At 26.1% G+C, this 55455-nt stretch carries 48 protein-coding genes, 6 tRNA genes, 1 rRNA gene and 1 other annotated feature (1 of these 56 running past the window's edge); of the genes, 43 read left to right on the top strand and 12 right to left on the bottom strand.

Annotation, left to right across the window (positions count from 1 at the left end; translation table 11 throughout):
• The 8 genes from rrf to serS all read left to right on the top strand — a co-directional run.
• Window positions 1-87, top strand: a 5S ribosomal RNA gene (gene rrf, locus AC4FQW_RS12175); the annotation flags it as partial.
• Between the two features lie 3 nt (window positions 88-90).
• Window positions 91-167: transfer RNA gene (locus tag AC4FQW_RS12170), tRNA-Ile, on the top strand.
• Between the two features lie 4 nt (window positions 168-171).
• Window positions 172-247: transfer RNA gene (locus AC4FQW_RS12165), tRNA-Ala, on the top strand.
• A 121-nt stretch (window positions 248-368) separates the two neighbouring features.
• A complete protein-coding gene (locus AC4FQW_RS12160) occupies window positions 369-872 on the top strand; it encodes an HDIG domain-containing metalloprotein (RefSeq protein ID WP_303130670.1) in 504 nt (167 codons plus the stop codon).
• Between the two features lie 26 nt (window positions 873-898).
• Complete coding sequence (locus tag AC4FQW_RS12155) at window positions 899-1411, top strand: transcription repressor NadR (RefSeq protein ID WP_491149309.1); 513 nt, start codon at window positions 899-901, stop codon at window positions 1409-1411.
• 33 nt (window positions 1412-1444) lie between these two features.
• Window positions 1445-2848: an NAD(P)/FAD-dependent oxidoreductase gene (locus AC4FQW_RS12150; RefSeq protein ID WP_303130674.1), complete on the top strand. Its 1404-nt coding sequence runs from the start codon at window positions 1445-1447 to the stop codon at window positions 2846-2848.
• A 19-nt stretch (window positions 2849-2867) separates the two neighbouring features.
• Entirely contained in the window at window positions 2868-3095 is a 228-nt protein-coding gene (locus tag AC4FQW_RS12145; protein WP_303130676.1) for a DUF1667 domain-containing protein, read from the top strand.
• A 66-nt stretch (window positions 3096-3161) separates the two neighbouring features.
• Window positions 3162-3370, top strand: a binding site (T-box leader).
• A gap of 69 nt (window positions 3371-3439) precedes the next feature.
• Entirely contained in the window at window positions 3440-4714 is a 1275-nt protein-coding gene (serS, locus tag AC4FQW_RS12140; protein WP_491149306.1) for a serine--tRNA ligase, read from the top strand.
• 31 nt (window positions 4715-4745) lie between these two features.
• Here serS and AC4FQW_RS12135 read toward each other — a convergent pair whose 3' ends face one another.
• Window positions 4746-5561, bottom strand: a complete 816-nt coding sequence (locus AC4FQW_RS12135) for a Cof-type HAD-IIB family hydrolase (protein ID WP_491149304.1) — start codon at window positions 5559-5561, stop codon at window positions 4746-4748.
• A gap of 165 nt (window positions 5562-5726) precedes the next feature.
• On the opposite strand from AC4FQW_RS12135, the gene AC4FQW_RS12130 reads away from it, so the two are divergent.
• From AC4FQW_RS12130 to addA, 5 genes are all read left to right on the top strand, one after another.
• Window positions 5727-5817: transfer RNA gene (locus AC4FQW_RS12130), tRNA-Ser, on the top strand.
• A gap of 211 nt (window positions 5818-6028) precedes the next feature.
• Window positions 6029-6119: transfer RNA gene (locus AC4FQW_RS12125), tRNA-Ser, on the top strand.
• Window positions 6120-6146: 27 nt separating this feature from the next.
• A tRNA-Ser gene (locus AC4FQW_RS12120) sits at window positions 6147-6237 on the top strand.
• Between the two features lie 391 nt (window positions 6238-6628).
• Window positions 6629-10087, top strand: coding sequence for a helicase-exonuclease AddAB subunit AddB (addB, locus tag AC4FQW_RS12115; protein ID WP_491149303.1), 3459 nt, complete (start codon window positions 6629-6631; stop codon window positions 10085-10087).
• Window positions 10087-13800, top strand: coding sequence for a helicase-exonuclease AddAB subunit AddA (addA, locus tag AC4FQW_RS12110; protein WP_491149301.1), 3714 nt, complete (start codon window positions 10087-10089; stop codon window positions 13798-13800). The genes addB and addA overlap by 1 nt, the downstream gene beginning before the upstream one ends.
• A gap of 32 nt (window positions 13801-13832) precedes the next feature.
• Here addA and AC4FQW_RS12105 read toward each other — a convergent pair whose 3' ends face one another.
• Both AC4FQW_RS12105 and AC4FQW_RS12100 read right to left on the bottom strand, forming a co-directional pair.
• The gene (locus AC4FQW_RS12105; protein WP_491149299.1) at window positions 13833-15170 is read right to left on the bottom strand and encodes a CCA tRNA nucleotidyltransferase; all 1338 of its coding nucleotides are present in this window, start codon (window positions 15168-15170) and stop codon (window positions 13833-13835) included.
• 85 nt (window positions 15171-15255) lie between these two features.
• On the bottom strand, window positions 15256-16467 hold the full coding sequence (locus AC4FQW_RS12100) for a L,D-transpeptidase (protein ID WP_491149316.1): 1212 nt from the start codon (window positions 16465-16467) through the stop codon (window positions 15256-15258).
• Between the two features lie 153 nt (window positions 16468-16620).
• Between AC4FQW_RS12100 and AC4FQW_RS12095 the strand changes: the two genes are divergently transcribed.
• The 3 genes from AC4FQW_RS12095 (at window position 16621) to AC4FQW_RS12085 (ending at window position 21825) form a co-directional block, all read left to right on the top strand.
• Complete coding sequence (locus AC4FQW_RS12095; protein ID WP_303127208.1) at window positions 16621-17406, top strand: DUF1189 domain-containing protein; 786 nt, start codon at window positions 16621-16623, stop codon at window positions 17404-17406.
• Between the two features lie 87 nt (window positions 17407-17493).
• Window positions 17494-18693, top strand: a complete 1200-nt coding sequence (locus AC4FQW_RS12090) for an exonuclease SbcCD subunit D (protein WP_491149297.1) — start codon at window positions 17494-17496, stop codon at window positions 18691-18693.
• A 3-nt stretch (window positions 18694-18696) separates the two neighbouring features.
• Window positions 18697-21825 (top strand): AAA family ATPase, encoded by a 3129-nt coding sequence (locus tag AC4FQW_RS12085; RefSeq protein ID WP_491149295.1) that lies wholly within the window; start codon window positions 18697-18699, stop codon window positions 21823-21825.
• A gap of 45 nt (window positions 21826-21870) precedes the next feature.
• Here AC4FQW_RS12085 and rbr read toward each other — a convergent pair whose 3' ends face one another.
• Window positions 21871-22485: a rubrerythrin gene (gene rbr, locus AC4FQW_RS12080; RefSeq protein WP_491149293.1), complete on the bottom strand. Its 615-nt coding sequence runs from the start codon at window positions 22483-22485 to the stop codon at window positions 21871-21873.
• Between the two features lie 62 nt (window positions 22486-22547).
• The gene (locus AC4FQW_RS12075) at window positions 22548-23423 is read right to left on the bottom strand and encodes a DegV family protein (RefSeq protein ID WP_303127458.1); all 876 of its coding nucleotides are present in this window, start codon (window positions 23421-23423) and stop codon (window positions 22548-22550) included.
• Between the two features lie 210 nt (window positions 23424-23633).
• On the opposite strand from AC4FQW_RS12075, the gene AC4FQW_RS12070 reads away from it, so the two are divergent.
• The 12 genes from AC4FQW_RS12070 (at window position 23634) to AC4FQW_RS12015 (ending at window position 35476) form a co-directional block, all read left to right on the top strand.
• Window positions 23634-24473 carry a sensor histidine kinase gene (locus AC4FQW_RS12070; protein ID WP_303127216.1) on the top strand — a complete coding sequence of 280 codons (840 nt, stop codon included), beginning with the start codon at window positions 23634-23636 and terminating at the stop codon, window positions 24471-24473.
• 114 nt (window positions 24474-24587) lie between these two features.
• Window positions 24588-24662 (top strand) — tRNA-Arg (locus AC4FQW_RS12065).
• A gap of 160 nt (window positions 24663-24822) precedes the next feature.
• Window positions 24823-25875, top strand: a complete 1053-nt coding sequence (locus AC4FQW_RS12060; protein WP_491149290.1) for a glycosyltransferase family 2 protein — start codon at window positions 24823-24825, stop codon at window positions 25873-25875.
• Window positions 25876-25909: 34 nt separating this feature from the next.
• Window positions 25910-28195, top strand: coding sequence for a bifunctional glycosyltransferase/CDP-glycerol:glycerophosphate glycerophosphotransferase (locus tag AC4FQW_RS12055; RefSeq protein WP_491149288.1), 2286 nt, complete (start codon window positions 25910-25912; stop codon window positions 28193-28195).
• Between the two features lie 20 nt (window positions 28196-28215).
• Window positions 28216-29010 (top strand): ABC transporter permease, encoded by a 795-nt coding sequence (locus AC4FQW_RS12050; protein WP_491149286.1) that lies wholly within the window; start codon window positions 28216-28218, stop codon window positions 29008-29010.
• An 11-nt stretch (window positions 29011-29021) separates the two neighbouring features.
• Window positions 29022-30167: an ABC transporter ATP-binding protein gene (locus AC4FQW_RS12045; protein ID WP_491149284.1), complete on the top strand. Its 1146-nt coding sequence runs from the start codon at window positions 29022-29024 to the stop codon at window positions 30165-30167.
• Window positions 30168-30303: 136 nt separating this feature from the next.
• Window positions 30304-31026 carry an IspD/TarI family cytidylyltransferase gene (locus AC4FQW_RS12040; protein ID WP_303127224.1) on the top strand — a complete coding sequence of 241 codons (723 nt, stop codon included), beginning with the start codon at window positions 30304-30306 and terminating at the stop codon, window positions 31024-31026.
• Complete coding sequence (locus AC4FQW_RS12035; RefSeq protein ID WP_491149281.1) at window positions 31016-32035, top strand: ribitol-5-phosphate dehydrogenase; 1020 nt, start codon at window positions 31016-31018, stop codon at window positions 32033-32035. The genes AC4FQW_RS12040 and AC4FQW_RS12035 overlap by 11 nt, the downstream gene beginning before the upstream one ends.
• A 57-nt stretch (window positions 32036-32092) precedes the next feature.
• The gene (locus tag AC4FQW_RS12030) at window positions 32093-33244 is read left to right on the top strand and encodes a CDP-glycerol glycerophosphotransferase family protein (protein ID WP_491149280.1); all 1152 of its coding nucleotides are present in this window, start codon (window positions 32093-32095) and stop codon (window positions 33242-33244) included.
• A 9-nt stretch (window positions 33245-33253) separates the two neighbouring features.
• Entirely contained in the window at window positions 33254-33724 is a 471-nt protein-coding gene (pssD, locus tag AC4FQW_RS12025; protein WP_303127231.1) for a PssD/Cps14F family polysaccharide biosynthesis glycosyltransferase, read from the top strand.
• A gap of 1 nt (window position 33725) precedes the next feature.
• Complete coding sequence (gene pssE, locus AC4FQW_RS12020; protein WP_303127233.1) at window positions 33726-34193, top strand: PssE/Cps14G family polysaccharide biosynthesis glycosyltransferase; 468 nt, start codon at window positions 33726-33728, stop codon at window positions 34191-34193.
• A gap of 161 nt (window positions 34194-34354) precedes the next feature.
• The gene (locus AC4FQW_RS12015) at window positions 34355-35476 is read left to right on the top strand and encodes a Card1-like endonuclease domain-containing protein (RefSeq protein ID WP_303127235.1); all 1122 of its coding nucleotides are present in this window, start codon (window positions 34355-34357) and stop codon (window positions 35474-35476) included.
• Between the two features lie 20 nt (window positions 35477-35496).
• On the opposite strand, the gene AC4FQW_RS12010 is transcribed toward AC4FQW_RS12015, so the two are convergent.
• On the bottom strand, window positions 35497-36387 hold the full coding sequence (locus tag AC4FQW_RS12010; protein ID WP_491149276.1) for a phosphatidylserine decarboxylase: 891 nt from the start codon (window positions 36385-36387) through the stop codon (window positions 35497-35499).
• Between the two features lie 277 nt (window positions 36388-36664).
• On the opposite strand from AC4FQW_RS12010, the gene AC4FQW_RS12005 reads away from it, so the two are divergent.
• A complete protein-coding gene (locus tag AC4FQW_RS12005) occupies window positions 36665-38419 on the top strand; it encodes a ferredoxin hydrogenase (protein ID WP_491149274.1) in 1755 nt (584 codons plus the stop codon).
• 71 nt (window positions 38420-38490) lie between these two features.
• Complete coding sequence (locus AC4FQW_RS12000) at window positions 38491-39276, top strand: HAD-IIB family hydrolase (RefSeq protein WP_303127241.1); 786 nt, start codon at window positions 38491-38493, stop codon at window positions 39274-39276.
• Between the two features lie 58 nt (window positions 39277-39334).
• On the opposite strand, the gene AC4FQW_RS11995 is transcribed toward AC4FQW_RS12000, so the two are convergent.
• On the bottom strand, window positions 39335-40924 hold the full coding sequence (locus tag AC4FQW_RS11995) for an ABC-F family ATP-binding cassette domain-containing protein (protein WP_303127243.1): 1590 nt from the start codon (window positions 40922-40924) through the stop codon (window positions 39335-39337).
• Between the two features lie 426 nt (window positions 40925-41350).
• Between AC4FQW_RS11995 and ybaK the strand changes: the two genes are divergently transcribed.
• On the top strand, window positions 41351-41830 hold the full coding sequence (gene ybaK, locus AC4FQW_RS11990; protein ID WP_368410140.1) for a Cys-tRNA(Pro) deacylase: 480 nt from the start codon (window positions 41351-41353) through the stop codon (window positions 41828-41830).
• Between the two features lie 22 nt (window positions 41831-41852).
• Here the strand turns inward: ybaK and trhA are convergent, their stop codons facing one another.
• Window positions 41853-42500, bottom strand: coding sequence for a PAQR family membrane homeostasis protein TrhA (trhA, locus tag AC4FQW_RS11985; RefSeq protein WP_303127245.1), 648 nt, complete (start codon window positions 42498-42500; stop codon window positions 41853-41855).
• 214 nt (window positions 42501-42714) lie between these two features.
• Between trhA and AC4FQW_RS11980 the strand changes: the two genes are divergently transcribed.
• The 9 genes from AC4FQW_RS11980 to AC4FQW_RS11940 all read left to right on the top strand — a co-directional run bounded on the left by AC4FQW_RS11980 (window position 42715) and on the right by AC4FQW_RS11940 (window position 49631).
• Window positions 42715-43296 (top strand): DUF1836 domain-containing protein, encoded by a 582-nt coding sequence (locus AC4FQW_RS11980; protein WP_491149271.1) that lies wholly within the window; start codon window positions 42715-42717, stop codon window positions 43294-43296.
• Window positions 43296-44999 (top strand): ABC-ATPase domain-containing protein, encoded by a 1704-nt coding sequence (locus tag AC4FQW_RS11975; RefSeq protein ID WP_491149269.1) that lies wholly within the window; start codon window positions 43296-43298, stop codon window positions 44997-44999. Before AC4FQW_RS11980 ends, AC4FQW_RS11975 begins: the two co-directional genes overlap by 1 nt.
• Window positions 45000-45072: 73 nt before the next feature.
• On the top strand, window positions 45073-45240 hold the full coding sequence (locus tag AC4FQW_RS11970) for a (2Fe-2S)-binding protein (protein ID WP_303127251.1): 168 nt from the start codon (window positions 45073-45075) through the stop codon (window positions 45238-45240).
• A gap of 155 nt (window positions 45241-45395) precedes the next feature.
• Complete coding sequence (locus tag AC4FQW_RS11965; protein ID WP_491149267.1) at window positions 45396-46355, top strand: alpha/beta hydrolase; 960 nt, start codon at window positions 45396-45398, stop codon at window positions 46353-46355.
• A 38-nt stretch (window positions 46356-46393) separates the two neighbouring features.
• Window positions 46394-46603, top strand: coding sequence for a hypothetical protein (locus tag AC4FQW_RS11960; RefSeq protein WP_303127255.1), 210 nt, complete (start codon window positions 46394-46396; stop codon window positions 46601-46603).
• A 30-nt stretch (window positions 46604-46633) separates the two neighbouring features.
• Entirely contained in the window at window positions 46634-48631 is a 1998-nt protein-coding gene (locus tag AC4FQW_RS11955; protein WP_491149265.1) for a molybdopterin-dependent oxidoreductase, read from the top strand.
• Between the two features lie 89 nt (window positions 48632-48720).
• A complete protein-coding gene (locus AC4FQW_RS11950; protein WP_491149263.1) occupies window positions 48721-49041 on the top strand; it encodes a DUF5661 family protein in 321 nt (106 codons plus the stop codon).
• Window positions 49042-49183: 142 nt separating this feature from the next.
• Window positions 49184-49369: a hypothetical protein gene (locus AC4FQW_RS11945; protein WP_491149261.1), complete on the top strand. Its 186-nt coding sequence runs from the start codon at window positions 49184-49186 to the stop codon at window positions 49367-49369.
• Window positions 49370-49382: 13 nt separating this feature from the next.
• Complete coding sequence (locus tag AC4FQW_RS11940) at window positions 49383-49631, top strand: spore coat protein (protein WP_303127263.1); 249 nt, start codon at window positions 49383-49385, stop codon at window positions 49629-49631.
• 194 nt (window positions 49632-49825) lie between these two features.
• Here the strand turns inward: AC4FQW_RS11940 and AC4FQW_RS11935 are convergent, their stop codons facing one another.
• The gene (locus AC4FQW_RS11935) at window positions 49826-50095 is read right to left on the bottom strand and encodes an ATP cone domain-containing protein (RefSeq protein WP_303127267.1); all 270 of its coding nucleotides are present in this window, start codon (window positions 50093-50095) and stop codon (window positions 49826-49828) included.
• Between the two features lie 40 nt (window positions 50096-50135).
• The gene (locus AC4FQW_RS11930) at window positions 50136-51491 is read right to left on the bottom strand and encodes a YjiH family protein (protein ID WP_303127269.1); all 1356 of its coding nucleotides are present in this window, start codon (window positions 51489-51491) and stop codon (window positions 50136-50138) included.
• Between the two features lie 217 nt (window positions 51492-51708).
• On the opposite strand from AC4FQW_RS11930, the gene AC4FQW_RS11925 reads away from it, so the two are divergent.
• A complete protein-coding gene (locus tag AC4FQW_RS11925; RefSeq protein WP_303127271.1) occupies window positions 51709-51897 on the top strand; it encodes a hypothetical protein in 189 nt (62 codons plus the stop codon).
• 82 nt (window positions 51898-51979) lie between these two features.
• Here the strand turns inward: AC4FQW_RS11925 and glpK are convergent, their stop codons facing one another.
• Window positions 51980-53479, bottom strand: coding sequence for a glycerol kinase GlpK (gene glpK / locus AC4FQW_RS11920; protein WP_303127273.1), 1500 nt, complete (start codon window positions 53477-53479; stop codon window positions 51980-51982).
• Window positions 53480-53512: 33 nt separating this feature from the next.
• Window positions 53513-54220, bottom strand: a complete 708-nt coding sequence (locus AC4FQW_RS11915; RefSeq protein ID WP_303127274.1) for an MIP/aquaporin family protein — start codon at window positions 54218-54220, stop codon at window positions 53513-53515.
• A 375-nt stretch (window positions 54221-54595) separates the two neighbouring features.
• On the opposite strand from AC4FQW_RS11915, the gene proB reads away from it, so the two are divergent.
• Window positions 54596-55414 (top strand): glutamate 5-kinase, encoded by an 819-nt coding sequence (gene proB / locus AC4FQW_RS11910; RefSeq protein WP_491149257.1) that lies wholly within the window; start codon window positions 54596-54598, stop codon window positions 55412-55414.
• Window positions 55415-55455 carry the start of a glutamate-5-semialdehyde dehydrogenase gene (locus AC4FQW_RS11905; protein WP_491149255.1) on the top strand. It continues 1204 nt past the right edge of the window, so only the first 41 of its 1245 coding nucleotides appear in the window; its start codon is at window positions 55415-55417; the stop codon falls past the right edge of the window.

Raw genomic sequence — 55455 nt, 5'->3', positions numbered from 1 at the left:
CTTCCCATTCCGAACAGGAAAGTTAAGCTCTATAGCGCCAATGGTACTGCATGGGTGACCGTGTGGGAGAGTAGGACGTTGCCAGGTAATGGATCTTTAGCTCAGTTGGTTAGAGCAACCGGCTCATAACCGGTAGGTCCGGGGTTCGAGTCCCTGAAGGTCCACCATTTTGGGGGTATAGCTCAGCTGGGAGAGCACCTGCCTTGCACGCAGGGGGTCAGGAGTTCGAATCTCCTTACCTCCACCAAATAGGTGGAAAGCCATGAACATTAGTTCATGGCTTTTTTGTTATATAAATAGAATTGATAAGCTATTTTGTAAGTGTTATGATAATATAAGAAATAAAACTTTTGAGGAAGTAATTTAATATGTATAGAGTTAAACAATTTTATTGGCATATCATATCTAGATGGAAAAAAATAGACTATAAATTAATAAATATGTATTTAAATAAAAATGAAAAGGAATTATTTAATAAACTAAATAATTCTGAAAAACAACATTGTATACGTGTTTGTTATGATGCTATAGATAAAATAGAGTCTGAAAATATAAATATTAATAAAGAAAAACTAGCAAGAGTAGCTTTATTGCATGATGTAGGAAAGATAAAAAAATCGTTAAATGTTATTGATAAGTCTATATTAGTACTATTGGATAAAGCAACAAAGGGAAAAATAAAAAAGTACAATAATATAGAGAAAATAGATATTTATTATAATCATCCATTAAAAGGTGTGAAAATTTTACAAGAAATAAATAATTATGATAGTGAATTTTTAGATGTTATAATGAAGCATCATGAAGATTCTAAGAAAAAAGTTAATAACATTTATCTTGAAATAATAAAAGAATGCGATAATAAAAATTAAAATAAAATTGAGAGGAATATTAAGTTATGAATTCTAAAGATAGAAGAAATAATATTTTATCGAGATTGTTAGAGAACAATACTCCTATAAAAGGAGCAGATTTGGCAAGCATATATAATGTAACTAGACAAATAATAGTAAAAGATATAGCTATACTTAGAGCGCGAGGAAATAATATTATAGCTACACCAGAAGGTTATACAATATATGGTAGTGAGACAAATAAGGTTAAGTTTATTGTTGCTGTTGAGCATGATGAATTAAATTTGAAGAATGAACTAGAAATTATAATAAAGTATGGTGGAACTATAGAGGATGTTATTGTTGAGCATCCTCTATATGGTGAAATTAAAGCTAATCTTATGATAAGAAATTTAAATGATATGAATAAGTTTATAGATAAATATAATAATAACAATGCTAAACCTCTATCTATTCTTACTAATGGAGTTCATTTACATACAATTTCCGTTGACGATAAAGATAGTGAAGTATTGATAAAAGAAGATTTAAGAAAAAATAATTTTATTGTTTGTTAAATGATTTTGATTTAGGAGGCATATTGAGAATATATGGATTATGATGTATTAATATTAGGTGGTGGAATTGTTGGATGTGCTGTTGCATATGAACTTTCCAAATATAATTTAAATATAGCGCTTATAGAAAAAGGATATGATATAGCAGATGATATAGCTGTGGTTAATACTGCTATAGTATATGATGGATCTGAAACATCAAACATAGTTATGGCTGAACTTGAAAACATAGGTAGTAAGCTTATAAAAGCTGATTGCGAAAAGTTTAATATACCATATAAAAAGATTGGTTCTCTTAAAATTGCTAGAAATGATGAGCAAAATATAAGAATTGAAAACATGTATATAAATGCTAAGAAAAGAGGTATATCTGATATATATTTATTAGATACTAATGAAGTTAAAGATATAGAACCTAATATATACGGTGATATTAAGCGAGCATTATATTCAGAAAATACATCTATAATAGCTCCCTATGAGCTTGCTATTGCATATGCAGAAGTAGCTGTTGATAATGGAGCTAATTTTAGATTAGAAGAAGAAGTTATAAGTATAAAAAAAATAACCAAGGGATTTGATGTAATAACAAATAAAAATAAGTTTAAATGTAAGATGGTAGTAAATACTATACCAGATGAGATATACATAGATAATATTAAAACTAAAAGTTTAATTGTAGAAGAAAATAAAAAAAAGAAAATGAATTATTTTTTAACTGATGATAAAGTTGAAAAAAATCTTAGTAAAATAATAGTTGATGTAATAGATGAACAAACATTTGTCATGAATTCACCAATGATTAATGGTGGAACTATGTTTGGTGTTAAAAATACAGATATTCTTGATGTTAATAAAGGGTTGGAATTTATAAAGTCTATAGTTCCGAGTGTAGATAAAGAAAATATAAGTGAAATGATACGAGAAGTTTATATGAGAGATGAAATGGATATTGATGATAGTGAAATGCATGATGGATATATAAGAGTAACAGGAAAGCATTATGGAAAAATAACTATAGCACCAGCGATAGCACAAAGTATAAAAGATGCAATAGTAAATAATATGAATGCATCAGTTAATAAAAATTTTATAGATAAGAGAAGAGAGTTTTATAGATTTAGAGATTTAAATAGAGATGAGATAAATGAAATTATAAAACTTGATAAGAGATATGGAAATATTATATGTGCTTGTAATAGAGTTAGTGAAGGGGAAATTGTAGATTGTATTAGGAGACCTTTAGGTGCTAGAACTATTGAAGGAGTTAAAAAAAGGACAGGGGCAGGATATGGAAATTGTCATGGTTCATATTGTATTAGAAAAATAATAAATATTCTTGCAAGAGAGATGGATAAAAGTCCAGTTGATATAGTTAGAAATTCAAAAGATTCCAAGATAGTATCAGGTAGAATAAAAGAGTTTGATGAAGTTTAAGTAGAGGTGAATATTTTTTATGAAAGAGGATATATTTACAAGTATAGTAAGAGTAAGAGGAAATATAAAACATAAGGTTGTACCAGTTAAAAGTAGTGACATAGTTAATGTAAAACTTTGGAGAGAATTTTCTAAAGTTATAGGTAGAATTTATGTTAGTACTCCAATAAATACGGGAGATATAATATGTAAAAATATATTGAATACTGGTATAGATATAGTTTGCACTAAAAGAATTGATAATTAATAAATTTAATGGGCAAATTATTGACAAGAAGCCTTAAAATATAATATATTAAGATTAATTAATAATATTAAACCTGTGAAGAGGCCAAGTAGTTTTAATAAAGCTTTAAGAGAGTCGGTGTTTGGTGTGAACTGATAGCTTTTATTAATATGAATCCACCTTGGAGGGACTGTGATTTAAGCAGTACGGTGAAGAGTCGTTATATCTGTAAAGAGGGTAAAGAATTAAGGTCTTTATCAATTAGGGTGGCAACGCGGAGTCTATTCGTCCCTTTTCAGGGATATAGGCTCTTTTTTTATTATTATAAGAAATTTATTAAAATTAATATATTGGGAGGAATAATAATGTTAGATTTAAAGAGAATAAGAAATAATCCAGAAGAAATCAAAAAAGCTTTAACTAATAGAGGAGAAGATTTTGATTTATCAGTTATTGATGAAGTTATTAAACTAGATGAAAAAAGAAGAACAATACTTAGTGAAGTTGAAGTTTTAAAGAGTAAAAGGAACCAAGTTTCAGCTGAAATTCCTAAGTTAAAGAAAGCTGGCGAGGATGTTGCGCCAATAATGGCTGAAATGAAAGAGCTTGGAAATGAAATTAAAGAACATGATACAAATCTTTCAGAAGTAAATGAAAAATTAGAATATTTAATGCTTAGAATACCAAATATACCAAATCCTCAAGTTCCAGATGGAGATTCAGATGAAGATAATGTAGAAATAAAAAGATGGGGAGAGCCAAGAAAATTTGATGGTGAGCCAAAGGCACATTGGGATTTAGGAGCAGATCTTAATATATTAGATGCTGAAAGAGGAGGAAAGGTTGCAGGATCAAGATTTACATTTTATAAGGGATTAGGAGCAAGACTTGAAAGAGCTGTACTTAACTATTTTATGGATAAACACTCAGATGAGCATGGATATACTGAAGTATTGCCACCATATATGGTTAATAGAAATAGTATGACAGGAACAGGTCAGTTACCTAAATTTGAGGAAGATGCATTTAAGGTAGAAAATAATGGATTTTTCTTAATACCTACAGCAGAAGTTCCAGTAACTAATATGTATAGAGATGAAGTCCTAAATGGGGAAGAATTACCAATAAAGCATGTTGCTTATTCAGCTTGTTTTAGAGCAGAAGCGGGATCAGCTGGTAGAGATACTAGAGGTTTAATTAGACAACATCAATTTAATAAAGTAGAGTTAGTTAAGTTTACAAGACCTGAAAATTCATATGATGAGTTAGAAAAATTAGTTAGAGATGCTGAAGAAGTATTAGAAGAATTAGGATTACCATATAGAAAAGTTAGAATATGTAAAGGTGATTTAGGATTTACTGCAGCATTAAAATTTGATTTAGAAGTTTGGATGCCAAGTTATAATAGATATGTTGAAATTTCAAGTTGTTCAAACTTTGAAGAATTCCAAGCAAGAAGAGCAAATATTAAGTTTAGAGATGGAAAAGGTAAACCTCAATTTGTTCACACATTAAATGGATCAGGATTAGCAGTTGGAAGAACAGTTGCTGCTATACTTGAGAATTATCAAAACGAAGATGGTACTGTAACAGTTCCTGATGCGTTAAAGAGATATATGGGTGTAGATATAATTAAATAATAAAGTTTATTTTAAATTAAAAAGCTGAAATCTAAAAAGATTTCAGCTTTTCTAAATATTTTACAACTCCATCATTATTATTGGAATTTATAATATTAGTAGAAATAGATTTTAGTTGAGTATTTGCATTATTAACAGCGTAACATTCATCTGAAATTTTGAACATAGGTAAATCATTTAAATTATCTCCGAAAGAAATTAATCTATCAAAATTATATTGAGCCATTATTTCTTTAATTGCATTTGCTTTTGATGATTTATCGCTATAAATCTCTAGATTATAAAAGTCTTTATTATAAACATCCTCATATGCAACTGAATATATTCCAGATATATTTTGAATTTTATCATATATATTCATAACTAAGTCTTTTTTTTCTAATAATAAAAAATAAAGAACATTTGAGTTATTTGGTAATTTTGATTTTATAAATGTTTTATAAGGGCTACCAATTCTATCATTCATAAAATTTTTTTGAACATCATTATTTAAATTATTATAGTAAGCATTTATATGATTATTAGATATAGTGTAAGCAAATACAGAAGCATAATTATCTTCCAAAATTTTATTTATTTGACTAACAGAAGCTTCGTTAATAGGATTGTAAGTAATATATGTTTCTTTTTTTAAGTCATATATTGCAGCTCCATTCATAACAATTACTGGTAGGTGTAAATTTAATTTAGAAAGAAGAGGAACAACAGTAGCTGGTGTTCTAGCTGTAGCTGCTGAAAAATTTAATCCTTTGCTTATTAGTTTATTTAGTGATGATATTGTATAAGGTGAAAGTTTGGCATTATTATCTAATAAAGTTCCATCCAAGTCTGAAATGTATAAGTTCATTATGTCCTCCTTAAAATAAAAAATAAATTTCCAATAATTATAATATAAAAAAATATATAATGCTACCTAAATGATATTATTATATAATATAAAGAAATTTATAAAAAATTTTATGAAAATAGTTGACATAAAAAATATATGTTGATATAATTCTATTTGTCGTATGGAGAGATGGTCGAGTTGGTTTAAGGCACCGGTCTTGAAAACCGGCGTACCTTCACGGGTACCCAGGGTTCGAATCCCTGTCTCTCCGCCATACAAACCTGTTCATATGAACAGGTTTTTTGTTATTTTTTAAATTTATTTTCATATTTTTACTATATTTGAATATTACATAATATAGGTTATTAATATAATATATTTAGAGTTGATGTTAATAATATAAAAATATATAAATTAAGTAAAATAAAAATAAAAAAGGTGTTGACATAAAAATATATCATTGCTATAATAATAAATGTCTTTACGGAGAGATGGTCGAGTTGGTTTAAGGCACCGGTCTTGAAAACCGGCGTACCTTCACGGGTACCCAGGGTTCGAATCCCTGTCTCTCCGCCATTATATATTTTAATATAGAGGGCACATGGAGAATTACTCAAGTGGCTGAAGAGGCGCCCCTGCTAAGGGCGTAGGTCGGGCAACCGGCGCCCGGGTTCAAATCCCGGATTCTCCGCCAAAAACATCTAACATTAGTTAGATGTTTTTTTTTATATAATTTATTTATTTCTATAAATTTTTAACTTATAGGTTATATATATTAAAAAAATAATATTTATATATTTTTTATGTACTATAATAAAGAGTTTTTAATGCTTTCTTTTAAAAATTCTTTATTATAGTACATTTTTATTTCTTTAAATATAAAACTTTAAGTTTAAATTATTAAAATTAAAAATTGCTATATAGACTTAGTATTAATATTATAAAAGCAAGTATTTACATTAAATATAAATATTATAATAATTAAATCAAATCGTTTATTAAATTTTTTAGAAATATAGTAAATAGGATATAATTAATATAAGAAATAAACTTAATATAAAATGAATATTTAGGAGTAATTATATATGGGAATAAGATTTATTTATGGGAGAGCTGGTAGTGGAAAGAGTAGATTTTGCTTAACACAAATTAAAAAGAAATTAGAAGATAAAAAAAACAATAAATTAATATTAATAGTTCCAGAGCAATATACATTTCAAACTGAGAAAAAGCTTTTAGATATAATTGGAGAAAAAGCTCTTTTAAAAACACAGGTTTTAAGTTTTAAGAGAATGGCAGAGACTGTTTTTGAAGAATGTGGTGGAAGAGTTCATAAAATAATGGATGATGAAGGGAAGAATATGCTTATTTATAAGTTGCTTCAAGAAAAAGGAGATGAACTAAAATATTTTAATAAAATATCAAGACAACAAGGTTTTATTGATATAATTTCTAAAACATTTACCGAGTTTAAAAAATATAATATTTCCAAGGAAATGTTATTAGAGGGTGAAAAAAATACTGATGATGAAGAATTAAAGGAAAAGTTAAATGACTTAATAAATCTTTATAGTGATTACAATGAAAGAATAGAATCAAATGTAATTGACAGTGATGATGAACTTACTATATTAGCAAAAAAATTAAAATGCTGTCATATATATGATGATTCAGAAATTTGGATTGATGAATTTACAACTTTTACTCCACAACAACTTGAAGTTATTAAGGAATTAGCATTTAAAGCTATTAAAATAAATATAACCCTTTGTATAGATGAAAGCGGAAGTAATAAGAATTCAGATGTAACTGATATATTTAATTCCCTAAAAAATACTGAAAAAAGAATTCTTAATATTATGGAGGAAAATAACATTTCTTATTTAAATCCGATAGATTTAAATAAAGAATATCCATATAGGTTTAAAGATAGTGAAGAACTTAAACACATAGAAAGACATTTCTTTACTTATCCATTTAGAATATATAGCGGTAAAAATAAGGATGTAAGATTATATAAAGCAAATAACACTTATGATGAAGTTGATATTATAGCAAAAGATATAGTAAGACTTGTTAGAGATAAAGGATATAGATATAAAGATATAGCTGTTGTTTGTAGAAATATAGATTCTTATGAAAAGATAACATCTGTTGTTTTTAATCAATATAATATACCATATTTTTTAGATAAAAAAATTGAAGTTCTTAGCAACCCATTAGTGATACTTATACTTTCAGCTTTTGAAATATTAATTCAAAATTGGTCTTATGAAAGTGTATTTAAATATTTGAAAAGTGGCCTTATAAATATAGAAAGAGAATATATAGATATTTTAGAAAATTATATTTTAGCTCATGGGATAAAAGGTTTTAGATGGACTACAGAAGAAGTTAATGATGGATATTTTGAAAGTGAAGATATATATGAAAATAAAGATGAACTGCTTATAAAGGAAATAATGGAGGAAGTTCGTGAGCCTATAATTAAATTTCATAATAAAATAAAGGGAAAGAATAATAAAACAGTTAGAGAAATTTGCATTGCTATATATGAATTGTTAATTGAGCTTGATGTATTTAATAAAATTGATGATTGGATTGAAGTTTTTAGTCAAGAAGGATTAGAAGGAAAGATAAGAGAGTATGAGCAAATACCTTCTATGGTAATAGAAATATTAGATCAAGCTGTTGATGTAATTGGAGAAGAAGAAATATCTCCTAAAGATTTTTATAAGGTTTTAAATGCAGGATTTCAAAGTAAAGAAATTGGAGTTATACCAGTTGCTTTAGATCAGGTGAATATTGGTGATATAGCTAGAGTTAAAGGAAGAGATGTAAAAGCACTATATATAATTGGTGTTAACGATGGAGTACTTCCATCAACTAATAAAGAAGAAGGAATATTATCAGATAGAGATAGAGAGATATTAAAAGAAATTGGAATAGAACTTGCAGCAACAACTAAGGCTAGGGCTTTTGAGGAACAATTTATGGTTTATACAGCACTTACTATTGCTAGTAACTATATGATGATTACTTATCCAATGGCAGATTTTGAAGGGAAATCATTAAGACCTTCAATAATTATACCAAGGTTAAAGAGAATACTTTTGAATTTAAAAGAAGAGAGTGATATCTTTAATTATAATGAGAAATATGATGAGTTTAATAAAGTAACGACACCTATTTCTACTTTTAATGAACTTATATTAGCACTTAGAATGCAAGCCGATAAAGAAGAAATAGATGAGTATTGGAAAGAAGTATTTAGTTGGTATATGAACAATGAAAGTTTTAAGAAAAAAACAGAGATAATATTTAAGGGAATTGATTATTCAAATATGGGTGAAACAATTCAAAGAGATAAAATAAGAAGGCTTTATGAAAATGATAATGGTAATTTAAGATTTAATGTATCAAGGCTTGAAAAATATGCAGAATGTCCTTTTTCTTATTTTATTCAATATGGGCTTAAGGCTAAGGATAGAAAAATATATGAGTTTTCAGCACCAGATATTGGGTCATTTATGCATGAAATATTAGATAAATTTACTAACAAAGTTAAAAATGAAAATCTTTCATGGTCTGAGTTAAGTAAAGATAAGTGTAGAAATATAGTAAATGAGCTTATTGATATAAAGCTTAAAGAAGATAAAAATTCTATTTTAAATAGTACAAAAAGATATAAATATTTTACTGATAGATTTAAGAGAATAGTTGCAAAGTCAGTTTCTATCATTTCAGAACAAATGAAAAGAGGAAAATTTGAAGTTTTTAAAAATGAATTTGAATTTGGTTCTTCAGAAGGTGGTGAGCCTATAAAGCTTGATTTACCTACTGGTGAGAGAGTTTATTTAACTGGAAGAATTGATAGAATTGATACTTTAGATATGGATGGAAATACATATCTTAGAGTAATAGATTATAAATCAGGATCTAAAAAGTTTGATTTAACAGAACTTTATTATGGACTTCAAATTCAACTGTTAGTTTATTTAGATGCACTTATTAAAAATGCTGATTATATTTTAAATAAAGGTGTAATGCCTGGAGCGATTCTTTATTTTAAAATTGATGATCCAATAATAAAAGGAAATAAAAATCTTGAAGAAGAAGAAATTCAAAAACAAGTTTTAGATAAGCTTAAAATGAATGGATTACTTTTAAAAGATGCTAAACTTATAAGGGCAATGGATAGTACTATGGACACTTATTCATTAATAATACCAGCTGGATTTAAAAAAGATGGAGAGTTTTCAGCAAGAAGTTCTGTTGCAACAGAAGAACAGTTTAATATATTGAGAGAATATGTTAATAACAAGATGGTTGAGCTTTGTACAGATATGTTAAGTGGAAAAATAAAAATAGAACCTACTAAAATTAATAAAAGGGGTTATTGTGAGTTTTGTGATTATTCATCTATATGTCAATTTGATACGAGTATAAAAGATAATAAATATAGAATTGTATTAAAGAAGAAAGATGATGAAATATGGAAAAAGATAGAGGAAAAGGTTAAGGGAAAGGAGGTTATAGAATAATGGGAGAAACTAAATGGACTGATGAACAACTTCAAGCTATTAATACTAGGGGATGTAACCTTTTAGTTGCAGCAGCAGCAGGGTCAGGTAAAACAGCTGTCTTAGTAGAAAGGATAATAAAGATTGTTACAGATAAAAATAATCCAGTAGATATAGATAGACTTTTAGTAGTTACATTTACAAATGCAGCAGCTGCTGAGATGAGAGAAAGAATAGCAGCTGCAATAACAAAAGAGCTTGAGAGAAACCCAAGTTCCACTAATCTTCAAAAACAATTAACATTATTAAGTAGAGCAAATATAACTACAATGCATTCATTTTGTTTAGATATTATAAAAAATAATTTTCATACAATAGATTTAGATCCTTCATTTAGAATTGGAGATGAGACTGAAGGAACTTTATTGAAAAGTGAAATAATAGATGATATGTTTGAAGACTTATATGATAAAGAAGATAAAGAATTTTTAAATTTAGTTGAGGCTTATGGCGGTAGTAAGGATGATAGAAAGCTTAAAGATATTATTTTAGATTTGTATAGATTCTCTATGAGTGGACCTTGGCCTGAAAAGTGGCTTAAGGATAAGGCTGAAGATTTTAATATAAATACTATTTCTGATTTGGATAATACAGAATGGGTTCAAGTATTAAAAGGTGATATAAATATGGAAATTGATAGTTTTATTAACATGTATCATAATGCAATAGACATAATATCAAGCACAGAAGGAATAGAATCATATTTAGATGTATTTAATGATGAATTGTCTTTACTTATAAATTTAAAAGATTCTTTAAGTAATGGACTTACTGAAATATATAATTCAGTTTCTAAAATATCATTTGGAAGACTTAAATCTATAAGAAAAAATAATGTTAGCAATCCAGAAGCACAAGATTTTGTTAAGGGAATAAGAGATCAAGTTAAGAAAAAAATAAATGGATTAAAAGAAGATATTTTTTCAATGAGTCCAGAAGAAATGTTATATGGAATAAAATCATCATATCCTTTTATAAAGAAGTTGTCAGATATAACATTAGAGTTTACTAAAAGATTTAGTGATAAAAAAAGGGATAAGAATATGTTAGATTTTAATGATTTAGAACATTTAGCTCTTAAAATTCTTATTAATTATGAAAATGATAATATAGAGCCTTCAAAAGTAGCATTAAAATTTAGAGAATTTTTTGATGAAGTATTAGTTGATGAATATCAAGATTCAAACAATGTTCAAGAATCTATAATAAATTTAGTATCAAGAAAAAATACAGATAATCCAAACGTATTTATGGTTGGTGATGTAAAACAAAGCATATATAGATTCAGACAGGCAAAACCAGAATTATTTTTAGAAAAATATAATACTTATTCAAAACAAAAAGGTTCAGTAAATAGAGTAATACAATTATATAAGAACTTTAGAAGTAGAAGAGAAATTATAAATGGAGTTAATTTTATATTTAAACAAGTTATGTCAAATGCTGTTGGCGAACTTGAATATACTGATGATGAAGCTTTAAATCTAGGCGCTGATTTTAAAGAAGTAAAAGAGTTAGATTCATATACAGGTGGTCCTATAGAACTTCATATATTAGATAAAAATGAAAAATTAGAAGATATAGATTTAGTGGATGAAGAGGATATAGATTCAATAAATCTTGAAGCAAGAATTGTTTCTAAAAGAATAAATGAACTTATGTCTGATTCTAATAAAGATAAATTTAAAGTATTAGATAAAGAAACTGGCGAATATAGACAACTTAAATATAAAGATATAGTTATATTATTAAGGGCAACTAAAAATTGGGCAGAAATATTTTTAGATGAACTTGGGCTTGAAGGTATACCAGTTTATGCTGATACTGGATCTGGATATTTTGAATCAATTGAAATAAGAACTATAATGTCACTTTTAAAGGTCATAGATAATCCACTTCAGGACATTCCTATGATAGCTGTTTTAAAATCTCCTTTTATGGGATTTACTGCAGAAGAACTTGGAGATATTAGAATGGTTAATAAAGAAAAATATTTTTATGAAAATATAATTCAAATTATCAATGAAGAAAATAATATTTCTTTAGAACTTAAAGAAAAGTGTGATAGGGTAGTAGATTTAATAAATAAGTGGAGAGATAAATCTTTATATATGCCAATTGATGAATTCATTTGGTATTTATATATGGATACATCCTATTATGGATATGTGGGAGCAATGCCAAATGGAGTATTAAGACAAGCAAATTTAAAGATATTATTTCAACGAGCTAAGCAATATGAACAAACTAGCTTTAAAGGTCTTTTTAATTTTATAAATTTTATAAATAAACTTAGAAAATCTTCAGGAGACATGGGAAGTGCTAAAATCCTTGGAGAAAATGAAGATGTTGTTAGAATTATGAGTATTCATAAAAGTAAGGGATTAGAGTTTCCAGTTGTATTTTTAGCTGGAATCGGAAAACAATTTAATTTAATGGATTTAAATAATAGTATATTGCATCATGATGATTTGGGTTTTGGTCCTGAATATGTAGATTTAGAAAAACGAATAAGTTATAGTACGTTACCTAAAGATGCTATAAAGAAAAAAATAAGACTTGAAACCTTATCTGAGGAAATGAGAATATTATATGTTGCATTTACTAGAGCTAAAGAAAAACTTATTATAACTGGAACGGTAAATAATATAGATAAGACTGTGGAAAAGTGGGTAAATTCAGCTAGTATAGAAAAAGAAAATATAGCAGCTTCAGAAGTTTTAAAAGGAAAGTCTTATTTAGATTGGGTTGGAATGGCACTTTGTCAACATAAAGATGGTGAAGTATTAAGAGAAAAGTTTTCAGAATTTAATGATATAGTAAAAGACGATTTATCCACATGGAATATAAAAATATGGAGTAAATATGATTTTACTGTGGATAAAAAAATAGAGGTTGTGGATGAATTTCCTGTGGATAAAAATTTATTTATAGATTTTAAGGCAGAAACTGTGGATAAAGAAATAGAAAGAAGACTTAGCTATAAGTATAAGTTTAATGAATTGACAACCTTAAAAAGTAATTTTTCTGTTTCAGATTTAAAAAAGAACAATTATGAAGATATAGAACAAAATAATAGTGAAAACTTATTTTCTGAAAAGCTTGTAATAAAGCCAAGGTTTCTTCAAGAAGAAAGAGGACTATCAGGTGCTGAAAGAGGAACTGCTATGCATTTTGTTATGCAAAAAATAGATTATGATAGGGTTGATTCAATAAAACAAATAAAAAATCAATTAGAAGAAATGTTTGATGATGAATTATTAACAGAAGCGGAATTTAAATCAATAAATCCATTTAAAATATTGAATTTCTTTAAAAGTGATATAGGTGTTAGACTTTTAAATGTTTATAGAAAAGGTGGAGTTATTCATAGGGAATTACCTTTTTATATAAATGTAAAGGTAACTGAAGTTAAGGATAGTATACCAAAAGAATTAGAAAATGAAGAAGTTAGACTTCAAGGAATAATAGATCTTTTCTTTGAGGAAAACGATGAAATAATTTTAATTGATTATAAGACGGATTATATAGAAAAAAATGCTGAGGAAGAGATGAATAGAAAATATAAGGTACAATTAGATTATTATACTGATGCATTAGAGAGAATAACTGGTAAGAAAGTTGTAAGTAGGTATTTATATTTATTTTACTTAGAAAGAGAAATAGAAATATAAAAAAATAAAAAGGTTAAATATATTTAACCTTTTTATTTTTTTATATAAATTTTAGCTTTTTCTAATAGAAATTCTTTTTTATTTAATGATGGGTTCTTTAACACTAATTGGAGCAAATAATTAAGAAGTTCACCAATTATTTTTCCAGGTTTTAAATTTAATTCATCAATTAAAGTTTTACCATCTATATTTAAATCTTTAGTTGATAAAGGTTCCTTTGAATTTATAATAAGATTTGCTTTTTCTATCATAATATTTAGATTTTTTAGAGGTTCTTCATATAATTTAAGAGATTTTATATCAGCTTCTTGTAATTTAAATAATAGATTTATATTTTTAATAGAAACTCTATTTATAAGCCTTTTAACAGCAACATCAGTTGGATTTTCTAAAATATTCATATGTTCTCTAATTAATATACAAACAGAATCAATTGTTTTATTATCAAACTTAAAACGTCTAAGTATTTTTTTAGTTATATATTCACTTTTTATATTATGACCAAAAAATCTTCCATTACCAGTTTCATCTACAAAGAAACATTCGGGCTTTCCTATGTCATGAAAAAGTGCCGCTAAACGAATTACTATATTTTTAGGAGATTTTTCTATTACTGAAATAGTATGATTAAAAACATCTTCGAAGTGATATTTATTTTTTTGTTCAAAATTTATACAAGGTAACAATTCAGGTAATATTATATTTAATATACAAGAGTCTTTTAAGTAATTAAGGCCTTTTCTTGGATTATCAGAAAGTAATAATTTACATAATTCATCTCGTATTCTTTCTATACTAACATTTTTAATTAGGTCTTTATTTGATTTAATTGATTCGAAAGTTTTCTTTTCTATTTTAAAATTAAGCTGAGCAGAAAATCTTATTCCTCTAAGCATACGAAGAGCATCTTCTTTAAATCTAGTATCACTATTTCCAACAGTTTTTATTATTTTATTATTTAAATCATTTATGCCGTTAAAATAATCTTTAAGTCCTTCTATATTATTATATGCAAATGCATTTATAGTAAAATCTCTTCTTGAAAGGTCTTCTTTTATATTAGTTACAAAAGAAACTTTTTCAGGTCTTCTGTTATCTTTATAAGTACCTTCAGTTCTATATGTTGTAACTTCAAAAGATTCATTATTTATAATTACAGTAACAGTACCATGTTTAATTCCAGTTGGTATAGTTTTAGAAAATAATATTTCTGTAGTTGTTGGAATTGCTGATGTTGCTATGTCAAAATCTTTAGGTTCTTTTTTTAGCAACATGTCTCTTATACATCCTCCAACCAAAAAGGCTTCATAATTATTTTTATAAAATGTATCTATTATATATTGTGCATTTTTAGGAATTTTAAATTTCATTATTTACCTCCTATATTAAAATACCTTACATATATTATAAATTAATATGTAAGGTATTAATATAAAAGCTTAGATAAATAAAGCTTTATTTTATTATAACTTTAGTTCCAGCGTTAATTGTTTCATAAAGCCACTTTGAATCTTCTAATGATAATCTTATACATCCATGAGAAGCAGCTGTACCTAGAGTTGTATCAAGTATTGTTTTTTTATCTTTTGCATAAGGGACTGAATGGAAAAGATAGTCTCCTTGAAATTGAACCCAATACTTTCCGCCCTGCTGATATCTTTCAGAGAAAAACCATTCGTCTTTTTCTCTTACATCAAATACACCAGTTGGAGTTTCACTACCTTTTTTGCCTGTTGAACAACTCATAGATTTTATTAAAGACCAATTGTTTAAGTTTCCTTTATAAACATTAGTAACTTGGGCATTAGTATCAACGTAAACTAAATAATCAGTTAAACTTTCTATATTTAATGAATTTATATTTGATGTATTTATTACATTTACAATTTGACTAGAACTAACAGTAGTAGATTGTTTTTGGTTAGTTAAATATTGATTTTTAGCCGTTTTAAGTTCATCTATCTTTTTTAATAATTCTTCGTCATCTTTAAATAAGTCTAGTTTATTTTGTATTAGATTTATAGCAGCAGTAAAATATTCCTTTTTCTTATATTCTTCTACTTGATTTAGTAAGGTTTTTTTTAGTTCAGCCTTACTTTTTTTTATATATTCTTTAGAGACAGAATATGATGAATCACTTTCGTTTATAGAATTAAATATATTTAATGCATTTTCAAAATTTCCATTATTAAATTCTCGTATTCCTTTAGATAAATCACTATTATTATTTATGTTATTTGAAAGTACAGATTGAGTTTTATCAGAAGATAAAATATTATAATGGTCTATTTCATTTAAGATAATATTTGCATCACCTGAAGTTATTTTATTTGAAGTTAAATTACTTTCTACAGTAGATAGTTTGTCTTCAAAATATTCTTTTAAATCATTTTTTAATAAAATAGATTTAAATATATTAAAATTTGATTTTGTTAAAATGTAGTTATTTGCATCATTATAATTAGATGAGTCAAATTTATTTTTAAAGTTAGATAATAAATTTTTATAACTAAATCCTTGATACGTTAGAAGTGTACTAATTATTAAAATAACTGCTATAGTAAAGGGTAAGAGTTTCTTTAAGTTTGATTTAAGTTTACTTAAATTAGAATTTTTATTATTGTTTTCTGGTATATTAATATCTTTAATGTTATCAAAATTATCCATATTAGACAAAAGCAATCTCCTCCTAAAATTTTCTTATTAGGAATTATTACCATTATATAGGATATTAAACATGCATTGTTTAATATTATAAATTAGTATGTTACTATATTTAAATAGAGGTTTATTAAATAAGAGTAAAAAGGAGTATTTATAGTGAAGAGCAATTTTTTTGTTAAGTTAAAGAATAACGTATATAATATAAAAACTTTTTCAGATTATATAAAAGAAGGATTAGGAAGAGCAATATTATATGCAATAATATTAAGTTTGATACTTGGAGGTATTCAAGGAATATATACAGGAGTTAAAACTAAAAATGCAATAAAGAGTAGTATAGAGGAATTAAATAATCCAAATTATGAGTTTTCTATAAAAGATGGAATACTTCATACTAAAAAGAATCCTATTAAAGTTGAAGATGGAAATACAGTAATATATTTAGATAGTAATAAAAAATTAAATGAAGCTGATAGTTTTAAAGATGAGTATATTCAATCAGATATGTATGTATTATTATTAAAAGATGGAATAGAAGTTGGATCAGGAAGCTTAAGTCAAACTATTTCATATAAAGATTCTGCTTTTAATGAATTAAATAATGAAATACTTAAAGAACAGTTACAAATTGTAGGTAAATTTATATTACCAGTAATAGTTATTGTTATGATAGTACAATATTTTATAAACTATATGCTTAACTGTTTAATTGTATCTGCATTTTCTATGATAATAGGAATGTTTATGGGGCTAAGAATGAGAGGAAGTGCAATGTATTCATTAGCTATATATGCTGGAACTCTTCCAAATTTATTATTATTACCATTTAGTTTAATAAGACCTGATATATATTTTGATGTTGCATTTTCTGTAGGAACAATTATATTTTCAGTTTTTGTATTAAGGAATATAAAGTATGAACTTTTAAACAATAAAAGATAGCATTATAAAAGTAATTTCTAAGGATTAGAAATTACTTTTTTTGTTATAATTAAGTTATTAGATTAAATGAAGTGGGGATGATTACTTATGAAAATAATTCATACTAGTGATTGGCATATTGGAAAGATTGTAAATGAATTTTCTATGATAGAAGATCAAAAATATATATTACAAAATTTAATTAAACTTATTGATGAAGAAAAACCGGAAGTTCTTATAATAGCTGGAGATATATATGATAGATCAATACCTCCAGTTGAAGCAGTTGAACTTTTAAATAATATATTAAATGAAATTGTAATTAACAAAGGAGTTAAAGTAGTTGCTATTTCAGGAAATCATGATAGTGGAGAAAGGGTAAGCTTTGGATCTGAAATATTAGAAAGGCAAGGGTTATATATAGCTGGAAAGGATAATGAATTATTTAAGAAAGTAACCATAGAAGAAAACAATGAAAAAGTTAATTTTTATTTAATTCCATATAAGGATCCAGCAGTTATAAGAAAACTTACAGAAAATAAAAATATAAAAAGCTATAATGATGCTATGATTGAGATTTTAAATAAAATAAAATTAGGTATAAATTTTAATGAAATAAATTTTATAGTAGCTCATGGATATGTAACTATGTATAGAGATAAGGCAAAAAATTTAAGTGATGAAGAAATGTATAAAGTAGCGAATCTTGAAGTTTCGGAATCTGAAAGACCTTTGTCTATTGGAGGGGCAGAGCTTATAGATTGTAATATATTTAATGAATTTGATTATGTAGCGCTTGGACATCTTCATGGAAGACAGAAAATTTCAAGAGATGAAGTTAGATATTCAGGTTCGCTTCTTAAGTATTCTTTTTCCGAAGTCAATCAAAAAAAAGGGGTTACTTTAGTAAATATAAATAAAAATAAAGAAATTACTATAGATTTAAAAGAGCTTAAATCAATTAGAGATTTAAGAATAATAAAAGGAGATATAGAAGAACTTATAGAGCTTGGAAGAAGTGATGAAAGAAAAGAAGATTATATACAAGCTATTCTTACAGATGAAGGTGAAATTATAAATCCAATAGAAAAATTAAGATCTATATACCCAAATATTATGTTAATAACTAGAGAAAAGAAAAGAAGCTATGATGCAAATAGTACATCTGCAAAGAAGGGATATAAAAATAAGTCTGAAAAAGAGCTTTTTAAAGAGTTTTATGAATCCTTAGGGAATGGAGAATTTACATTAGAAAAAGAAAAATTAATAGATGAAACTATAAATAGAGTTTTAAAAAAGGAGGTGTAGAGTATGAGACCTATAAATTTAGTAATATCAGCATTTGGACCTTATGCTAAGGAACAAAATTTAGATTTTGAAAAGTTAAACGGAAGGAATATCTTTGTTATAACAGGAGCTACTGGTGCAGGAAAGACAACTATATTTGATGCAATAAGTTATGCTTTATACGGGGAAGCAAGTGGAGAAAGTAGAGAAAATGACTCTTTAAGAAGTCATTTTGCAGATGCAAATACAGAAACTTTTGTTGAATTAGAATTTGAACTAAAAGGAGACATATACAAAATTAGAAGAAGTCCTAAACAACCTAAAAAGAAAATTAGGGGAAATGGATTTACAGAGAAAGATTCAGAAGCAATATTCGATTTACCAAATGGTAAAACAATAACTGGAATAAATAATGTAGATAAAAAAATAACAGAAATTCTTGGTATAAATAAAGCGCAATTTAAGCAGATAGTTATGTTACCACAAGGTGAGTTTAAGAAGTTACTTCTTGCAAATTCTGTTGAACGTGAAGATATATTTAGAAAAATATTTAATACTTATAATTTTGAAAATATACAAGCTGATTTGAAAGAAAAAGCTATAAAAATAAGCAAAGAAAGAAATTTTTGCAAACAAAAAATGGAGGTTCATTTAGGAAATATTATAGGAGAAAATAATATAGAAGTTGGGGAATATATTGACTTTCCAAGGGTTATAGAGGAACTTACAGAACTTATAAAGAGTGAGCAAAATATATATAAGGATAAAGAAAAAAAGATTGAAGAACTAAATTTAGAAATAAATAAAAAAAGAGTTGAAAAATCCTTATTAGAACAGAATAATAATTTGATAATGGAGAAGCAAAATACTAAAAATAAGTTAAATGAATTAATTTTAATGGAAGATGAGTTTAAAAATAAAAAAGTTATAAGTGAAAAAGCTAAAAAAGCTAAAGAGGTAAGGTATATAGAAAAAAGTTATTTAGAAAAAAATGAAGAACTATTAAAAAAAGAAGAAGCTAAGGAAAAATCATTATCAAAAATAAAGTTGTTAGAAGATAAATTAATATTACTTGAAGAAGCTGTAAAAAAACAAGAGCTTAAAGAAGATTTTAGAAATAATCTTACAGAAGAAATTGGAAGATTAAGAAGCTTAGAGCCTAAAATTAGATTATATGAAGAAAATAAAATAAAAACTATAACTTTTAACAAAGATATAGAGTTAATAAAAGATAAAATAAAATTAAAAGAAGAAAGTATAAAAAATTATAAAGAACAAAAAGAGGTTAATGAGAAAAATATAAAAGAAATAAATCAAATAGAAATAAAAGCGGTTAATTTAAAAAATAAAATTGATAATAAAGAAAAAATTATAAAGGAATTAAGGGAGATATTTAAGGTTATAGAAGCGTATGAAAGTGAAGTAGAAAAACATAATCAATTAAAGAATAAGTATTTAAAGGTTGAGGGTATATATAATAATATTAAGTTGCAGTATGAATATATGATTGATATATATAGAAAAGAACAAGCTGGTATACTTGCAGATAGTTTAAAAAATGGAGAACCTTGTCCTGTGTGTGGTTCGAAAGAGCATCCAATGAAAGCAATAAAAAATAGTGAAAATGTACCTACTGATGAAGAATTAAAGAAAAAGAAATTAGAATACGAGAAGATTGAAAAAGAAAATAGTTCTGTTCTTTTAGAGTTAACATCTATTAATGCTAGAGTTAAAAGTCTTTTAGATAACGTAAATAATTCATTAAATAAGATTTCAGGAAAAGATAATTGTATAAATAATGAATATAATAAAAAAGAATCTAAAAATGAAGTTACTAAATTTGGAAAAGAATTAAAAGCAGAGATTTTATTATATAAGGAAGAACTTAAAGTATATAATGAAAAAATAAAATTTAAAGAAACTATAGAAAAAAAATTAATAGATATAAGTAAATATTTATCTGATTCGGAATCAGAATTAAACTCATTAAAAGAAAAAGATAAAAATATTTATGCAAGCATTCAAAGTTTAAATGCTACTTTAAATGAATTAAGGAATGATATACCAGAAAATATAGAATCTATTGAAAAGCTTAATGAACTTATAAAATGTAAATTACTTAAATTAGAGGAGAGCAAAAAATCATTGTTATTAGCTATAAAAAATAGAGATGAAAATATAATGCTACTTGAAGGTGAAAAAGCAAAGTTAAATGAAATAAAAAGCAATATAAAAATATTAAAAAAGGATACAATAGAAATAAAAAATAATTTTGAAAAATCTTTAAAAGAAAATAATTTTAATAGTTGCGAAGAATATATTATAGCAAAAAGTAATATTCCAATATATATTGAATTGGATAAAGAAATTGAAAAGTTTGATAAAGAATTAATTATAGTAAAAAGTGAATATAAAAAATTAGATAAGCAATGTGAAAAAATAGTATTTATAGATTTGAAAAATATAAATGAAAAGCTTGATGAATTAGAAGATATAAGAAAAATAAATGAAAAAGAAATTAAGGATTTATATACTATTATAGAAAATAATAAAAATGTATTATATAAAGTAAAAGATTTAAATAAAGAATTAGGCAAAAAGGAAGAAGAATATAAAATAATTGGTGAACTTTCAGATCTTGCTAATGGAAAAAGAAGTCCATATATATCTTTTGAAAGATATGTATTAGCATCATATTTTCAAGATATAATAGATGCAGCTAATTTAAGACTTGAAAAAATGACTGGAGATAGATTTTCACTTAAAAGAAAAACTACATTAAGTAAAGGAGCAGGTCAAAAGGGGCTAGAACTAGAAATATATGATAATTATACAGCAACCTCAAGAGATGTTAGCTCTTTATCAGGTGGTGAAAGTTTTAAAGCTTCATTATCTTTAGCGCTTGGTTTATCGGATGTTGTACAATCAAGTGCTGGAGGAGTATCATTAGAAACGATGTTTGTAGATGAAGGTTTTGGGACATTAGACCCTCAATCATTAGATAGTGCAATAGACAGTCTTTTAGAGTTACAAAAAGGTGGAAGATTAGTTGGAATAATATCTCATGTTCAAGAACTTAAGGATAGGGTAGATGCAAAAATAGAAGTAATATCAACTAAAAGAGGTAGCATGGCAGAATTTAATATTTTATAAAAAGTTAAAGGCGAGATAATACTCGCCTTTTTTATTTAAAATTTATTATTTAGCATATTCTTTACTAGGACCATTTGCCTTATGATCATATGCGATTTCGAAGAACCCTTGAGGATGTTTACAAGCAGGACAAACTTTAGGTGCCTCTAAGCCTTCATAAATAAATCCGCAATTTCTACATTTCCAATATTCTTTTTCATTACGTTTATATAAAAGATTATCTTTTAAATTAGCATATAAGTCTAAGTAGCGTTGTTCATGATGTTTTTCTACTTCTAAAATATGTGAAAATGCAGCTGCGACCTCTGGATAACCTTCTTCTTCTGCAATTTTTTTAAATTCAGGATATGCAGTACCCCATTCTTCTTTTTCTCCTTCAGCAGCATATTGTAAATTATCAAGAGTATTTCCAAATCCAACAGGATAATCAGTATCAACGTGAATTTGATATTTACCAAGTCCTTCAACTAATAAATCAAAAAAAACTTTAGCGTGTGCTCTTTCATTATCAGCAGTTTCAAGAAAAATAGACTCTATATGTTTATGTCCTTCTTTAGATGCAACACTAGCATAAAATGTATATCTATTTCTTGCTTGAGATTCACCTGCAAAGGCTTTTGCTAAATTATCAGCAGTTTTACTTCCTTTTAAACTTTTCATGAAAAAATCCCCTTTCGAATAGTATTCGTTTATAGTATTTACCATTTAAAAGAGGATTATGATTAATTAATATTTCTGTTTTTACCTTTAAAGAAAAGGGCTAGTGTATTAGGGCCTGAATGACTACCTATAGCCAAACCAATATAATTTATAATTACTTCGATATTATATTTTTCTGTAATCATACTTTTAAGTTTTTCTGCATCTTCAATGCAATCACCATGAGATATAAATATAACTTTATTTGAGTTTATATCTATTTTTTCTTCAAGTTTGTTAAATAAAGATTTTATTGATTTTTTTCTTCCCTTAACTTTTCCAAAGTTACATAAAGTTCCATTATCAGGAACGTATAAAAGAGGTTTAACTTGTAATAGAGTTCCTATAGTTGCTGCAGTTGATGAGATTCTACCTCCTCTTTTAAGATGATTTAAATCATCAACAGTAAAAATATGATTTACCTTAAGCTTCATATTTTCAATATAGTTTACCACTTCTTCTTTAGACTTTCCTTCTTCTTTTAATTTACAGGCTTCATATACAATAAGTCCAACTCCTAATGAAGCTGATTTACTATCAATTATAGAAATATCAGCATTTGGATATTTTTCAATAATTTCAGATTTTGCAATTAAAGAACTATTATAAGTTCCACTTAATGCAGAAGAAAATGATATGTATATTATTGAATAGTTTTCTTTTATATATTTTTCAAATATTTCATAAAATCTATAACTGTTAACTTGAGATGTAGTTGGCATCTCTCCATTTCTTAAGCCATTATAAAAATTAGTATACTCAAGAGATTTACCACCATCTTCAATATATTCTTTATTCTTAAAACTACAAATAAGACCTATGTTTATAATAGAATATTTATCTATTATATATTGTGGTAAGTCACAACTGGAATCTGTTAAAATTATATAATTATTAATAATAAAACCTCCTTAATTAAAATAAAATTATAACTATAGTTATATTATAGACATTATACAATAAAAAATAGCAATTAAAAAATATTACATACCTTAAAATAGAATAATATACAAAAAATGGTTGATAATAGTGTTGGTAAATGTTAAAATTTATATTGGTATTAATATTATATGCAATAGGGCTTAGGATAAAATGAAGTAGGGGTAAAAATGGGAGAAGAGAAATATAATTTTAAAAATTTATCAAAAGAAGATATGATATTGATTATAGATGAACTAGAACACAAAAGAGAGATGCAAGAAAAATTTATACTTAATATATCTCATGACTTAAGATCTCCACTAAATGTAATTATGAGTGCTAATCAAATGTTAGAAAATATTAGCGGTTTGATAGATAAAGAAAAAGAATATTTAAAAATGTTAAAGAGAAACAGTTATAAAATGTTAAAACTTATAGAAAATTTAATTGATATAACTAGACTAGAAAAAAACTACTTTAATATAAATAAAAAAAATATAGAAATAGTTAGTTTTATTGAAAGTACAATAGAGTCTATTGATAGGTTCGCAAAACAAAAAGATTTAACATTAGTTTTTGATACAAACAAGGAAGAATGCATTGTAGCGGTTGATCCTCAGGCGCTAGATAGAATTTGTATAAATCTAATATCAAATGCAATAAAATTTTCAGATTGTGGATCTGATATATTTATATACTTAGTTATTGATAATAATTATATAAATATAAAAGTATCTGATAATGGAATTGGAATAATGGATGAAGAAAAATCTAAAATATTTAATAGATTCGTTCAAGCAAGTAGTAATAAAGAACAAAAAGGTAGTGGTATAGGACTGGATTTAGTTAAATCGTTAGTTGAGTTACATGATGGTAATATTATTGTGGAAAGTAAAATTGGTGAAGGGTCTACTTTTACTGTTACTATACCAAATATTAAAATTGATAATGAAGAAGTTAAAGTAAGTAAAAATGCAGATAAAGTTCAATTGCTTGAAATTGAGTTTTCTGATATATACCTAAAATAAGCTATTATAATTAGAAAGATTAATTTAAATTTTAATCTTTCTAATTAATTTGCTTATTTTAAATTTGCACTACATAAATTTTTGTGTTAATATATTTTTGATAATAAAAAATATGGGGCGTTAGTTAAATGGATATAACATACCGCTACGGACGGTACATTATGGGTTCGATTCCTATACGCCCTACCATAGGTTATTAGAACTTCAAAAGTTTTAACTTTTGAAGTTTTTTTTGTTGCTAAATTTAGTAAACTGTACATACATAAAAGAATATATTATAATTAAAATTATTGGTTTAATTTAGTTTAGAAGATATTCCTAGATGTTTATAAGGCTTGGGAGGTATATTTTGATAAAAGGTTATAAAATTAGTGTTATAATACCTGTGTATAATGTAGAAGATTACATTAGTGAAACACTAGATTCATTAATGAATCAAACTATTAAGGATTTTGAAATAATAATAATTAATGATGGGTCTACAGATAAAAGTTTAGAGATTATTGAAGGTTATATGAATAAACATAAAAATATAGTTTTAATTAATCAAGAGAATGGTGGACCTAGCAAAGCTAGAAATAGAGGAATTGAAGAGGCAAATGGTGAATTTATAGTTTTTATGGATTCAGATGATTTGATGCCAGAAGATTCATTAGAAGTTAGATATAATTTAGCAAAAAAAAATGAAGCTGATATTGTTGTTTGTGGTACATATAAATATGATGGAAAAGAAAAGTGGCCAATGAAAAAGCACTTTTTAAAAGAAGGTATTAAAGATATAAAAAAAGATTATGATTTACTTTGGACTCTTGGTCCTTGTAATAAAATTTTTAAGTCAAGTCTTATCAAAGAAATACGATTTCCTGAAGATATAAGGTATTCCGAGGATCAGGTTTTTGTTATGACTGTATATATTAAAGCTTTAAGAATTTATGCAACAAAGTATGTTTGCTATTATTACAGAATGAGGAACAATCCTAAAGAATCATTAACTCAACAAATCCAAACAAATTCAGCTAATGTAATAAATCAAGTCCTTAAGTCTTGGCGTTTAACAGAACAAGAGATTAATTTTAATATAAAAGATAAAACAGTAGCTACTAATCTTAAAAACAAATATTTTTATAGATTAACTAATATTGATATATGGCCACCTTTTAGATTAGCTATGTTAAGTAGTGAAAGAAATATATCGATGACTGCATTAAAAAATTTAAATGAATTATTAAGTAATGTAGATATAGAACAAATTAATAGTATAGGGAAAATAAAAAGATTTGTTTTTAAGAATATTATAAGAAATAATAAAATTTTAGATGAAACTAATAAAATTAAGGTTATTAAATTTATTATAAAGGTTCATAATTTTATTATAAAGATTAAGAAAATAATAAACTATTAAATTTATTTAGGTGCATTGGGTTAGGAGTGATATCTTGGTAAATAAATATAAGATAAGTATAGTAATGCCTGTATATAATGTTGAAGAATATCTTAGAGAAACGCTAGATTCTGTTGTTAGTCAAACTATAAAAGATGTGGAAATATTATTGATAGATGATGGTTCTACAGATAATAGTAAATCAATAATTGAAGAATATTCATCAAAATATGAAAATATAAAGGGTGTTTTTCAAGATAATGGTGGTCCAAGTAAGGCAAGAAATAGAGGGATTGAACTAGCGAGTGGTGAATTTATTGCATTTATGGATTCGGACGATTTAATACCAAAGGATTCACTAGAGGTTAGATATAATTTGGCTAAAGATAATGATGCAGATATAGTTATATGTGGTACATATAAATATGATGGAGTTAAATATTGGCCTATGGTTAAGCATTTTTTAGGGGAAGGATTTAAGGATATAAGAAAAGATTATGAGTTACTGTGGACATTAGGTCCTTGTAATAAACTTTTCAAAACATCTCTTATAAAAGATTTAAGATTTCCTGAAAATATAAAATATGCAGAAGATCAATGTTTTGTAATGAGTGCATATTTAAGAGCAAAAAAAATATATTCATCAAAATATATTGCTTACTATTATAGAATGAGAAATAACCCTACAGAGTCATTAACTCAACAAATACATACAGCTTCAGCTAATGTTATAAAGCAAGTATGTGCTTCATGGAATAGAACTAAGGGTGAAATAGATAAATATATTGATAATAAGTTTATAGCTTATGGGTTAAAGAAAGAGTACTTTTCAAGACTTGTAAGCATTGATATATGGCCACCTTTTAAAAGAGCGATTATAAGCAAAGACGAAATATTACAAATTGAAGCTATCAATAATATGATTGATATTTTAAATTCATTAGATAATAAAATATTTAATAATTTAAGTATAATTAAGTGGGTAGTAATAAAAGGAGTAATAGAAAAGTTCTTATTTTTATCATCAAATTCACAAAGAAAGTATATTGAGTTGTTATCAGTTGCATATAAAAAATTAAATAGTAATAGTAAATATATATTAGCAAGAGATAATAAATATTTAATGAAATATGTTGAAAAAGCAGTAAACAAAAATAGTAAATTTTACATAATAAAATTCTTGATAAGAAGAAGAATGGACAATTTACCAAAGAATTTTGATAAGTTAGCTAAAAAATATGTAAGAGTAATTTTTAGAGTAAGTAAATTATTACCTGTTAATAATAATAAAGTAATATTAGCTAGCAATAAATCAAGTACATTATCTGGGAATTTGAAGTTTATAGAAAATAAACTTAAAGAAAAAAAACAATATAAAATAAAGTTATATTTATATAAAAAAAGTAGGACATTAGGCGAATTAATAAAAATGTATTATAATTTTGCAACAGCAAAGTATATAATTTTAGATGATTACTATATGCAACTATATGGACTTACATTTAAAAAGAATGTAGAAGTAGTTCAAGTATGGCATGCATGTGGTGCATTTAAGAAATTTGGATTTAGTTCAATAGGAAAGGCTGATGGGAATACGGAAGAATTTGAGAGAAGAGCCCATTCTCACTATACAAAGGTAATAACTAGTTCGAAAAATATAAATAAATATTATGCTGAAGCATTTAATATTGATGAGAGTAAGGTAATAGCTCTTGGTGTTCCAAGAACTGATATATTACTTGATAAGGATTATAAAGATTATATAAGACATAAGCTTGAAAATGATAACCCAAGTATTAAAGGTAAAAAAATAATAACTTATGCACCAACTTTTAGGGGTGGACCAAAAGAAAGACAAAATTTTAAGTTAGAATTAGATCCGGTTAAGATATTAGAGAATATAGGGGAAGATTACATAATAATACTTAAGCTTCATCCAAGTGTTAAAAATGGTATTGAAGATGTAATAAGTATTCCTAGTAATTTAAAAAATAAGATAATTAATTTAAATAGTGAAACTGATATAAATGATTTAATAATGGTTAGTGATATACTAATATCAGATTATTCATCAGTAATATTTGAAGGTGCTTTTTTAAATAAAAAAATGATTTTATTTGCATATGATAAAGATGAATATTTAAAGGAAAGAGATTTTTACTATGAATATGATAGTTTTGTGCCTGGACCAATTGCTTACACAAATGATGATATAATAAAATTGATAAATGAAAATAAGTTTGATTTAGAAAAAGTTAATAAGTTTAAGGAAGAATTTTTTGATTATACTGATGGTAAATCAAGTGAGAGGTTTGTTGAATATATATTCAATGAAAACTAATATTAAATAGGTGATAGAATATGTTAAAAAATATAATAATTGAAAATGTGAAAAATATTAAACAAACTATACTTATATCTAAAGCTGATTTAGTTAAATTTTATAAAGGTGCTGCTCTTGGTTATGCTTGGGCAGTTATAAGGCCTCTTGTAACTATTTTAGTTTATTTATTTGCGTTTCAAATGGGAATAAGAAAAAGTGGATATGTTGACGGTTTTCCATTTTTGTTATGGCTTATAGCTGGACTTGGACCTTGGTTCTTTATTAGTGATGCTATAGTTGGAGGCGCAATGTCTATAAGACAATATAGACATTTTGTTACTAAAATGAAGTTTCCTGTATCTACAATACCAACATTTGTATTATTATCAAAACTATATGTTCAAATAATGTTATTAGCTTGTATAGTAGTAATATTTATATTTTATGGATATTATCCTGATATATATTACTTACAATTCCTATATTATATACCAACAATGTATATATTCTTTTTAACATTATCATGGACATTATCATCATTATCAGTAATAAGTAGGGACTTTGAAAATTTAGTTAAGGCTGCAATTCAAGCGGTTTTATGGTTAACTCCAATACTTTGGAATATAAGAGGAATGTCTCCTACCATGCAATTCTTAATGAGATTAAATCCTGTAAATTATTTTATAGAAGGATTTAGAAATATATTATTATACAAGCAATGGTTCTTTATGGGGAAATATTCAATATATATTTGGATTGTAATTTTAATAACTGCACTTATTGGTAGCCATGTTTATAAGAAATTATATAAAGACTTTACTGATGTGTTATAAGGAGAAAAGTTATGGAATATGCAGTTGAATTTAAAAATGTAGTTAAAGAATATAAATTATATAAAAATGATAAGGACCGTTTTAAAGATTTATTTTGGGGTAAAAGATATACTCCGTTTAGAGCAATAGATAACCTTAGTATAGGATTACCAAAGGGAGAAGTTATAGGTATATTTGGTAAGAATGGTTCTGGTAAATCAACTATATTAAAGATGGTAACTGGTGTTGTATACCCAACTAGTGGTGAAATAATAGTTAATGGGACTGTTTCAGCTCTATTAGAGCTTACAGCAGGATTCGATGGAGAACTTACAGGAAGAGAGAATATTTTTTTAAAAGGATACTCAATGGGTCTTATAAGAAGTGAAATATCAAAGAAATTAGACGAGATAATAGATTTTTCAGAGCTTGGAGATTATATTGATCAACCGGTTAGAATGTATTCTAGTGGTATGAAAGCACGTTTAGGGTTTGCTATTGCAGTAAATATTGATCCAGAAATATTAGTTGTAGACGAAGCTTTAGCTGTTGGTGATGAAATATTTAGACAAAAATGTATGAGAAGAATGGATAAGTTTAGAGATGAGGGAAAAACTATATTATTTGTATCTCACTCATTACCACAAATGAGAGCTTTTTGTACTAAGGGTATGTGGCTTAATAAAGGAAAGCTTTTAGCATATGGAGATATTGATGAAGTAGCTAATCTTTATAAGCATTATCTAAATGGTGTATCCGTTGAAGAAATTTTAGATCATATGGAAAAGTATAAAGATTTTGTTGAAATTAAACAAAGTTTAATAGATATAGATATGGCAGATGACAAGGTAGAATTTAAAGGCTATGTAGAAGTTAAGCCAGAAAATAAGAAATTTAAAATAAAAAGTATAACATTAAAACAAGATAATGAAGAATATGATTTTTCAGAAATTTCTTCTAAATATAATGAAAAAGACAATAGAGTTGAATATAATTGTTCAATTAAATTTAAAGAAATACCAAAGGGATATTTTACAACAGACTTACATTTAGATATTGATGGAGAAAAGTTTATAAGACAAATCTGGTGTATGAATAAATTTGGTCAATTTGTAGCTAAGGAAGATAATATATCTTTAATAATAAAGAATAACAGATTGAAAATAAAAAAAGATTAATATTAATAAGGATAACGTATTTTAGTGCGTTATCCTTATTATTTTAAATGATAAGGAATTATGATACAATTATAATAATTAAAAAGAAAAATATAAAGGAATTAATAATAGATTTAAATTTTATGGGAGTGATAAAATGATATATGCAGAGATATTAGCTGGTGGTAAGGGTACTCGTATGGGTAATACTGAAATGCCAAAACAATTTTTAAAGATAGGTAATAAGCCAATAATAATTCATACAATTGAAGCTTTCTTGTTAAATGAAAGATTTGACAAAATAATTATTACGACACCAAAACAATGGATACAACATACTAATGATTTATTAAATAAATTTGTTCCAGCGCAATTAAAAGAAAAAATTGCTGTATGTGCAGGTGGAACAGATAGAAATGAATCAATAATGAGTGGAATAAGATATATAAAAGAAAACTTTGGTATAAATGATGAAGACGTAATCGTTACTCACGATGCTGTTAGACCATTTTTAACTCATAGAATAATAAATGATAATATTGATTCTGCTTTAGAATTTGGTGCTTGTGACACAGTTGTTCCAGCATTTGATACTATTGTTGAATCAGTAGATGGTGACATAATAAGTGACATTCCAAGACGTGATTTTATGTATCAAGGGCAAACACCTCAAAGTTTTAGAATTAAGGAATTAGTTGAGTTATATGATTCTTTATCAGATGATGAAAAGAAAATCTTAACTGATGCTGCAAAGATATTTGTTGTAAAAGGTAAAAATGTTAAGTTAGTACAAGGAGAAGTTTTTAATATGAAAATAACAACTCCTTATGATTTAAAATTAGCTAATGCTTTAGTGAGGGATGATATAAATGATAAATAAGGTATATAGATTAATTGCTCCTAAGCAAATTACAGTTGAATTTGAAGAAAGAAGCTTAGATGGCGAAGGAATTATTGTAAGACCAACTAGATTATCAATATGTGCAGCAGATCAAAGATATTATACAGGAACTAGAGGGAAGGAAGCTATGAGAAAAAAACTTCCTATGGCTCTTATTCATGAAGGTGTTGGAGAAGTTATATATGATCCAAAGGGAGAATTTAAAGCAGGTGATACTGTTGTTATGATTCCCAATACCCCAACTCAAGTTGATAATGTAATAGCTGAAAATTACTTAAGAACAAGTAAGTTTAGAGCTAGTGGATATGATGGATTTATGCAACAATATGTATTTATGGGAAGAGATCGTATAATAAAATATGATAAGATAAACCATGATGTTGCTTCATTCTTAGAGCTTATAAGTGTATCAGCTCATTCCATAGATAGATTTGATAAAAAAGCTCATAAGAGAAGAAATAAAATTGGTATTTGGGGAGATGGAAATGTAGGATTTATAACTGCATTAATACTTAAAAAGAAGTTCCCAGAATCAGAAATAATAGTTTTTGGAAAAAATGAAGAAAAGCTAAACTTCTTCTCATTTGTAGATGAAACTTATCAAATAGATAATATACCAGATGACCTAAGAGTAGATCACGCATTTGAAGCTGTAGGTGGAAAAGGTAGTGAATATGCGATAGATCAAATAATTGATTACATAAATCCAGAGGGAGTAATTGCAATACTTGGAGTTTCAGAAAATCCAGTACCAATAAATACTAGAATGGTTTTAGAAAAGGGATTAACTATAGTTGGAAGTAGTAGAAGTGGAAGAGTTGATTTTCAAGAAGCTGTTAACTTTTTAGAGGCTCATGAAGATGCTCAAAATCAATTACAAAAGCTTATATCAGCAGTTATTGATGTAAGAGGAATTGAAGATATTGTAAAAGGATTTGAACATGACTTAACAACACCGTTTAAGACTGTTTTAAACTGGAGAGTTTAATATAAAAAGACCCTTTAAAAGGGTCTTTAAATATATATTAAAGTGAGGATTTTATAAATGAAAACATTAGAAAGAATTATACTAAAATATCTTTTAAGAGTAGTATATTATATTTCTTATATAGTTCCTGTAAAAAAAAGAGTAATATTTGCAACGTATAGAAATGATACTATGAATGGTAATTTCAAATATATATATGATGAAATAAAAAGTAGAGATACAGATTATAAATGTGTATTTCTTTATGAAAAATTTAATAAAGGAATAAAAGGAATAATAACATATTTTTTTCATATGATGAAAGCAACATATTATATGGCAACTTCAGAATATTTTTTGATAGATGATTTTTATTTTCCAGTATATACAGTTAAAAAACTTAGGAAAAATACTGAAGTTATTCAAGTTTGGCATGCATGTGGTGCATTTAAGAAGTTTGGATTTAGTATATTAGATAAAAACTTTGGTGCAGATAATAATTATGTGAAATATATTCCTATTCATAGTAATTATTCACATGTATTAGTTAGTTCAAAGGAAGTAGCTAAATATTATGCAGAGGCATTTAATATGAGTGAAAATAACATAGATCCATTAGGAATACCAAGAACTGATATATTCTTTAATAAAGAGATGAAAAAGGATGCTAAAGAAAGGGTTTATAGCAAGTATCCTAACATTAAGGGAAAAAATATAGTTTTGTATGCACCAACATTTAGGGGAAATAGTCAATCTGATGCCAAGATGGATATAAATTTTGATGTTGAAAGAGTAGTAAATGATTTGCCTGAAGGATATGTATTAGCATTAAAAATGCATCCATTTGTAAAAGATTCAATTAATATAGATAATGACAGAATAATTGATTTATCAGATTATGGAGCAATAAACGATATACTTATAATGACAGATTTACTTATAACTGATTATTCATCAATAGTTTTTGAATATTCATTATTAGAAAGACCTATGATATTTTTTGCAGATGATTTAGACTCATATGAACATGAAAGAGATTTTTATTATCCATATGAAAGTTTTGTGCCGGGTCCTATAGTTAAAAATACTGATGAATTAATAGAAGTATTAAATAATGATACTTGTGATTACGAAAAAATTAGAGCTTTTAAAAATAAGTTTTTTGATTATGTTGATGGGTTATCATCAAAAAGGTTCGTTGATAAGATAATTTTGAAAAAGGAAAATTAGGTGATTAAAGTGAAAAAAGTATTGTTTATATCATCAACTGGTGGACATTTATCGGAACTTATGCAATTAAAAAAAATATTTAATAGATATGATTATCACATAATTACAGAAAAGAATGATACTACATTAAAGTTAAAAAATGAATATGGAGATAGAATAGATTATTTAGTTTATGGAGCTAGAAACTATATGTTAAGTTATATGTTTAAGTTTCCATACAATATATTAAAATCATTATTTTTGTATTTTAAAATAAAACCAGATGTAGTAGTTACAACAGGTGCACATACAGCAGTTCCTATGTGCTACATTGCAAAGCTATTTAAAAAGAAAATAATATTTATTGAAACATTTGCTAGGGTAGAATCAAAAAGTATGTCAGGAAATATGATAAATAAAATTGCTGATGTATTTTTAGTTCAGCATGAAGAAATGACTAAAGTTTATGATAATTCTATATATAGAGGAGATTTGTATTAATATGATATTTGTTATTTTAGGAACTCATGAATTAGAGTTTAAAAGATTACTTCAATATTTAGAAGATATGGATATAAAAGAAGAAGTAATAATACAATCAGGAAATACTAATTTTACATCTAACAAATACAAGGTAATTCCTTTTCTAGATCAAAATGATTTTAATAAATATATTAAGGAAAGTACATTAGTAATAACTCATGGCGGGGTTGGATCTATACTTACTGCATTAAGGCATAAAAAGAAGGTTATAACAATGCCAAGACTTTCTAAATATAATGAGCATAATGATGACCATCAATTAGAAATATGCAATAAGCTTTCAAAAGAAGGTTATACAATGAATTGTACAGATTATGATTCTTTAAAAGAATTTATAGAAAACTATAAGAAAATTGAATTAAGACCATATATCTTTGATAATAGTAGACTTATAAATTTTTTAACAGAAACAATAGATAATATTTAATATAAAAGATACACGTAACAATTTTAAAGTTACGTGTATTTTTCATTTCGTATAAAATTTTTTATATAAGTAAAACTAATATATAAATGAATTATTTATTTGTATTAAATAATTTGATAATTATAAGTTGAGGAACTATTAATTATATAAGGAGAAACACTATGGCAAAAAACACTTTAATCACTATATTTGGTGAACATAATGAAAGTAGTTTAATATTGTTTAAAAAATATAAATTTAATAATATAAAAATAATAATAGATTCTAACTATGAAAATGAAAAGATAGATAAATTAATAAACATTTATAAACAATATAATAAAGATATGCATATAGAAATAATAAATAAAAAGGATATCAACTTAATAGATAATACAGGTAAGGAAGTTTTAAATTTAACTATAGATAATACTCTCGATGCTCTAAAATATTTAATTAAATGTATTGAATACAATATAGAATCTGTATATGTTGATATATCAAATAAAAGAGAGTATTGGTTTAAGAATGGAGTAGAGTTAATAGAGGAAGAATTAGCAGATTTAGATGTAGATGATATAATTGAGGCTAATGGAAATAATATAATATCTTATGAGTGTAAAATAAATAAAGATAATAATATAATAGATTTTACAAAAATAATACATAAAAATATTGACTTGTGGCATAAGTATAAGCAAAAATTATATGATACATCTTTATTTGAACATGATTATAATAATCCTCAATTAGTAAAAGTTAATTTATATAAATTAGATAGTAACGAAAAAAAGCTTTTATTAAATATAATTGATAAATTTAAAAAATTAAATTTAATAAAAGTAAGAGAAAATAATGATAATAGTATAGATGTAATTTTTTTAAATGATAAATTAAAAGCATTTATATTTAAAAGTGGAACTTGGCTTGAAATACTAACAGAAAGTGTAGTAAAAGAAATAAGTACAATTGATGATGTAAAAAGTGGCGTAGTTTTTTTGTGGAATGAGCCAAAAGGAAATATAAAAAATGAATTAGATGTCGTTGCGGTAAAAGACTCTATAATGGTTGTAATATCATGTAAGGATAGTTCAAAATACGATGAAAATACACTAAATGAATTAAAAGTATATAGCGATAAATTAGGTGGAGAAAACACCAAGAAAATACTTGTTGCAACAAAAAGACCAATAAAAACATCTATATTTGATAGAGCTAAAGAAATGGATATAAATATTGTAATACTAGACAAAGATTTAAATAAATTTAAAAAAGATTTAGAATTTATAATAAATAAAAAATAAAGTAACTAGATATTATCTAGTTACTTTATTTTTTTACCGATTGACTCACCCATATAAACTTTAGTTTCATAACCTAATTGTGTTTGTTTTAGTATATCACTATCAATTTTAACTGTATCTTTTTTTAGAAATAAAATTACTGTTGAACCACCAAATTTAAAGTAGCCTTTTTCATCACCTTTATTTACTTTTTTGTTTTCTTTATAAGATTGAATTATGCTACCAACACATGTTGCACCTACTTCTACATAAAGTATATTATCAAAATGATCAGATTTAAAAATTGACCATTCACGTTTATTTTGGCAGAAAAGTTTAGGTATTTTATCAACTGCTATAGGATTTACAGAATAGTAATTCCCTTTTATCTTATGATTTTTAAGTGGTATGCCTGAATCAACAAAATGATATCTATGATAATCAGTAGGACATAATCTAAAAATTAAACAAATTCCATTATCATAATTTTTTGCTATTTCAGAATCTCCTATTAGTTCTTTAAGACTATAAGTTATTCCTTTTACTTGAACTAATTTATTCATGTTTATATTATCATAAGCAAGTAATCTTCCATCAACAGGAGACATTAACAAATTATCATTTGATGGGATAGGTCTTGCAGTAGGGATAACTTCCCTAGCAAAAAAGTCATTAAAGTTTTTAAATTCTTTAGGTGCTTTAGAATACATGCTCATATTTATATTAAAATTATCTATAAATTGAGGTATTTTCTTTTTACTTAATTTTGAATCGCAAAAAAAACCATATAATTTTGAACAAATTTTCTTTTTGACAATAAGTTCTGTAATACGTCTTCCAGAAGGGGATTGATAGCACCATTCTAAATATTTTATTCCGGCAACTTTTTCTTCTTCGTATGATTTTGTAGTTCTATTGTATACAAGTATCATATTTTACTCCTCTGTGAAATTTTATAAAAATTTTCTTAACAAATATAATAAAAGTATAGAGTAAAGTAATACTTAATGCAAGTTGAAGTAGTTTGAAAATTATAACATATTAACAAGCAATTGATATTATGTATAGAATAGGTTAAAATCAAATAGTGATTAAATTTTAAAGATTATTTTTAATAATTTTAAATATATATAATTCGATTAGTTAAAATTATAACTTTTTAGTTTTGAGAGGGTTTAAATTTAAGTTAATGGAGGTACGTTTTTAAGGATGAAAAGATTAATTATTAATGACAAGGAAATCCAAGTTGCAGAAGGTACTACTATAATAGATGCTGCAAGACAAAATGGCATAAATGATATAGCGACACTTTGTTACTTAAAAGAATGTTCAAATATAGGTAAGTGTGGAGTATGTGCTGTTGAAATAGAAGGAAAACCAAATCTTGCTTTAGCTTGTATTACAAAAGTTGAAGATGGAATGGTTGTAAGAACAAATACTGAAAAAGTTCAAGAAAGAGTTAAGTCAAGAGTTTCTACTTTATTAAATAAACACGAATTTAAGTGTGGACAATGTTCAAGAAGAGAAACTTGTGAACTTTTAAAATTAGTTATAAAGAGCAAAGGAAGAGCTACAACACCTTTTTTACCAAAAGATAAGAGTGAATATATTGATGAAAGAAGTAAATCAATAACTATAGATAGAACAAAATGTGTACTTTGTGGAAGATGTCAAGCTGCTTGTAAATCAAAATCAGGTACAGAAGCTATAAAAATAACAAACATAGATGGAACAAGAATGGTAGCTCCAACAGATAATAAGTGTTTTGATGAAACAAATTGTTTATTATGCGGACAATGTGTTGCTGCATGTCCGGTAGCTGCATTAGAAGAAAAGTCACATATTGAAAGAGTTGAAGAAGCTTTAGCTGATCCAGAAAAACACGTAATAGTTGCTATGGCTCCAGCTGTAAGAACAGCAATGGGTGAATTATTCAATATGGGTTACGGAGTAGATGTAACAGGCAAATTATACACTGCATTAAGAGAATTAGGATTTGATAAAGTATTTGATATAAACTTTGGTGCAGATATGACTATAATGGAAGAAGCTACAGAACTTATTCAAAGAATACAAGCTGGTGGGCCATTCCCAATGCTTACATCATGTTGTCCTGCTTGGGTTAGACAAGTAGAAAATAGTTATCCAGAGTTTATAGATAATTTATCATCAGCTAAGTCACCACAACAAATATTTGGTGCTGCAACAAAAACATATTATCCAGAAATAGCAGATATTGATCCTAAAAATGTATTTACAGTTACTGTAATGCCGTGTACAGCTAAAAAGTATGAAGCTGATAGACCAGAGATGGAAAATAACGGATTAAGAAATATTGATGCTGTTATAACTACAAGAGAATTAGCTAGAATGATAAAGGCAAGAAAGATAAACTTTGCTAAGTTAGAAGATGGAGTTCAAGATCCTGCAATGGGAGAATACACTGGTGCAGGAGCTATATTTGGAGCAACTGGTGGAGTTATGGAAGCTGCAATAAGAACAGCTAAAGACTTCGTTGAAAAGAAAAGTTTAGAAGAAATAGAATACCATGCAGTAAGAGGTTTAGATGGAATAAAAGAAGCTACAGTAAATATAGGTGGAAAAGATTATAATGTAGCAGTAGTTAATGGTTCAGCAAACCTTTATGAATTCATGGAAAGTGGAAGAATGAATAATAAAGACTATCACTTTATAGAAGTTATGGCATGTCCAGGAGGATGTGTAGATGGTGGTGGTCAACCACACGTAAGTGCTGAAAATAGAGAAAAGATAAATGTAAAAGCCGTAAGAGCTTCAGTTTTATATAATCAAGATAAAAACTTCAAGAAGAGAAAGTCACATGAAAATGAAGCTTTATTAAAGATGTATGAAACGTATATGGGAGAACCTGGACATGGAAGAGCTCATGAGTTATTACACTTAAAATATAAGAGAAAAGATAAATCTTCAGAAGAAATTGTATAATACTATATAATAAAAATGTATCTCATGCTATATTAAGTATGAGATACATTTTTTTATTTAGGGAGGAATTTATGAAGTTATTAGCAAGTGATTTTGATGGAACATTATTGGTTGATAAGGAAATACACAAGAGAGATCTTGAAGGAATAAAAACTTTACGTAAAAAGGGTCATAAATTTATTGTATCTACAGGTAGAACACTTTTAGGTATGGAAGAAGTATTTGATAAATATGATTTAGAATTTGATTATTTAGTTTTATGTAATGGAGCTTTAATACTAGATAAGGATAAAAATATAATAAAAAATAGTATGATTAATTTTGATAATGTTAAAAAGATTATAGAAGAATTTTCAGATGAAGAACAAACAGTAATTTATTTTGACAATGGAAATGGAATGAACTTAATAGATAATAAAAATACTGATTTAGAAAATATTGAAATGTTTGAAGAATTTAAAGTTGAAGTAGCTAAAAAGGAAGATATATTAAATTTAAAAAGTGGAGCATTAATTTTGAGTGTATTTGCAGCAGATGGATCTATAGAAAGAGCTGAAAAAATAAAGTCTAGATTAGTAGATATGTTTGGTGATGAGCTTGGTATATTTAGAAATCAATTTTTTATTGATATAGTTTCTAAAGGATCATCTAAGGGAAATGGATTAAAAGAAGTTTTAAAATTAGAAAATAAAAACTTTGATGATATATATACTGTAGGAGATTCGTTTAATGATGTATCTATGTTTGAAATAACAAATAATAGTTATACATTTAATAGAGCAGAAGATGGTGTTAAGGCGTATGCAAAAAATCATATAGATTATGTTCATGAAATAGTAGATTACATAATAAAATAATAATAATAAAGTTAGTGCATAAATTAATGCACTAACTTTTTAATGTTGTTAAATTTAATTAATTCATAGTATCTAAGTATTCGTCATAAGACATTACTCTATCAACTATAGAACCATCTTCTTTAATATCTATTATTCTATTTGCAATAGTTTGTATAAACTCATGGTCATGAGATGCAAATAATAATACACTCTTATAATCTTTAAGACCATTATTTACAGCTGTTATTGATTCAAGGTCTAAGTGGTTTGTAGGTTGATCTAGCATTAATACATTAGCATTTGAAAGCATCATTCTAGATAACATACATCTAACCTTTTCTCCTCCAGATAAAACAGAAGCTTCTTTAAGAGCTTCTTCACCTGAGAATAACATTCTTCCAAGGAATCCTCTTATGTAGCTTTCGGATTTCTCTTCAGAGAACTGTCTAAGCCAATCTACTAATGAAAGATGGCAATCGTTGAAGAATTCTGAGTTATCTTTAGGGAAGTATGCTGTTGAAATAGTTATTCCCCATTTGTATGAACCACTATCTGGCTCCATTTCACCATTTATTATTTTAAATAATGTTGTAATAGCTATTTCGTTGCTTCCAACTAAAGCAATTTTATCATCTTTATTAACTCTAAAGCTTACGTTATCTAAAACTTTAACTCCATCTATAGTTTTTGATAAGTTTTCAACTATTAATATATCATTACCCACTTCTCTTTCAGGTTTAAATCCAACAAATGGATATCTTCTAGTTGATGGTTGAATATCATCTAAAGTAATTTTATCTAATAATTTTTTTCTTGAAGTTGCTTGTTTTGATTTTGATGCATTAGCACTAAATCTAGCAATAAAGTCTTGAAGTTCTTTAATTTTATCTTCTTTTTTCTTATTTTGTTCTTTAGCCATTTGAAGAGCTAATTGACTTGATTGATACCAGAAATCATAGTTACCAGTAAATATTTTAATTTTACCAAAGTCAACATCAGCTATATTAGTACAAACTTTATTTAAGAAGTGTCTATCATGGGATACAACAATGACAGTTCCTTCAAAGTTTATTAAGAATTCTTCAAGCCAATTGATTGATTTAATATCTAAGTGGTTTGTAGGCTCGTCAAGTATAAGTATTCCAGGATTACCGAATAAAGCTTGCGCTAAAAGAACCTTAACTTTTTCTCCACCAGTTAATTCAGAAACTTTTTTATAGTGCATATCAGTTCCTATTCCAAGTCCTTGAAGTAATGATGACGCTTCAGCTTCAGCTTCCCATCCATTAAGTTCAGCAAATTCCCCTTCAAGTTCTGATGCTTTGATTCCATCTTCATCAGTAAAATCAGGTTTAGCATATAGAGCATCTTTTTCCTTCATTATTTGGTAAAGTCTTTCATTACCCATTATAACTGTTTCTAAAACTTCAAATTCATCATATTGATAGTGATCTTGTTTTAAAACAGACATTCTTGTATTAGGAGCAATTGATACATCTCCCGTATTTGGTTCAACTTCTCCAGCAAGGATTTTTAAAAATGTACTTTTACCGGCACCATTAGCTCCAATTACACCATAACAATTTCCAGCAGTGAACTTTAAATTAACGTCTTCAAAAAGTTTACGTCCACCATATCTTAAACTAACATTTGATACAGTTATCAATCTTATTCTACCTCATTTCATAAATATATTTATTTGCCTATTATAACATATAAATTCAAATAAATACTATAATAAAATATTACTTATGTAAAATGCTTTAAAGCAAGTAAAAATAAAGCGTTAAAGCAAATGGAAGAAATGGATAAATATTATTGACAATGTTTTTATAGAAATGATAAAATTATCTTATAATTAAAGTTGTAGGTTGGAGAATGGTCATGAGATTCATTAACTTTATAAAAGGTTAATATAGCGTATGACTTGTTCGGATTTTATATATTTAGCCACATAGTTTTATACTATGTGGTTCTTTGTTTATTTAAAAATTTATAGAGTATTATCACATGAAAAGTATTTATTAATAACTAAAAATACAGTGTTATAATATAAAATATAAATTTAGATTAAAGAAGGAGAGTAAATAAAATGCAAAAAATGCAAAAAACTAACGCGATGAGAATTTTAGATAAAAATAAAATAGAGTATAATGCATTAACGTATGATGCATCAGATGGACATATAGATGGAGCTGCTGTCGCAGAGAAAACAGGTCAAGACCCTAAAACAGTTTATAAAACATTAGTTACTGTTGGAAATTCAAAAGAATTGTATGTTTTTGTTATTCCTGTATTAGAAGAGTTAGATTTAAAAAAATGTGCAAAGGCATGTGGAGAAAAGAAAGTTGAAATGATACATGTAAAAGATATAAATAAGCTTACAGGATACATAAGAGGAGGTTGTTCTCCTATAGGAATGAAAAAACAATATAAGACTTTTTTTCAACAAGAAGCATTAGAACTTGAAAAAATTGTTTTTAGTGGAGGAAAAATTGGGCTTCAAATAGAAATGAATCCTAATGATATAGAAAAAGCTATAAAAGTTGAATTTAAAGATTTAATAAAATAAGGACTACAAGTTTGTAGTCCTTTTAAATTACATATAAAAATACTGCAAGAAAATGACATAAAGTTCCTAGCATAATAAATATATGGAATATTTCATGAGTTCCAAATTGACCTATTTGAAATTTATTATCTTTAAAAGCATAGATTATACCACCTATTGTATACATAATTCCACCTAGAACTAATAAAAATAAAGCTTTTGGAATTAATACTTGTGATAATGGATAAATCGCAAAGATAGCAAACCAACCTATTGCTATATACATAACGCTTGATACCCATTTAGGACAAGTGACCCAAAACATTTTAAATATAATTCCAAGTATTGCTGAAATTAAAACAGCTCCAAAAAGAATAAATCCGACTTTATTATTAAGTGCGATTAAGCAAAATGGAGCATAAGACCCAGTAATAAGAACAAAAATCATTGAGTGATCTAATTTTTTTAATGTATATATAACCTTTTCAGTTGAAATTACAGAGTGATATGTTGCAGAGGCAGAATAAAGTAAAATCATACTAACACCAAATAAAATTACAGAAACTATGGTCATTAGGCTGCTATTTGTAATAATAGCTTTTATTATTAATGCTATTAGTCCAATTAATGAAAGACCAGCACCAATAATATGTGTTAAACCATTTAATGGTTCTCTTAAATATTTATACATAAATACCTCCTTTAATAAAGTAGTTTTTAAAACTACATGTTATAATATTATTATATGTTTTTATTTTGTGTTTGGTCAAAGTTATTATTTACTTAAATTTTAAAATTAACACTTAATTTCCTTTAATAATATTGAATTATCTTATAAATACTATTATTATAAAAATATGGACATTTTAATATATAGTTTTTGAAACTACATTAGGAGAAACAAGATGGAATTTAAAGAATTAAATAAATTAATAGATGAATTACACTTAGAGAATAATATAAAATTAAATGATATACCTGAAATAGATTTATATATGGATCAAGTAATACAACTTTTTGAAGGAAAGTATAACGAAACAAAAAGAAATGAAGATGATAAAGTACTTACGAAAACAATGATAAATAACTATGCTAAAGGTAAACTTCTTATGCCTATAAAAAATAAAAAATATTCAAAAGAGCACTTAATACTTATGAGCTTTATATATAACTTAAAAGGCGCATTATCATTAACTGATATAAAAACATCTATAACTAATATAGTAGAAAACTTTAATGATGAAGAAAGATTAAATTTAAGAAATATATATGAAAATTATTTAAATCAGTACAATAGCGATATAGATAGTTTTAGAGAAGATGTTATAAAGAAAGAAACAATGGTTAAAAAAAATGTAAAAGGAAATAACGATTTTGAAGAAAAGTTTTTATTATTATGTTCTATGGTAAATATGAGTAATATGTATAGAAGATTAAGTGAAAAACTTATTGATGAGTTTTTTGTTAAAGAGGAGAATGATAAGTAATGAAAGGTGCAAGTGATTTAAAAAATCTTATAAATAGTATAGATGGTAGAGGATATAAAGCATATAAAACTTTAGAAGGAAATTATGATTTTGATGATTATATTTTATTTATAGATCATGTTCAGGGAGACCCTTTTGCTTCACCATCAAGAATTAGAGTGAGTATGAATAAAAATATTAATAAAATACCATATGAGTTATTTAATGAATATCATAAAAAAATAGCTGTTCAGGATTTTGTTGCTAGAGTTTTTAATCAATGCATAAATAAATTTGGAGAAAGGGTTATGGGTTCTGGTAAGAGTGGAATTATAAGTATTAGCAAATGTCCACAAGAAATTTTAGATAGAACAGCAGTTATTATAGATAAAGAAAAAATAGAAGTAAGATTTGAAATTGGTTTTCCTGCTAGAGGAAGAACTGTACTTGGTAAGGAACTTTATAAGATAATTTATGATTTTTTACCAAATATAGTTGAAAATAGTTTAAAGTATGAAAGATTAAATAAAGAAAAACTTACAAAAAGAGTTGAGCTTGTATGTGATCAACAATTTATAAGAAAAGAATTAAAAAGATTAAATTTAGTAGCTTTTGTTGGTAATGGGTCTATACTTCCAAGGGAAAGTGGAATATCAACTAAACCTTTAAAGTCAGCAAAAAGCTTTATATCACCTAAGGAATTAGAAGTAGAAATTAATTTGCCTAACAAAGGGTTAATAAAGGGGATGGGAATAAAAAAAGGTATATCTTTAATAGTTGGTGGTGGTTATCATGGTAAATCGACACTTTTAAATGCTTTAGAGCTTGGAGTATACAATCATATTGAGGGTGATGGAAGAGAATATGTAATAACTGACAATAGCGCTATGAAAGTTAGAGCAGAAGACGGAAGGTCTATAGTAAAAGATGATATATCATTATTTATAAATAATCTTCCAAATGGAAAAAATACTACAAAATTTATTAGTGAGAATGCTAGTGGTAGTACATCACAAGCTGCTAATATCGTTGAAGCAATAGAAAGTGATAGTAAGTTATTACTTATAGATGAGGATACATCAGCTACTAATTTTATGATTAGGGATGATATAATGCAAAAATTAGTTTCTAATGAAGAAGAACCTATAACACCATTTATAGAATTAGTTAAAGGGATATATGAGCAAAAGCAAATATCAACAATAATAGTTGTGGGTAGTTCAGGAGATTATTTTGATATAGCAGATTCAGTAATTCAAATGGATTGTTATGAACCAAAGGATGTAACTTTAAGAGCCAATGAACTTGCAAAAGGATTAATACTTAAAAGGATTGAAAATAATGATTTAAGTATTAAAATAGATTTTGATAGAAAAATTTTAAAGGGAATAATACAAAATGGACCTAAAGGAGTTAAAATTAAAACCTTAGGAACTGATGGAATTAGCATAAATAAAGAAGATATAAATTTAAGGGCAGTTGAACAAATAGTTGATAAAGAGCAAGTAACCTCAATAGGATATATAATGAAATGGGCAGAGGATAATGCTATTGATAATAATTCAACTTTAAAAGAGGTTACAGATAAGATATTAAATAGAATAAAAGAAAAAGGATTAATATCAATTAATAATTCAAAAGGTGGAGCTTGCAATTTGGCTATGCCAAGAAGACAGGAAATAATGGCAGCTTTTAATAGATATAGAAAGCTTAAAATTAAATAATAAAGTATTTAGTTATATTTAACATAAATTTTGTAAATAATATTTATGATATGTAAGAAAAGGAGAGATTATAATGAGTGATGTTATATGTACATGTCTTGGAATAACAGATGACACTATAATTGAAGCAATAAAAAATGGTGCACATACTGTTGAAGAAGTTGGTGAAGCAACAGGAGCTGGCACTATATGTGGTAGTTGCCAAGATGAAATTCAAAGATTAATAGATGAAAATAAGTAGTTTAATAAAGTATCTAGCATTAATGCTAGATACTTTATTTTTATAAATAAAACATTTAGTAAAATTTATTATATTTCACACTTTTAAATTTAGTTTCTAATTTTATTATCATATAATATCAATATAGAACTAAAAGGTATAAGGAGGAAAGAATTATGAAAAGTTTAATTATCATATGCTTTATAGTAATTTTTTTAATAATTATTGGATTAATTTTTATAGGCAATAAATTTTATAATTTAGCTATAAATCCTAAAGTATCAAAAGATATTATTTTTAATTCTAAAGATGAAAAAAATGAAGAAAAATTAACAAAAGATAAAACAAGTGGTGAAAATGCAAAAGAAGATTTAAAGTGGTTTTTAAATGACTCAAATTATGAAGATATTTATATTAATTCATATGATGGGTTAAAGCTTCATGGATATAAGATTAAAAATAAAAATGATACAAATAAGTGGGTTATAACAGTTCATGGATATACGAGTGAAGGAAAACTTATGTCTAATTTTGCAAAACATTTTTATGAAATGGGATACAATTTATTAGTTCCAGATTTAAGAGGTCATGGAATGAGTCAAGGTGATTATATAGGAATGGGTTGGGATGATAGATTAGATATAATTAGTTGGATTAATTTTTTAAATGAAAATGAAAGAGATAATATAACAATATTACATGGAATATCAATGGGTGGAGCAACAGTTATGATGACATCTGGAGAAGAACTTCCAAGCAACTTAAAATTGATAATAGAAGATTGTGGTTATACTTCAGTTTGGGATCAATTTGCATATGAATTAAAAGTTTTATTTAAGTTACCACCAATTCCTTTTATGAACGTGGCAAGTTTAGTATGTAAAATTAGAGCAGGGTACTTTCTAGGAGCTGCATCATCAGTTAAACAATTGGCAAAAGCAAAGGTTCCTATTTTATTTATTCATGGAGATAAGGATGATTTTGTTCCTTTTTATATGTTAGATAAAGTTTATAGTGCTACTAATTGTAAAAAAGAAAAGTTAGTAATAAAAGGAGCTGGACATGCTAAAGCAGCTACAGTTAATCCTAAAAAATACTGGGAAACAGTAAGGGAGTTTATTGATAAAAATATTTAATAAGTTAAATAAAATATAAAGAATGGGGAGTAATGAACTTGAAATTAAAAAATAAAGAGTTAATAGCTAAAATAACTTTAGTAGTAGCAATTATAGGAGAAGTTTTATGTGGAGGAATTATATTTTTTGATATTTATTCAGGAAAAAGTACATTTTCAGATCAAATCAAAAATATAATAGCTTTAATTGCAGTTATGATATATGGAATATATATTTATAGGAAATCAGTAAATAAAAGAAAAAAATAATTTTTTCTAAATTTAAGATGGAGGTATTAAATGAAAAAGTTAAGTCATGGTTGTACCTTAGATTGTTTTGATTGTTGTAAGTTTAATATTTATGTAAATGATAGTAAAGAAATTAAAATAGAAGGTGATAAAAATCATCCATATACTAAAGGTATTATATGTAAAAAGGGATTAGCTCATCTAGATAGATTAAATCATAAAGATAGAATATACAAACCTATGATTAAAAGAGAGAATAAATGGATTGAAATATCTTTTGATGATGCATTGGATATTATTACTGAAAAGCTAAAATATTATAAAGAAGAATTTTCTTCTAATTCAATATTGTATTATGAGCAATATGGTAATGGGTCTATTTTAAAAAGTATTGGTGATATATTTTTTAACTTTTATGGGGGAGTAAGTAAACAAAAAGGTGGACCATGTTGGAGTGCTGGAATTGCTGCACAAAAATTAGATTTTGGCGACTCAAGAAGTCATTCCTTAGAAGATATGCTAAACAGTAAAAATATATTTGTGTGGGGAAAAAATCCTGCAAATACAACAATTCATACTATGCAAATGATAAAAAAGGCAAAGGATAAAGGTGCTAAAATAATAGTTATTGATCCAATATATACAAATACAGCAAAGTTATCTGATGTTTATATACAAATTAAACCTGGTGGAGATGGTGCATTAGCATTAGCTATGGGAAAATTAATAATAGAAGAAAGACTTCATGATGATAATTATATAAAATCATATGTTTTAGGATTTGATAAGTATAAGAAATATTTAGAATCATTAGATTTCAATATATTATTAAATAAATGTGGAGTTAATTTAGATGATTTACATAAGCTTGTAAAATTATATACAGAAAGGTATTCAACTATACTTTTAGGATATGGAATACAAAAATATAAAAATGGTGGAAATACAATAAGAGCGATAGATACATTAGGAGCTATAACAGGGCAAATAGGAGTAAGTGGCGGTGGAGTTAATTATGCTAATAAAGTTTATCCATCAGTTTTAAATACAGATCCTTTTAATAGTGAAAACTTTTGTATCAATAGAAAATTTTATACTAGTGATATAGTTAGCTTTATAAATGAATCTATTAATGCTAATACATATTATAAAGATAATATTTATATTAAAAAACCTAAGATTAAAGATGACTTGACTAAAAGCAATGTTCCTATAAAGATGGCTGTAATAGTAAAGAGTAATTTATTAAATCAATTACCAAATTTAAACGGATTAAATAGTGCTATTGATAAAATAGATTTTAAAGTTTGCTTTGATATGTTTATGACTGATACTGCAAAAAGGTGTGATTTATTTATTCCAACAACAAGTACTTTAGAAAGCGAAGATTTACTTTATAGTTCAATGACTAATCCATATATAATATATAATGAAAAAGTTGTAGAGCCATTAGACAAAAGAATGGATGAATATGAATTTTTTAAGGAGTTAGCTAAAAAATTAAATATAAAAAATTATCCTTTTGTATCTAAAAGAGAATATATCGAAAAAATAATACAACCTCTTAATAAATATATAGATGATATATCTATAGAAAAAATAAAAAATAATTATATAACAATACATGATTCAGTTGCATGGAGAGATAAAAGGTTTTTAACTAAGTCGGGAAAATTTGAAATTAATTTATATAAAGAGGATTTTATTGAAGATAATAATAATAAATTTAGGTTGTTAACTAATCACAGCAGAGATACTTTATTTAGTCAACATATGATGGATAAAGAAGGAATATCAAAAGCATATATAAATGAATCTATGGCTAGTAATTTAAAAATAAAAAGTTATGAAGAAGTAACATTAAAATCTAAAAATGGAAGTATAAATGTAGAAATTATAATAGATAATTCTATTGCTGATTATGTTGTAATGATGTATGTAGGTTGGTGGACAAAACATGGAAATCCTAATTACATAACTGTTTCAGATATATCTGATATTGGTGGACAAATAACCTATAATGAGACTTTTGTTAGTATAGAAAAATAAATTTACTTAAAAATATATTTAAATTAGAACATTTATGTTTATGTATAAATATAATAAATTTAAAAATAATTTATTATAAGAGGTTTAAAATGAAAAATAGTAAGTGGATGTTAGTTAAGTTTAGAGGTGAATTAGGAAAAGTTTCTTTTTCAGATGAGGAAGTAAAAGATATAGCTAAAAAATTAAAAATAGATTTTTCAAAAGAAAAATTTGATTTTAAACAATTTAAAATGGGATTAGAAGTTGAACTTGAACATGGAACTAAATTTCCAAATACTAATGTTACAAATAATGATCCAATTCTTACAGGACAAATCGCTTTAGCTCATTTATTAGAGTTTCCTGATTATTATACAAGATTGAAAAAGTTAGAAGATGAGGCAAAAGATTATTGGAGTAAGAAAAAATAAAGAAAACCTTTGAGTAATATTTAAATTTTACTCAAAGGTTTTTTATTTTACAGTTATTACAAAGCTAATCATATTACAGAAATGAATATTTTTTTATAACTAATAGATACTAATATTGTAGAAAATTAAAGGAGATGATTATATGGCTAATTTAAATGAAGTAGAGTTACAAAACTTAAGACATTTAATTGGTGGTCATAGTACTGTTGAAAAGAAACTAGAAGCTTATGCACAACAATGCACAGATCCTCAATTAAAAGAAATGCTTAAAAAAGATTCTCAAGATGCAAAGGCAAGCAAAGAAAAACTAATGTTATTCTTAGGTTAGGGAGGTATATAAAATGCAAGAAAAAGAAATGATAAGCGATTATTTAGCTTCAATTAATGCTAGTTTATCAAAATATGGTGATATAATATCACAAACAGAAAATGAACAATTAAGACAGACAATTCAAGTAATGAGAAATCAAGATGAAGCTCGTCAATATGCATTATTCCAAAAAGCAAAAGAAAAGGGATATTATATTCCAGCTCAACAAGCAACTCCAGAAGAAATTAATACTGTAAAATCTCAATTATCTCAAGGATAATAAAAAATAAAGGAATAGAAATTTCTATTCCTTTATTAATTAAAATATAATTAAGATAATGATTATAAGATTACAAGTTATATTTTAAGTTATTTAATATTTAAATTTATTATTTATTAGAATAAGTTGTTAATGAGTTAGATAGAATACTATATTTAAATAGCTATACCAAATATTTTGGTATAGCTATAAATTTAAAATAAAACATATTTTTTTGATATGTCATTGAATCCACATTCTTTTAATGATTCAAATAAAAATATTTTAATTTCTAAACTTGAAATTATTCTATCAGGATTCTTTTTTATAAAGTTAGTAAGCTTAGAGTCAAAAGTTTTTCTTATATAGTTTATATCAGATTCATTTAATATTTTGCCACAATCGCTAAAAGCACTTTTAATGCTTGTAATTAGTTTATTAATATCAAAATTTTCTAAACGACCATCTTTTTTTATTATTACCATAGCTAAACCTCCCTAAATACTAATATTAGTATTTTATCAATTAAAAGAAAATATTCGCCATAAGAACTATAACAGGTAATGTTACTATAGTTCTTTCAAAGAATAATATTATTAGATCTTTTATTCCAACAGGGATTTTTGATCCAAGTAAAAGACCTCCTACTTCTGACATGTATATAAGTTGAGTTACAGATATACAAGCTACTATAAATCTAGTCATTTCATTAGTTATTGTAGTTGCAAGAACTGAAGGTATAAACATATCTGCAAATCCAACAATTAAAGTTTGAGATGCGGCAGCAGCTTCAGGTACTCCAAGTAACTTTAAGAATGGAATAAATGGTATACCCATAACTTGGAATATAGAAGTATATTCTGCAATCATAAGTGCTATTCCACCCATAGCCATAACTATTGCAAGTACACCAATCCACATATCTAAAACATTTTTTATTCCTGATATAAAGAAATCTTTTGCATTAGTATTACTTTCAGCTTTTTCAACAGCTTTTTCAAGTCCCCAAGAAAATGGAGTATATCCACTAGGAATAACTTCTAGATTTTTTGAATCTTGTCCTCCAAAATAAGAATCTTCTTTTTTTGAAAGAGGAGGTATTCTTGGAATTATTATTGCTGCAACTATTCCTGAAAGTGTAACTGTTAAATAGAAAGGTAAAAACATATGAGCAAGACCAACTTGTGATATTATAACTAAACAAAATGTTATTGATACAGCTGAAAAAGTAGTGCCTATAACAGCAGCTTCTCTTTTAGTATAAAAGCCTTGTTCATATTGCTTTGAAGTTAAAAGTATTCCTATACTTCCATCACCAAGCCATGAAGCTATACAGTCTATTGATGATCTACCAGGAAGATTAAAAATAGGTCTCATAATCTTAGTAAGAAGAGAACCTACAAATTCTAAAAGACCAAAGTCTAAAAGCAAAGGTAGTAAAAATCCAGCAAATAAAAATACTGCAATTAATATTGGTAATAAATCATTTAAAACAAGTCCTCCTGTATTTTCAGACCATATAAATTCAGGTCCTATTTGAAAATAAGAACATATAATAAAAATCATTCCTAATATTCTAGCTATAAACCATAATGGTGATACATTAAATAAATTATTTAGATATTCATTTTTTACTAAAAATTTTGGTTTAAATATTTTTATGATTATACTTCCAATAACAGATATCGATATTAAAATTAAAGCCATTAGTTTTAATAAATCAGTAAAATTTCCTTCTATAAAATTAGCAAGAAAAGCTATAGGAATTGTTACTTGGCCATTAATTTTACAAGGTATCATAAATAAAGATATTCCTATTATAGATGGAATTAAAAATTTTAATAATGAATTTAACTTATATTTATTCATACAATTACTCATAAATTACACTCCTTTTATAATTTTATGCATTAAAAATTAATATTTATACACTATGTATATTAATAATACATCAAAAATATGAAAAAAGATAGTAGTTTTGTTAAAAATATTTATAAATATACATAAGAATATTATAAATGCATCCTTAAATATACAGGTTTAATATTAAAAAAATAATACATACTATTAGTATAAGAATGAAAGGAGTGCATTATAAATGAAAAGAAATGCTATTCAAAATGTAAGATGTTCTTTAGATGAATTAAAACAAGCAGAATCAATGTTAAATCATGCTGCAATTACTGTTGAAAAATCAGAAAACAAAAAAATGATAGAAGATTCATTATGTTCAGTACATGATACTATTAAAAAAATAGAAAATACAATTTCTAATTATCAAGAATAATTAGAAATAGGATTTTTTAATAAAAAATAAATAAGAATAAAGAAAGAACTATCATATTTATGATAGCTCTTTTTTTTTTATTTTATTCAGAATCTTCCCATTCCATTGATCTCTTAACGGCTTTTTTCCAACCTGAATAAAGTTTGTCAACATCTTTAGAGTCCATTTTTGGTTCAAATGTTTCTCCAATACATTTCATTTGTTTAATTTCATCTTTATTTTGCCAGAATCCAACAGCAAGACCAGCTAAGTAAGCAGCACCTAAAGCTGTTGTTTCTATGATTATTGGTTTTTCAACTTTTTTACCTATTAAGTCTGATTGGAATTGCATTAAGAATTTATTTCTACTTGCACCACCATCAACACTTAAAATATTTATTTCGCAACCCATATCTGAAACCATAGCATCTAAAACATCTTTAGTTTGATAAGCTATTGATTCTAAAGCTGCTCTTATTAAGTGATTTCTATTAGAACCTCTAGTTAATCCTAATATAGCACCTCTTGCATACATATCCCAGTAAGGAGCACCAAGACCAACAAATGCTGGAACAACATAAACTCCACCATTATTTTTTACTTTATTTGCAAAATATTCTGAATCGGATGCATCTGTTATAAGTTTTAATTCATCTCTAAGCCATTGAATTACAGCTCCGCCAACAAATATAGAACCTTCTAATGCATACTGTACATTGTCTTTAGTGCTAGCAGCAATAGTTGTAATTAAGCCTTTTTTACTTTTAACTAGCTCATTTCCTGTATTCATCAATAAGAAACAACCTGTTCCATAAGTATTTTTAGCATCACCTTTTTCAAAGGCAGTTTGTCCAAATAATGCAGCTTGTTGGTCACCGGCCATACCTGCTACAGGAACTCTAATTCCACCTTCTCCACCAAGATTTGTGTATCCATAAATTTCAGATGAGCTTTTAACCTCTGGTAACATATTTTTAGGAATATTTAATTCCTTTAATAATTTATCATCCCATTTTAAATCTTTTATATTGAAAAGCATAGTTCTTGAAGCATTAGTATAATCAGTTACATGAGATTTACCATTTGTAAGCTTCCAAACAAGCCAAGTATCTACAGTACCGAAAAGTAAATCACCTTTTTCAGCTTTTTCTCTAGCACCTTCAACATTATCAAGTATCCATTTAATTTTTGTACCTGAGAAATAAGCATCAAGAACTAAGCCAGTAGTATCTTTAATATATTCTTCTAATCCTTTTTGTCTAAGTTCATCACATATAGAAGCTGTTCTTCTACATTGCCAAACAATTGCATTATATATTGGTGTACCAGTGTTTTTATCCCAAACGATTGTAGTTTCTCTCTGATTTGTTATTCCGATAGCTGCAATTTCATTTGGAGAAATATTACTTTTTGCTATAGCTTCTTGTAAAACACCGAATTGAGAAGACCAAATTTCCATTGGATTGTGTTCAACCCAACCTTCTTTTGGATAAATTTGAGTAAATTCCTTTTGACTAACTGCAATTATATTTTGGTATTTATCAAAAATAATTGCTCTTGAACTTGTAGTTCCTTGATCTAAAGCGATTACATATTTCTTCATTTCACTCACCTCATATAAATTCTCATAAATTAACTATCTAAATAAGATTACGAATGCAAATGCACCTAGAAGTCCTCCAACAATTGGAGCAATTACAGGAATCCAAGCATATTTCCAATCTGAATCCCTTTTTCCTGGGACAGGTAAAATAGCATGTGCTATTCTTGGACCTAAATCTCTTGCTGGATTTATTGCGTATCCAGTAGTACCACCAGAACTTAAACCAATTACCCAAATTAGTAAACCTACAGCAAGTGTATTAAGACCATTAGCCATTGGAACTGCATTAATTCCTAAAATAGCAAATACTAATAAGAAAGTTCCAAAGAATTCACTTATAAAGTTGAATTTACCATTTCTTATTGCAGGGCCTGTACAGAATACACCAAGTTTTCCGTCTTTATCATCAGTAACTTCAAAGTGATTATAATATTGTATAAATACCAAAGTAGCTCCTAAGAATGCTCCAATCATTTGAGCAGTTATATACATAGGAACTTGGCTCCAAGGAAAATCACCTATGGCAGCTAAGGATAAAGTTAAAGCTGGATTAAAGTGTGCTCCACTTGTTGCACCAAAGATAAAGGCAGGAACAGCAACAGCAAATGCCCAACCAGTTGTGATTACCATCCAACCACTGTTTGTGCCTTTTGTTTTCTTTAAAACAACATTTGCAACAACTCCATCTCCAAGATAAATTAAGAACATTGTGCCTATCATTTCTGCTAGAAAGTTAACCATAAAAATACCCCCATTAGATTAGTTTTATAATACAAACATTAACTATAATTGTTAATGAAATATATTCGTTAATTAAACCTATATCTAAAAAACAAAAAAGTTAAGCATAGGAAAATAAGCTATCCTAATTTATGCTTAACTCTAAATCTCTACCACATAAACACCTAATATATTCAATTTGAATGTAAACACTTTAATGAAAACATTTACAAGAATAGTATATCATATTTAAACATAATTGTAAAAATCTTTTTTTATTAAATATATATTAAATTAAAAATATATTATGCTAAAATTAAGAACATAATAGAAAATAAAAAAATAAGGTTATATAATAAAAGAAGTTAAAAAATAATACAAGGGGTTGTAAAGAAAATGAACATTAGAAAAGAAATAAAAGATTCCAAGAGAATAGTTGTAAAAGTAGGAACATCAACATTGACTTATGAAAATGGAAATATTAATTTAACAAGAATTGAAAAACTTGCAAGAGTTATTTCAGACTTAATGAATTCAGGAAAAGAAGTTGTTCTTGTAACATCAGGAGCTATAGGTGTTGGAAGTAGTAAATTAAAGCTTAAAGAAAAGCCCCAAAGTATTAGAGAAAAACAAGCAGTAGCAGCAATTGGACAATGTGAATTAATGCATATATATAGTAAATTTTTTGGAGAATACAGTCATACTGTAGGCCAAGTGTTACTTACAAGAGATGTAGTTGAGGATGATCATATAAGAAATAATGTATGTAATACATTTAATACATTATTAGAAATGGGAATAGTGCCTATAGTAAATGAAAATGATACAGTAGCAATAGATGAGATAGAAAATATAGTTAAATTTGGAGATAATGATAACCTTTCTGCAATAGTTGCAGGGCTTGTTAATGCAGATCTTTTAATAATACTTTCAGATATAGATGGATTTTATGATAAAGATCCAAGAAGTAATGAAGATGCAAAGCTTTTAAGTGAAGTATCTAAAATAACAGAAGAATTAGAGGCGGCAGCAGGTGGAGCAGGAACAAGCTTTGGAACAGGTGGAATGATTACAAAACTTTCAGCGGCCAAAACTGCAAATAATGAAGGAGTAAATATGGTTCTTGCTAATGGTAAGGAGCCTTCAATATTATTTAATATTGTAAATGGTGAAGAAATTGGTACTTTATTTTTAAAGAATGGAAAGGAGAATTAGATGAGTGAATTAATATTAAAGGGACAAAAAGCTAAAGAAGC

It is taken from the genome of Clostridium sp. TJA085 (assembly GCF_058310235.1).
The sequence above is the reverse complement of the archived record's forward strand: the minus strand, read 5'-3'. Positions and strand labels throughout refer to the sequence as shown.

What these genes read in the sequence shown, in the direction of transcription:
- AC4FQW_RS12070 (WP_303127216.1), top strand. Translation starts at nt 23,634, where the DNA reads ATGGGAGAAGAGAAATATAATTTTAAAAATTTATCAAAAGAAGATATG.
- AC4FQW_RS12050 (WP_491149286.1), top strand. Translation starts at nt 28,216, where the DNA reads ATGTTAAAAAATATAATAATTGAAAATGTGAAAAATATTAAACAAACT.
- AC4FQW_RS12150 (WP_303130674.1), top strand. Translation starts at nt 1,445, where the DNA reads ATGGATTATGATGTATTAATATTAGGTGGTGGAATTGTTGGATGTGCT.
- rbr (WP_491149293.1), bottom strand. Translation starts at nt 22,485, where the DNA reads ATGAAAAGTTTAAAAGGAAGTAAAACTGCTGATAATTTAGCAAAAGCC.
- AC4FQW_RS12100 (WP_491149316.1), bottom strand. Translation starts at nt 16,467, where the DNA reads ATGGATAATTTTGATAACATTAAAGATATTAATATACCAGAAAACAAT.
- AC4FQW_RS12085 (WP_491149295.1), top strand. Translation starts at nt 18,697, where the DNA reads ATGAGACCTATAAATTTAGTAATATCAGCATTTGGACCTTATGCTAAG.
- AC4FQW_RS11965 (WP_491149267.1), top strand. Translation starts at nt 45,396, where the DNA reads ATGAAAAGTTTAATTATCATATGCTTTATAGTAATTTTTTTAATAATT.
- pssE (WP_303127233.1), top strand. Translation starts at nt 33,726, where the DNA reads ATGATATTTGTTATTTTAGGAACTCATGAATTAGAGTTTAAAAGATTA.
- glpK (WP_303127273.1), bottom strand. Translation starts at nt 53,479, where the DNA reads ATGAAGAAATATGTAATCGCTTTAGATCAAGGAACTACAAGTTCAAGA.
- AC4FQW_RS11930 (WP_303127269.1), bottom strand. Translation starts at nt 51,491, where the DNA reads ATGAGTAATTGTATGAATAAATATAAGTTAAATTCATTATTAAAATTT.
- AC4FQW_RS11935 (WP_303127267.1), bottom strand. Translation starts at nt 50,095, where the DNA reads ATGGTAATAATAAAAAAAGATGGTCGTTTAGAAAATTTTGATATTAAT.
- trhA (WP_303127245.1), bottom strand. Translation starts at nt 42,500, where the DNA reads ATGTATAAATATTTAAGAGAACCATTAAATGGTTTAACACATATTATT.
- AC4FQW_RS12045 (WP_491149284.1), top strand. Translation starts at nt 29,022, where the DNA reads ATGGAATATGCAGTTGAATTTAAAAATGTAGTTAAAGAATATAAATTA.
- AC4FQW_RS12005 (WP_491149274.1), top strand. Translation starts at nt 36,665, where the DNA reads ATGAAAAGATTAATTATTAATGACAAGGAAATCCAAGTTGCAGAAGGT.
- AC4FQW_RS12035 (WP_491149281.1), top strand. Translation starts at nt 31,016, where the DNA reads ATGATAAATAAGGTATATAGATTAATTGCTCCTAAGCAAATTACAGTT.
- AC4FQW_RS12010 (WP_491149276.1), bottom strand. Translation starts at nt 36,387, where the DNA reads ATGATACTTGTATACAATAGAACTACAAAATCATACGAAGAAGAAAAA.
- serS (WP_491149306.1), top strand. Translation starts at nt 3,440, where the DNA reads ATGTTAGATTTAAAGAGAATAAGAAATAATCCAGAAGAAATCAAAAAA.
- AC4FQW_RS12135 (WP_491149304.1), bottom strand. Translation starts at nt 5,561, where the DNA reads ATGAACTTATACATTTCAGACTTGGATGGAACTTTATTAGATAATAAT.
- AC4FQW_RS12145 (WP_303130676.1), top strand. Translation starts at nt 2,868, where the DNA reads ATGAAAGAGGATATATTTACAAGTATAGTAAGAGTAAGAGGAAATATA.
- AC4FQW_RS11975 (WP_491149269.1), top strand. Translation starts at nt 43,296, where the DNA reads ATGAAAGGTGCAAGTGATTTAAAAAATCTTATAAATAGTATAGATGGT.
- AC4FQW_RS12000 (WP_303127241.1), top strand. Translation starts at nt 38,491, where the DNA reads ATGAAGTTATTAGCAAGTGATTTTGATGGAACATTATTGGTTGATAAG.
- ybaK (WP_368410140.1), top strand. Translation starts at nt 41,351, where the DNA reads ATGCAAAAAATGCAAAAAACTAACGCGATGAGAATTTTAGATAAAAAT.
- AC4FQW_RS11970 (WP_303127251.1), top strand. Translation starts at nt 45,073, where the DNA reads ATGAGTGATGTTATATGTACATGTCTTGGAATAACAGATGACACTATA.
- AC4FQW_RS12040 (WP_303127224.1), top strand. Translation starts at nt 30,304, where the DNA reads ATGATATATGCAGAGATATTAGCTGGTGGTAAGGGTACTCGTATGGGT.
- AC4FQW_RS12105 (WP_491149299.1), bottom strand. Translation starts at nt 15,170, where the DNA reads ATGAAATTTAAAATTCCTAAAAATGCACAATATATAATAGATACATTT.
- AC4FQW_RS11945 (WP_491149261.1), top strand. Translation starts at nt 49,184, where the DNA reads ATGGCTAATTTAAATGAAGTAGAGTTACAAAACTTAAGACATTTAATT.
- AC4FQW_RS12090 (WP_491149297.1), top strand. Translation starts at nt 17,494, where the DNA reads ATGAAAATAATTCATACTAGTGATTGGCATATTGGAAAGATTGTAAAT.
- AC4FQW_RS12155 (WP_491149309.1), top strand. Translation starts at nt 899, where the DNA reads ATGAATTCTAAAGATAGAAGAAATAATATTTTATCGAGATTGTTAGAG.
- AC4FQW_RS11915 (WP_303127274.1), bottom strand. Translation starts at nt 54,220, where the DNA reads ATGGTTAACTTTCTAGCAGAAATGATAGGCACAATGTTCTTAATTTAT.
- AC4FQW_RS12030 (WP_491149280.1), top strand. Translation starts at nt 32,093, where the DNA reads ATGAAAACATTAGAAAGAATTATACTAAAATATCTTTTAAGAGTAGTA.
- AC4FQW_RS12015 (WP_303127235.1), top strand. Translation starts at nt 34,355, where the DNA reads ATGGCAAAAAACACTTTAATCACTATATTTGGTGAACATAATGAAAGT.
- proB (WP_491149257.1), top strand. Translation starts at nt 54,596, where the DNA reads ATGAACATTAGAAAAGAAATAAAAGATTCCAAGAGAATAGTTGTAAAA.
- AC4FQW_RS11940 (WP_303127263.1), top strand. Translation starts at nt 49,383, where the DNA reads ATGCAAGAAAAAGAAATGATAAGCGATTATTTAGCTTCAATTAATGCT.
- AC4FQW_RS11925 (WP_303127271.1), top strand. Translation starts at nt 51,709, where the DNA reads ATGAAAAGAAATGCTATTCAAAATGTAAGATGTTCTTTAGATGAATTA.
- AC4FQW_RS11980 (WP_491149271.1), top strand. Translation starts at nt 42,715, where the DNA reads ATGGAATTTAAAGAATTAAATAAATTAATAGATGAATTACACTTAGAG.
- addA (WP_491149301.1), top strand. Translation starts at nt 10,087, where the DNA reads ATGGGAGAAACTAAATGGACTGATGAACAACTTCAAGCTATTAATACT.
- AC4FQW_RS12160 (WP_303130670.1), top strand. Translation starts at nt 369, where the DNA reads ATGTATAGAGTTAAACAATTTTATTGGCATATCATATCTAGATGGAAA.
- addB (WP_491149303.1), top strand. Translation starts at nt 6,629, where the DNA reads ATGGGAATAAGATTTATTTATGGGAGAGCTGGTAGTGGAAAGAGTAGA.
- AC4FQW_RS11950 (WP_491149263.1), top strand. Translation starts at nt 48,721, where the DNA reads ATGAAAAATAGTAAGTGGATGTTAGTTAAGTTTAGAGGTGAATTAGGA.
- AC4FQW_RS11955 (WP_491149265.1), top strand. Translation starts at nt 46,634, where the DNA reads ATGAAAAAGTTAAGTCATGGTTGTACCTTAGATTGTTTTGATTGTTGT.